Source organism: Streptomyces sp. NPDC096205, assembly GCF_044763135.1.
GTDB lineage: Bacteria > Actinomycetota > Actinomycetes > Streptomycetales > Streptomycetaceae > Streptomyces.
On the sequence record NZ_JBIWFS010000002.1, the window covers coordinates 957,794 to 1,015,464 of the forward strand.

The 57,671-nt window shown below is 70.9% G+C and carries 46 protein-coding genes and 2 tRNA genes (2 of these 48 running past the window's edge); 16 read left to right on the forward strand and 32 right to left on the reverse strand.

Annotated elements, in window-relative coordinates; genetic code table 11:
• The 9 genes from ACIQ6Y_RS10805 to ACIQ6Y_RS10845 all read right to left on the reverse strand — a co-directional run.
• On the reverse strand, window positions 1-205 hold the 5' end (the start) of the coding sequence (locus ACIQ6Y_RS10805; RefSeq protein ID WP_404035476.1) for a hypothetical protein. 1,982 nt of this gene lie to the left of the window's left edge; 205 of the gene's 2,187 nt are visible here — the first part of the coding sequence; it begins with the start codon at window positions 203-205; its stop codon lies beyond the left edge, outside the window.
• A 197-nt stretch (window positions 206-402) separates the two neighbouring features.
• The gene (locus ACIQ6Y_RS10810) at window positions 403-1,902 is read right to left on the reverse strand and encodes an SDR family NAD(P)-dependent oxidoreductase (RefSeq protein ID WP_404035479.1); all 1,500 of its coding nucleotides are present in this window, start codon (window positions 1,900-1,902) and stop codon (window positions 403-405) included.
• Between the two features lie 416 nt (window positions 1,903-2,318).
• Entirely contained in the window at window positions 2,319-3,881 is a 1,563-nt protein-coding gene (locus ACIQ6Y_RS10815; RefSeq protein WP_404035482.1) for an alkaline phosphatase D family protein, read from the reverse strand.
• A 195-nt stretch (window positions 3,882-4,076) separates the two neighbouring features.
• Window positions 4,077-5,522 carry a GTPase ObgE gene (gene obgE / locus ACIQ6Y_RS10820; protein WP_404035485.1) on the reverse strand — a complete coding sequence of 482 codons (1,446 nt, stop codon included), beginning with the start codon at window positions 5,520-5,522 and terminating at the stop codon, window positions 4,077-4,079.
• 163 nt (window positions 5,523-5,685) lie between these two features.
• On the reverse strand, window positions 5,686-5,940 hold the full coding sequence (gene rpmA / locus ACIQ6Y_RS10825) for a 50S ribosomal protein L27 (RefSeq protein WP_404035488.1): 255 nt from the start codon (window positions 5,938-5,940) through the stop codon (window positions 5,686-5,688).
• A 14-nt stretch (window positions 5,941-5,954) separates the two neighbouring features.
• The gene (gene rplU, locus ACIQ6Y_RS10830; protein ID WP_356685366.1) at window positions 5,955-6,275 is read right to left on the reverse strand and encodes a 50S ribosomal protein L21; all 321 of its coding nucleotides are present in this window, start codon (window positions 6,273-6,275) and stop codon (window positions 5,955-5,957) included.
• Between the two features lie 253 nt (window positions 6,276-6,528).
• Window positions 6,529-10,779, reverse strand: a complete 4,251-nt coding sequence (locus ACIQ6Y_RS10835; RefSeq protein WP_404035492.1) for a ribonuclease E/G — start codon at window positions 10,777-10,779, stop codon at window positions 6,529-6,531.
• 263 nt (window positions 10,780-11,042) lie between these two features.
• The gene (locus tag ACIQ6Y_RS10840; RefSeq protein ID WP_404035495.1) at window positions 11,043-11,825 is read right to left on the reverse strand and encodes a TIGR03936 family radical SAM-associated protein; all 783 of its coding nucleotides are present in this window, start codon (window positions 11,823-11,825) and stop codon (window positions 11,043-11,045) included.
• Window positions 11,826-11,871: 46 nt separating this feature from the next.
• Window positions 11,872-13,017: a hypothetical protein gene (locus ACIQ6Y_RS10845; RefSeq protein ID WP_404036394.1), complete on the reverse strand. Its 1,146-nt coding sequence runs from the start codon at window positions 13,015-13,017 to the stop codon at window positions 11,872-11,874.
• Window positions 13,018-13,232: 215 nt separating this feature from the next.
• Between ACIQ6Y_RS10845 and ACIQ6Y_RS10850 the strand changes: the two genes are divergently transcribed.
• The gene (locus ACIQ6Y_RS10850) at window positions 13,233-13,979 is read left to right on the forward strand and encodes a hypothetical protein (RefSeq protein ID WP_404035498.1); all 747 of its coding nucleotides are present in this window, start codon (window positions 13,233-13,235) and stop codon (window positions 13,977-13,979) included.
• Between the two features lie 137 nt (window positions 13,980-14,116).
• The gene (locus ACIQ6Y_RS10855) at window positions 14,117-15,232 is read left to right on the forward strand and encodes a glycosyltransferase (RefSeq protein ID WP_404035501.1); all 1,116 of its coding nucleotides are present in this window, start codon (window positions 14,117-14,119) and stop codon (window positions 15,230-15,232) included.
• Window positions 15,233-15,281: 49 nt separating this feature from the next.
• On the opposite strand, the gene ACIQ6Y_RS10860 is transcribed toward ACIQ6Y_RS10855, so the two are convergent.
• From ACIQ6Y_RS10860 to ACIQ6Y_RS10910, 11 genes are all read right to left on the reverse strand, one after another.
• Complete coding sequence (locus tag ACIQ6Y_RS10860; RefSeq protein WP_404035504.1) at window positions 15,282-17,237, reverse strand: TIGR03960 family B12-binding radical SAM protein; 1,956 nt, start codon at window positions 17,235-17,237, stop codon at window positions 15,282-15,284.
• 71 nt (window positions 17,238-17,308) lie between these two features.
• The gene (locus ACIQ6Y_RS10865) at window positions 17,309-18,823 is read right to left on the reverse strand and encodes a CHAD domain-containing protein (protein WP_404035507.1); all 1,515 of its coding nucleotides are present in this window, start codon (window positions 18,821-18,823) and stop codon (window positions 17,309-17,311) included.
• A 74-nt stretch (window positions 18,824-18,897) separates the two neighbouring features.
• Window positions 18,898-20,097 (reverse strand): rod shape-determining protein RodA, encoded by a 1,200-nt coding sequence (gene rodA, locus ACIQ6Y_RS10870; RefSeq protein WP_404035510.1) that lies wholly within the window; start codon window positions 20,095-20,097, stop codon window positions 18,898-18,900.
• Window positions 20,094-22,397 (reverse strand): penicillin-binding protein 2, encoded by a 2,304-nt coding sequence (mrdA, locus tag ACIQ6Y_RS10875; RefSeq protein ID WP_404035513.1) that lies wholly within the window; start codon window positions 22,395-22,397, stop codon window positions 20,094-20,096. Before mrdA ends, rodA begins: the two co-directional genes overlap by 4 nt.
• 182 nt (window positions 22,398-22,579) lie before the next feature.
• A complete protein-coding gene (gene mreD / locus ACIQ6Y_RS10880) occupies window positions 22,580-23,257 on the reverse strand; it encodes a rod shape-determining protein MreD (protein ID WP_404035515.1) in 678 nt (225 codons plus the stop codon).
• A 13-nt stretch (window positions 23,258-23,270) separates the two neighbouring features.
• Window positions 23,271-24,218: a rod shape-determining protein MreC gene (gene mreC, locus ACIQ6Y_RS10885; RefSeq protein ID WP_404035518.1), complete on the reverse strand. Its 948-nt coding sequence runs from the start codon at window positions 24,216-24,218 to the stop codon at window positions 23,271-23,273.
• Between the two features lie 158 nt (window positions 24,219-24,376).
• Window positions 24,377-25,396, reverse strand: coding sequence for a rod shape-determining protein (locus ACIQ6Y_RS10890; RefSeq protein WP_004931372.1), 1,020 nt, complete (start codon window positions 25,394-25,396; stop codon window positions 24,377-24,379).
• Window positions 25,397-25,671: 275 nt separating this feature from the next.
• Entirely contained in the window at window positions 25,672-26,085 is a 414-nt protein-coding gene (gene ndk / locus ACIQ6Y_RS10895) for a nucleoside-diphosphate kinase (RefSeq protein ID WP_399641489.1), read from the reverse strand.
• Window positions 26,086-26,150: 65 nt separating this feature from the next.
• A complete protein-coding gene (locus ACIQ6Y_RS10900) occupies window positions 26,151-26,507 on the reverse strand; it encodes a DUF4233 domain-containing protein (RefSeq protein ID WP_404035522.1) in 357 nt (118 codons plus the stop codon).
• A gap of 10 nt (window positions 26,508-26,517) precedes the next feature.
• Window positions 26,518-28,023: a bifunctional folylpolyglutamate synthase/dihydrofolate synthase gene (locus ACIQ6Y_RS10905; RefSeq protein WP_404035525.1), complete on the reverse strand. Its 1,506-nt coding sequence runs from the start codon at window positions 28,021-28,023 to the stop codon at window positions 26,518-26,520.
• 141 nt (window positions 28,024-28,164) lie between these two features.
• On the reverse strand, window positions 28,165-30,789 hold the full coding sequence (locus ACIQ6Y_RS10910; protein WP_404035528.1) for a valine--tRNA ligase: 2,625 nt from the start codon (window positions 30,787-30,789) through the stop codon (window positions 28,165-28,167).
• A 137-nt stretch (window positions 30,790-30,926) separates the two neighbouring features.
• On the opposite strand from ACIQ6Y_RS10910, the gene ACIQ6Y_RS10915 reads away from it, so the two are divergent.
• The gene (locus ACIQ6Y_RS10915) at window positions 30,927-31,868 is read left to right on the forward strand and encodes a hypothetical protein (RefSeq protein ID WP_404035531.1); all 942 of its coding nucleotides are present in this window, start codon (window positions 30,927-30,929) and stop codon (window positions 31,866-31,868) included.
• Window positions 31,869-32,401: 533 nt separating this feature from the next.
• Here the strand turns inward: ACIQ6Y_RS10915 and clpX are convergent.
• From clpX to ACIQ6Y_RS10940, 5 genes are all read right to left on the reverse strand, one after another.
• The gene (clpX, locus tag ACIQ6Y_RS10920) at window positions 32,402-33,688 is read right to left on the reverse strand and encodes an ATP-dependent Clp protease ATP-binding subunit ClpX (RefSeq protein WP_404035533.1); all 1,287 of its coding nucleotides are present in this window, start codon (window positions 33,686-33,688) and stop codon (window positions 32,402-32,404) included.
• Window positions 33,689-33,882: 194 nt separating this feature from the next.
• Entirely contained in the window at window positions 33,883-34,563 is a 681-nt protein-coding gene (locus ACIQ6Y_RS10925; protein ID WP_404035536.1) for an ATP-dependent Clp protease proteolytic subunit, read from the reverse strand.
• Window positions 34,564-34,633: 70 nt separating this feature from the next.
• Complete coding sequence (locus ACIQ6Y_RS10930) at window positions 34,634-35,239, reverse strand: ATP-dependent Clp protease proteolytic subunit (protein ID WP_020136159.1); 606 nt, start codon at window positions 35,237-35,239, stop codon at window positions 34,634-34,636.
• A gap of 244 nt (window positions 35,240-35,483) precedes the next feature.
• Window positions 35,484-36,872: a trigger factor gene (gene tig, locus ACIQ6Y_RS10935; protein ID WP_404035539.1), complete on the reverse strand. Its 1,389-nt coding sequence runs from the start codon at window positions 36,870-36,872 to the stop codon at window positions 35,484-35,486.
• 180 nt (window positions 36,873-37,052) lie between these two features.
• Window positions 37,053-37,129: transfer RNA gene (locus tag ACIQ6Y_RS10940), tRNA-Pro, on the reverse strand.
• A 165-nt stretch (window positions 37,130-37,294) separates the two neighbouring features.
• On the opposite strand from ACIQ6Y_RS10940, the gene ACIQ6Y_RS10945 reads away from it, so the two are divergent.
• Window positions 37,295-37,365: transfer RNA gene (locus tag ACIQ6Y_RS10945), tRNA-Gly, on the forward strand.
• 67 nt (window positions 37,366-37,432) lie between these two features.
• Here the strand turns inward: ACIQ6Y_RS10945 and ACIQ6Y_RS10950 are convergent.
• Window positions 37,433-40,312 (reverse strand): PQQ-binding-like beta-propeller repeat protein, encoded by a 2,880-nt coding sequence (locus ACIQ6Y_RS10950; protein WP_404035542.1) that lies wholly within the window; start codon window positions 40,310-40,312, stop codon window positions 37,433-37,435.
• A 117-nt stretch (window positions 40,313-40,429) separates the two neighbouring features.
• Window positions 40,430-40,624, reverse strand: a complete 195-nt coding sequence (locus tag ACIQ6Y_RS10955; RefSeq protein ID WP_404035545.1) for a hypothetical protein — start codon at window positions 40,622-40,624, stop codon at window positions 40,430-40,432.
• Between the two features lie 355 nt (window positions 40,625-40,979).
• On the opposite strand from ACIQ6Y_RS10955, the gene ACIQ6Y_RS10960 reads away from it, so the two are divergent.
• Window positions 40,980-42,068, forward strand: a complete 1,089-nt coding sequence (locus tag ACIQ6Y_RS10960) for an acyltransferase family protein (RefSeq protein ID WP_404035548.1) — start codon at window positions 40,980-40,982, stop codon at window positions 42,066-42,068.
• A gap of 93 nt (window positions 42,069-42,161) precedes the next feature.
• Here ACIQ6Y_RS10960 and ACIQ6Y_RS10965 read toward each other — a convergent pair whose 3' ends face one another.
• Window positions 42,162-42,596 (reverse strand): HD domain-containing protein, encoded by a 435-nt coding sequence (locus ACIQ6Y_RS10965; RefSeq protein WP_404035551.1) that lies wholly within the window; start codon window positions 42,594-42,596, stop codon window positions 42,162-42,164.
• Between the two features lie 13 nt (window positions 42,597-42,609).
• Entirely contained in the window at window positions 42,610-43,785 is a 1,176-nt protein-coding gene (locus tag ACIQ6Y_RS10970) for a PP2C family protein-serine/threonine phosphatase (protein ID WP_404035554.1), read from the reverse strand.
• Between the two features lie 172 nt (window positions 43,786-43,957).
• On the opposite strand from ACIQ6Y_RS10970, the gene ACIQ6Y_RS10975 reads away from it, so the two are divergent.
• Window positions 43,958-45,208, forward strand: coding sequence for a GNAT family N-acetyltransferase (locus ACIQ6Y_RS10975; RefSeq protein ID WP_404035557.1), 1,251 nt, complete (start codon window positions 43,958-43,960; stop codon window positions 45,206-45,208).
• 4 nt (window positions 45,209-45,212) lie between these two features.
• On the opposite strand, the gene ACIQ6Y_RS10980 is transcribed toward ACIQ6Y_RS10975, so the two are convergent.
• Together ACIQ6Y_RS10980 and ACIQ6Y_RS10985 are read right to left on the reverse strand one after the other, a co-directional pair.
• On the reverse strand, window positions 45,213-46,019 hold the full coding sequence (locus ACIQ6Y_RS10980; protein WP_404035560.1) for an Fpg/Nei family DNA glycosylase: 807 nt from the start codon (window positions 46,017-46,019) through the stop codon (window positions 45,213-45,215).
• A gap of 16 nt (window positions 46,020-46,035) precedes the next feature.
• Window positions 46,036-46,524 (reverse strand): ribose-5-phosphate isomerase, encoded by a 489-nt coding sequence (locus tag ACIQ6Y_RS10985; RefSeq protein WP_404035562.1) that lies wholly within the window; start codon window positions 46,522-46,524, stop codon window positions 46,036-46,038.
• A gap of 228 nt (window positions 46,525-46,752) precedes the next feature.
• Between ACIQ6Y_RS10985 and ACIQ6Y_RS10990 the strand changes: the two genes are divergently transcribed.
• Window positions 46,753-48,216: an amino acid permease gene (locus ACIQ6Y_RS10990; RefSeq protein ID WP_404035565.1), complete on the forward strand. Its 1,464-nt coding sequence runs from the start codon at window positions 46,753-46,755 to the stop codon at window positions 48,214-48,216.
• Between the two features lie 125 nt (window positions 48,217-48,341).
• A complete protein-coding gene (locus tag ACIQ6Y_RS10995) occupies window positions 48,342-49,670 on the forward strand; it encodes an FAD-binding oxidoreductase (RefSeq protein ID WP_404035567.1) in 1,329 nt (442 codons plus the stop codon).
• A gap of 12 nt (window positions 49,671-49,682) precedes the next feature.
• Here ACIQ6Y_RS10995 and ACIQ6Y_RS11000 read toward each other — a convergent pair whose 3' ends face one another.
• Complete coding sequence (locus ACIQ6Y_RS11000; RefSeq protein ID WP_404035570.1) at window positions 49,683-50,264, reverse strand: biotin transporter BioY; 582 nt, start codon at window positions 50,262-50,264, stop codon at window positions 49,683-49,685.
• A gap of 253 nt (window positions 50,265-50,517) precedes the next feature.
• On the opposite strand from ACIQ6Y_RS11000, the gene ACIQ6Y_RS11005 reads away from it, so the two are divergent.
• The 8 genes from ACIQ6Y_RS11005 to ACIQ6Y_RS11040 all read left to right on the forward strand — a co-directional run.
• Window positions 50,518-50,607 carry a putative leader peptide gene (locus ACIQ6Y_RS11005; protein WP_404035572.1) on the forward strand — a complete coding sequence of 30 codons (90 nt, stop codon included), beginning with the start codon at window positions 50,518-50,520 and terminating at the stop codon, window positions 50,605-50,607.
• Between the two features lie 75 nt (window positions 50,608-50,682).
• Complete coding sequence (locus tag ACIQ6Y_RS11010; RefSeq protein WP_404035574.1) at window positions 50,683-51,882, forward strand: ROK family protein; 1,200 nt, start codon at window positions 50,683-50,685, stop codon at window positions 51,880-51,882.
• Window positions 51,883-52,087: 205 nt separating this feature from the next.
• Window positions 52,088-53,107 (forward strand): ABC transporter substrate-binding protein, encoded by a 1,020-nt coding sequence (locus ACIQ6Y_RS11015; protein ID WP_404035577.1) that lies wholly within the window; start codon window positions 52,088-52,090, stop codon window positions 53,105-53,107.
• Window positions 53,104-53,958 (forward strand): ABC transporter permease, encoded by an 855-nt coding sequence (locus tag ACIQ6Y_RS11020; protein WP_404035580.1) that lies wholly within the window; start codon window positions 53,104-53,106, stop codon window positions 53,956-53,958. The genes ACIQ6Y_RS11015 and ACIQ6Y_RS11020 overlap by 4 nt, the downstream gene beginning before the upstream one ends.
• Window positions 53,934-54,659 carry an ABC transporter ATP-binding protein gene (locus tag ACIQ6Y_RS11025; RefSeq protein ID WP_404035582.1) on the forward strand — a complete coding sequence of 242 codons (726 nt, stop codon included), beginning with the start codon at window positions 53,934-53,936 and terminating at the stop codon, window positions 54,657-54,659. Before ACIQ6Y_RS11020 ends, ACIQ6Y_RS11025 begins: the two co-directional genes overlap by 25 nt.
• Window positions 54,656-55,993 (forward strand): LLM class flavin-dependent oxidoreductase, encoded by a 1,338-nt coding sequence (locus ACIQ6Y_RS11030; protein ID WP_404035585.1) that lies wholly within the window; start codon window positions 54,656-54,658, stop codon window positions 55,991-55,993. Before ACIQ6Y_RS11025 ends, ACIQ6Y_RS11030 begins: the two co-directional genes overlap by 4 nt.
• Window positions 55,994-56,007: 14 nt before the next feature.
• Entirely contained in the window at window positions 56,008-56,904 is an 897-nt protein-coding gene (locus ACIQ6Y_RS11035) for a TauD/TfdA dioxygenase family protein (RefSeq protein ID WP_404035588.1), read from the forward strand.
• Window positions 56,905-57,032: 128 nt separating this feature from the next.
• On the forward strand, window positions 57,033-57,671 hold the 5' portion of the coding sequence (locus ACIQ6Y_RS11040; RefSeq protein ID WP_404035590.1) for an amino acid permease. It continues 747 nt past the right edge of the window; the window shows 639 of its 1,386 coding nt (coding positions 1-639); it begins with the start codon at window positions 57,033-57,035; its stop codon lies off the right edge, out of view.

Sequence of the window (57,671 nt, forward strand, 5' to 3'; positions counted from 1 at the left end):
TGCTGAGGCGGTTGATCAGATAGCTGCCCTTGTGGTGCAGATAGTGGTCCGCCAGGTACGTGACGGCGGCCGCGACGACGAAGGCGGGCACGCTCGGCACGAGCGCGGCCACCATGAGTGCCGGGAAGGCCAGCATCAGGAGGACCGCTGCGGCCAGCTCGGCCGCGCTGCCGACCCGGGCTACGCGAATAGCGGTGGTTATCACGGAGAACCTGCTCTGTGGGGTACCTGTGGTAAAAATCCTGCGTCCGTCGACCGACTGGAGCCGGTCTCCGTAAAATCGGAAAAACATGAGGGTCACTTTCCCGAAATTTACGGATTCAGGCCCCTGCGAATACTTTCCGAACGACTCCCGAACGGACATCACAGAGGCCTGAATGAAAGAAGGCTAATTGATCTCGATTATGCCATGCCGTCCTGTCGGTCCAGGACGCTCGCCAGCGCCTGCTCGAATCCGGACGCCTTGCCCGCGGCCGCCGTCGGGTCCTGCTGGCGGACGTCGATGACATGCCCCGTGAGCTCGGAGAGCAGCACGTCGAGGGAGGTGCGGGCGACGGCCTCGGAGGAGAGCAGACTGTGCGTCGGCTCCTGGCCGAAAGCCCTGGTCCGCATCGGCGTGGCGGTGCGCTCGGGGTTGATGCAGTTGACCCGGACGCCGTCCGCGGCCCACTCGTCCGCCAGCGCCTGGGTGAGATTCACCATGGCCGCCTTGGTGGAGGAGTAGAGGCTGTATTCGGCGCGGCCGCGGGTGTAGCTGCTGGAGGTGTACAGCAGCAGCTGCCCCTTGGTCTCGGCCAGGTATTTGTACGCCGACCGCGCGATCTGCACGGGCGCGAGATAGTTCACGCGCAGCGCCTCCTGAATGGTGGCGTTGTCGGTCTCGGCGAGTTTGCCGATACGCAGGACACCCGCGGTGTTCACGACGTAGTCGATGCGCCCGGTCTCGGCGTACGCCTTGGACAGCGCGTCGTCCACCTCCTCGGGGTTCTCCACATGGGTGCCGGTGGTGGAGCGGCCGAGCGCGTACACCTCGGCGCCGTAGGACTCCGCGAGCTCGGCGATGTCCTTGCCGATGCCGTACGAGCCGCCGAAGACGACGACGGTCTTGCCGGTCAGCAGCTCGCGGTAGGCCTCCTCGCCGGTCGGCTCGGGCGCGGCGGTGGAGCCGAGCTGGAAGAGCTTGTCGGCGATGAAGACGTCGACGGGCTGGGTGACCTTCATGTTGTACTCGTCACCCGCCACGACGTGGATGGGCACGTCGGGCAGGTACTTCAGTACGACGGAGCAGTCGTCGGTGGCCTGGAAGTGCGGGTCGCCGGCGGCGATCTCGTAGGCGTGCCGGATCGTGGACAGCTTGAAGGCCTGCGGGGTCTGGCCGCGGCGCAGCCGGGAGCGGTCCGGGATCTCGGTGATGAACTCGCCGTCCTCGCCGTGCGTGCGGGTCACGATGATCGTGTCCGCGGACGGGATCGCGACGTCGACGGCCTGGTAGCGCTCCAGCGCGGCGACGCAGTCGTCGATGACGCGCTGCGACAGCAGCGGGCGTACGGCGTCGTGGAAGAGGACGTTGACGTCCTCGCCCTCCGCCAGTCCCTCGCCCAGGGCCTCGATGGCGCGCTCGGTCGTCTCGTTGCGGGTGGCGCCGCCCTCGATGATCCGGCGGACCTTGCGGAATCCGGCCTTGGCGACGATCCGCTCGATATCGGGCACATAGCCGGGCGCCATCAGCACGATGACGTCGTCGACCGAATCCGCGTTCTCGAAGGAGGTCAGGGTGTGCTCGATGACCGCCTTGCCGGCGATCTTCAACAGCTGCTTGGGGATCGACAGACCCACGCGCTGACCGGTACCACCGGCGAGGACGACGGCGGTCGTGCGGGGCTTGGCTAGCGGCTGGGACACAGATGACCTACCTCGGGGCGACAGGGACTTCGAAATCGTCCCACTCTCCGTCACCGCGATGCAAGGCGGGTGTCCTTCACCTCATATGCGTACGCAACCTGTCATTCACCTTGCGCTCACGGTGATTGACGGATCATTCCCGAGTGCGGGCCATGGAATTCCTGTGAGTTACTCCACTCCGCGGAAACGGATCTTCACTCCGTGGCGCACAGGTGCAGGTCTTCTTCATATACATCACCGGTTCGTTGCGTACATGCCGAGAACGCGGCGCGCCCGCCGGTCCGATTGCCGCGGAATTCGGGAACTCGATTCCGCGGCAATCGACTTCTCGTACGACTCCCCCACCCGGCCGTCGCCGTACGGCTCACCCGGCCAACTGGCCCGTACGGCTCACCCGTCCATGTCGCCCCAACGGCTCACCCGGCCTGGACCCCGGGCCGCCCGGCCTCCACCCGCAGCCGGGCCAGGGTGCGCGCGGCGGATGTCGGCTGCCGCACGGTGTCGACCACGCGGATCCGGGCGTCGATGGCGTCGCGGCGGATGTCGAACAGGTGGTAGCCGCGATGGGCGTCGAGCAGCTTCCAGTGCGGGTTGTCCGCCAGCCGCGGGTCCCACTCGCGGCGGAAGGCGGCCTGGTCCTGGTCGCCGTTGCTGGAGATGGAGGTGCCGACGAACTCGGCGCCGACCACCGCGGAGTCCGGGTCGGCGAAGTCCTCCTTGAGGTCGCTGACCATGGTGAGATGCCGGTCACCGCTGAGCACGACCGGGTTGCGCACTCCGCGGAACTCCCTGAGGAACTCGTTCCGCTCCGCCTGGTAGCCGTCCCAGGCGTCGTAGTACCACTGCTTGCCCTCGCCGGGCAGCAGATCGGTCTCCGCCATCATGATCTGCGAGGCGATCAGGTTCCAGCGGGCCGGGGAGTCGCGCAGCCCGTCCAGCAGCCACCGCTTCTGCTCCGCGCCCAGCATGGTGAGCGCCGGGTCCTGCGCACCTGCCTGGCCGGTGGCCTGGTCGCTGCGGTACTGCCGGGTGTCGAGCACGTTGAGCCGCGCGAGCCGGCCGAACTCCAGGCGGCGGTGCATCCGGATGTGCGGGCCGTTCGGCACCGCGCTCGCCCGCACCGGCATGTGCTCGTAGTACGCCTGGTAGGCGGCGGTGAGCCGGGACACGAACGCGTCATGGGTCTGCTTGTCGGGGTCCTGGGGTGTCTCGCCCGCGAAGTCGTTGTCGACCTCGTGGTCGTCGAAGGTGACCACGAAGGGCGCGTTCGCGTGCATCGCCGCCAGGTCGGGGTCGCTGCGGTACTGCGCGTACCGGTTGCGGTACTGGGTCAGGGTGTACGGCTCCCCGCCGCCCTCGTGCCGCCGCGGCGCCGAAGCCGAGGGCCCCGACTCGTAGATGTAGTCGCCGACGAAGAGGACCACGTCCGGGTCCTGGGCCAGCATGTCGGCGTACGGCGTGAAGTAGCCGTGCTGCCAGTTCTGGCACGAGGCCAGCGCCAGACGCAGGCTGCCCCCGGCGGCGTACGGCTGGGGCGCGGTGCGAGTGCGGCCGACCGGTGAGAGGCGGCCGCCCGCACGGAAGCGGAACCAGTACTCGCGCCCCGGACGCAGCCCCCGTACGTCCACATGGACGCTGTGCCCGAACTCCGGCCGCGCGTACGCCGCACCGCGCCGCACCTGCCGGGCGAACCGCTCGTCCTCGGCGAGCTCCCACTCCACCGGCACGGGCCGCGCGGGCATGCCGCCGCCGTTCAGCGGGTCCGGGGCCAGGCGCGTCCACAGCACGATGCCGTCGGGCAGGGGGTCGCCGGAGGCCACGCCGAGGCTGAACACCCCGTCAGGCAGGGGGGTTTCGACGGCTCGCGCGGCGCTCTCCGGCAGCCACAGCTGCGCCGAGGCGGCGGCGCCGAGCACGGCCGCGCCCGCGGTCAGCAGACGGCGTCGGTCCCGCGACTGAGGTCCGGTCACGCGTGTCATCGGCAACTCCCCTGTCTTCGCTGTCACTCGGACAGTCGGGAAGCTCCCACGGCGGCGTGGACCGGCCACTGAACAGGGAGGAGCGCGAGCATGACAAGCAGAGCAACAGAAACGGGCGGCCCGCGCAGAACGCGGACCGCCCGTCAGTTCACTTCTCCCGTGAGGCTCTACAAGGGCTCGAAGAAGCCGGGGTCTTTAGAAGGGCTCGAAGTCGTCGAACTCCTGCTGCGCCTCGTCGCGTTCGGCCTGCTTGTCCCGGCGTCGCTGCGCCGCGGGCCGCGCCGTGTCGAGGCGGTGGTCCTCACCGCGCCGGCCCAGCATCTCCGCACCGGCCATGACCGACGGCTCCCAGTCGAAGACGACCGCGTTGTCCTCGGGGCCGATGGCGACGCCGTCGCCCGAGCGGGCACCGGCCTTCATCAGCTCCTCCTCGACACCGAGGCGGTTGAGCCGGTCGGCGAGGTAGCCGACGGCCTCGTCGTTGTTGAAGTCGGTCTGCCGCACCCAGCGCTCCGGCTTCTCGCCGCGCACCCGGAACAGCGGCTCGCCGTCGGCGTCCTCGCGTACGACGGTGAAGCCCGCGTCGTCCACGGCCTTGGGCCGGATGACGATCCGGGTCGCCTCCTCCTGGGGCTTGGCGGCACGCGCCCGGCCGACCAGGTCGGCCAGCGCGAACGACAGCTCCTTGAGGCCGATGTGCGCCACCGCGGACACCTCGAAGACGCGGTAGCCGCGCGCCTCCAGGTCCGGCCGCACCATCTCGGCGAGGTCCTTGCCGTCCGGCACGTCGATCTTGTTCAGCACGACGATGCGCGGCCGGTTGTCCAGCCCGCCGTACTGCTTCAGCTCGGCCTCGATGATGTCCAGGTCGGAGACCGGGTCACGGTCGGACTCCAGCGTCGCGGTGTCCAGCACATGCACCAGCACCGAGCAGCGCTCGACGTGCCGCAGGAACTCCAGGCCCAGGCCCTTGCCCTGGCTGGCGCCCGGGATCAGACCCGGCACGTCGGCGATGGTGTAGACGGTGTTGCCGGCCGTCACCACGCCCAGGTTCGGCACGAGGGTCGTGAAGGGGTAGTCGGCGATCTTCGGCTTGGCCGCGGACAGCACCGAGATCAGCGAGGACTTGCCCGCGCTCGGGTAGCCCACCAGCGCCACGTCGGCGACCGTCTTCAGCTCCAGGACGATGTCCTGGAGGTCGCCCGGCTCACCGAGCAGCGCGAAGCCGGGCGCCTTGCGGCGGGCGGAGGCCAGCGCGGCGTTGCCGAGCCCGCCCCGGCCACCCTGCGCGGCGACGTAGGAGGTGCCGTGGCCGACCAGGTCGGCGAGGACGTTGCCCTGCTTGTCGAGGACGACGGTGCCGTCCGGCACGACGAGGACCAGGTCCTGGCCGTCCTTGCCGGAGCGGTTGCCGCCCTCACCGGGCTTACCGTTGGTGGCCTTGCGGTGCGGCGAGTGGTGGTACTCGAGCAGCGTCGTCACGGACTGGTCGACGGTGAGGATGACGTCACCGCCACGCCCGCCGTTGCCGCCGTCCGGGCCGCCCAGCGGCTTGAACTTCTCACGGTGGACGGAGGCACAGCCGTGACCTCCGCTACCCGCGGCGACGTGCAGCTCGACGCGGTCCACGAAGGTGGTCATGTGGTGCCTCCAGATACGTACGGGAATGTCTACTACGTAACACGCGAAAGGCGGACCCGCCTTCCCGACCGGGAAGTGAGGTCCGCCTCGCGGAACGAAACGTTTAGAACGAAACGTTCGGTCGAAACCATGTCTCAGGCTTCGTCGGCTTGAATCAGCAGATTCAGGCGACCGGAACGACGTTCACGACCTTGCGGCCACGGTGGGTGCCGAACTGCACCGCACCGGCCTGCAGGGCGAACAGCGTGTCGTCGCCGCCACGGCCGACGCCCGCACCCGGGTGGAAGTGCGTGCCGCGCTGACGGATCAGGATCTCACCGGCGTTCACGACCTGACCGCCGAAGCGCTTCACGCCGAGCCGCTGGGCGTTGGAGTCGCGACCGTTCCGGGTGGACGATGCGCCCTTCTTGTGTGCCATTGCTCAGTCCCTCTTTACTTCGCGGCCGTCGGGATGGACGTGACCTTGATCGCCGTGTACTGCTGGCGGTGACCCTGGCGACGGCGGTAGCCCGTCTTGTTCTTGTAGCGCAGAATGTCGATCTTCTGGCCCTTGTGGTGGTCCACGACCTCGGCCTGGACCTTGATGCCGGCCAGCACCCACGGGTCGCTGGTCACGGCGTCGCCGTCGACAACGAGCAGGGTCGAGAGCTCGACCGTGTCGCCAACCTTGGCGGTGGAAATCTTGTCAACCTCGACGACGTCGCCGACAGCAACCTTGTGCTGGCGACCGCCGCTGCGCACGATGGCGTACACGCGGATCTCTCTTTCACTCGGAACGGCACCCCGCAGGCCAGCCGCCCGGCGGACAGCGCGGACGACCTCTCCCGACCACCGTGTGCCCGGGAGGAAGAGGTTTACGGGGATGTGGCGTGCTAGAAGGACACGCCGACGGTCAAGGTTACGGGGCGGGGGCCGAGGGGGTCAAACCGGGTCCGGCCCCGTGCGAGTGCGGTCGGTCACGCCGGGCGGGCGCCCCTGAGGACACCCGCCCGGCCGCCGGTCGCGCTCAGCCCTCGTCGGTGGAGGCCGTGACGGTGGGCTGCGTCTGCTGCTCCGCCGCCACGGTCTTCTTCGACGCGGTCTTCTTCGTGGCGGTGGAGGCCTTCTTGGCCGTCGCCTTCTTCGCCGTCGTCTTCTTGGCGGCGGTCTTCTTCGCGGCCACCGTCTTCTTGGTGGCGGCCTTCTTCGCGGTGGCCTTCTTCGCCGTCTTGCGCGCGGCCGCCTTCTTGGCCGGAGCGGCCTCCTCGGCACCCTCCGCGGCCTCTACGACGGCTTCGGCCGCGGGGGCCTCGGCTGCGGGAGCCTCCGCCTCAGGGGCCGGTGCCGCGGGAGCCTCGGCCGCGGGGAGGACCACCACGGCGGCCTCCTCGGACGCGGTCGGCGCGGTGGCCTTGCGCACGGCCCGGCGCCGCGGACGGGCCGGGGCGGCGCTCTCCGCGGGCGCCTCGGCGACCGGGGCGGGCTCGGCGACCGGGGCGGGCTCGGCGACCGGGGCGGGCTCGGCGACCGGGGCGACCTCGACGGCCTCGGCGACCTCGGCGACCTCGGGCTCCGGTGTCACCGGCGCGGCCGGCTCCACCGTGACCACGGCGGCCTCGGCACCCGCGGGCGAACCGGCCGGCGCGGACACCTTGCGGGTGGCGCGACGACGCGTACGGCCCTTGGGCGCGGCCTCCGCAGCCTCCGCGGCCTCGGCGACAGCCGGCGCCGCGTGCAGCGTCGGGTCCTCGACGGCCGCCGGCTCGGCCTGCGCCTTGGCGGCGGACTCCGGCTGCACCGGACGCGCCACCTCCTCGGCGACGGTCACCTGCTGGGCGGTGGGCACGGCGGCCTCCGCCGCGGCAGCGGCCTGACGCTCCGCGCGCTGCTCGCGCTTGGAGACGGCCTCCGCCTTGGGCGCACCCGCCGGGGCCGAAGCCCTGCGGCTCGCCCGGCGACGGCTGCGGCCACGGCCCGCGGCGGCCTCCGCCTCGGCGACGCTGCTGTACAGCTCCTCGTCCGGCGCGAACTCCGGCGCCGGAAGCTCGACGGGCTGAGCGACCTCGGCGGCGACCTCGGCCGGCGTCTCGGTCTCCTCGGCCTCAGCCTCCTGCTCGGCAGTCACCGCCGGCTCGAGGGCCGCCTCGTGCTCGTGGTCGGCACCGGCACGGGCGCGCTTGCGGCGCTTGCCGCCGCCACCGGCCGCGGTCGCCTGGTCCATGTGCACGATGACACCGCGTCCGTTGCAGTGGACGCAGGTCTCCGAGAACGACTCCAGCAGACCCTGGCCGACCCGCTTACGGGTCATCTGCACCAGGCCCAGCGAGGTCACCTCGGCCACCTGGTGCTTCGTACGGTCCCGGCCCAGGCACTCGAGCAGGCGGCGCAGCACCAGGTCGCGGTTGGACTCCAGGACCATGTCGATGAAGTCGATGACCACGATGCCGCCGAGGTCGCGCAGCCGCAGCTGGCGCACGATCTCCTCGGCCGCCTCCAGGTTGTTCCTGGTCACGGTCTCTTCGAGGTTGCCGCCCTGACCGGTGAACTTGCCGGTGTTGACGTCGACCACGACCATGGCCTCGGTCTTGTCGATCACCAGCGAGCCACCGCTGGGCAGCCAGACCTTGCGGTCCAGCGCCTTGGCGAGCTGCTCGTCGATCCGGTACGTCGCGAAGACGTCGACCTCGCTGGTCCACTTGGACAGCCGGTCGGCCAGGTCGGGCGCCACGTGCGAGACATAGCCGTGGATGGTCTGCCAGGCCTCGTCACCGCTGACGACGACCTTGGAGAAGTCCTCGTTGAAGATGTCGCGCACGACCCGGACGGTCATGTCCGGCTCGCCGTAGAGCAGCGTCGGGGCGTTGCCGCTCTTGGCCTTCTTCTGGATGTCCTCCCACTGCGCCTGCAGGCGCTCGACGTCGCGGCGCAGCTCGTCCTCGCTCGCCCCCTCGGCGGCGGTGCGCACGATGACGCCCGCGTCCTCGGGGACGATCTTCTTGAGGATGGTCTTCAGCCGGGCCCGCTCGGTGTCGGGCAGCTTGCGGCTGATGCCGGTCATCGAGCCCTCGGGCACGTACACGAGGTAACGGCCCGGCAGGGAGACCTGGCTGGTCAGACGCGCGCCCTTGTGCCCGATCGGGTCCTTGGTGACCTGGACGAGCACGGACTGGCCGGACTTGAGGGCGGACTCGATACGGCGCGGCCCGTTGGCCATGCCGAGCGCCTCGAAGTTGACCTCACCGGCGTACAGCACGGCGTTGCGGCCCTTGCCGATGTCGATGAAGGCGGCCTCCATCGACGGCAGCACGTTCTGGACCTTGCCCAGGTAGACGTTGCCGACGTACGACGTCGACTGCTCCTTGTTGACGTAGTGCTCGACGAGCACGTTGTCCTCGAGGACGCCGATCTGGGTGCGCTCGCCGGCCTGGCGGACGACCATCACGCGCTCGACGGCCTCGCGGCGGGCCAGGAACTCGGCCTCGGTGATGATCGGGACGCGGCGGCGGCCCTGCTCGCGGCCCTCGCGGCGGCGCTGCTTCTTGGCCTCCAGACGGGTCGAGCCCTTGATGGACTGCACCTCGTCGGACGGCTCGGAAGGCTTGCGCGGCTCGCGGACCTTGACGACGGTGCGCTCCGGGTCGCCCTCGCCGGGCTCGGTGTCGGTGGAGGTGTCACCGGCGCGGCGCCGACGACGACGGCGACGACGGCTGGAGGAGCTGGAGCCGCCCGGCTCCTCGCCCTCCTCGGCGTCCTCGTCCTCCTGCTCGGCGGTGTCCTCGGCGTCCTGCGCGGCCTGCTCGGCGGCAAGCTCGTCGGCGTCGGCGGACTCGCCCGTCTCGGCGTCGGCGGACTCACCACGGCGACGACGACGGCCACCGCGGCGACGGCGACGGCGCGAACCGGTCTCCTCCGTCTCGTCCTCGCCCTCGGCGAAGTCCTCGGCGGCCTCCTCGGCCTCCTCCGGCTCCTCCTCGACGGCGGGCGCGGCGGCGGTCTCGACGGTGGTCTCGGCCTCGTCGCCGTAGCCGCCTCGGCGGCGGCGACGGCGGCGCGGGGCGGCCGGCTCCTCGACGAGCTCCTCGGGCTCGACGACGTCGGCCTCCTCCACCTCCTCCACGGTCTCGGCGGCAGCCGCGGCGGCGGCGCGCTCGGGCGTCTGGAACCTCGGCTCGGTGAACACGGGCGCCTGGAACACCGCGACGGCGGGGCGCGCGGGGCGACGCGGCGACTCGGGCTCGGCCTCCGCCTGGACCTCGGCTTCGACCTCGGCCTTGGCCTTGCTCTTGGTGGCAGCGGGCTCGGCGAAGCCGGTCGCGGCCTTGCGCACGACCCTGCGCCGACGGCGCGGCGCGGCGGCCTCGTCCTGCTCGGCGGCGGGCGCCTCGGGCTCGGCGGCCTCGGTGACGGGCGCGGCCTCGGCGGCCGGCAGCTCGGTGGCCTCGACGGCGACGGGGGTCTCGGCGGTCACGGGGACCTCGGCGGTCTCCTCCGGGGCGGCAGTACGCCGGGTGGCACGGCGACGCGTACGACGCGGAGCGGCCTCGGCGACCTCAGCAGCCTCAACGGGCTCAGCGGCCTCGGGCTCCGCGGCCGGCTCGGCCTCGACGACCGGGGCAGCCTCCGCCTGCGGCGCACCGGCCGGGGCGGCGGCGCGGCGCGTGGCACGCCGACGCGTACGAGGGGCGGGCGCGGGCTCCTCGGCGACCGTCTGAGCGGGCTCGACGGCAGGCGCCTCGGCCACGGCGGCCTCGGCCGGCTCCTCCGCGGGCACGGCGGCATCGGCCTTCGGCGCACCGGCGGGCGCGGAGGCCCGGCGGGTCGCACGCCGACGCGGACGGGCGGCGGGGGCCTCCTCGGCGGCCGGCTCGGACGTCGCGGTGACCTCCGCGATCTCCTCCGCCGGGGCGGGCTCGACGGCCTCGACGACCACCTCGGCGGCCTTCGGCGCACCGGCGGGCGCGGACGCACGACGCGTCGCACGCCGACGCGGACGGGCCGGGGCAGCCTCCTCGGCGGCCGGCTCGGACGTCGCAGGGGTCTGTTCCGCCTCAGCCGTCACGGCCGTCTCCTCGGCGTCGGTCTCGGACTCGACGTCGACGTCGGTCTGCGGCTCCTCATCGGCCGGTACGGCCGGAGCGACGGTCTCCACCGGCGCCTCGGAGGTGGCGGCCGGCGGACCCGCCGGACGCGATGCGGCACGGCGCCGGCGGCGCGGCGGCAGGGTGTCGCTGGGGGTGTTCGGTTCGGAACCCTCGATGGGTTCGGTCGGCTCGAGCATGCGGGCGTATCTCCCGTCAGGCTCCCGGGCGCCGCGCATGGTCCGGCAGGTGGCCGGTGACGTCCGCGGCTCGCGCGGTGCGCGTGTGCCGCCGTCCGGGGCGCGGGCGCCGCACGGGAGCTCTCTGTGTCCTGTCTCGCCGGTTCCGTACGCCTTGTCGCGTACGGCCTGGCGAAAGTCTTGTGGTCGGTGCGCTGCCCGACCCAGGTGGCTCCCGAGTACGAGGGCGGCGCTTCGACGTCCGTCCCTTCGCGGGACCTTCCTTACGCCGGCTCCTTCGCGGTGGCAGTCGTAGCGGCCGGTTGGGCCGCTGCTGCCTCGCGGTCGGGCACGAGCGGGTCGGTCACCGTGCCGGTCTCTTCATCGAGCAGCCCCTGCGCCAGCCTGGTCACCGCTGCGGGGACCGGCGGCGCCAGGTCGGCCACGGCGCGGAGACCGGACAGGACGTCGTCGGGTCGCACGGCAGGCGTCACGTGCCGAACAACCAGCCGCAGTATCGCACAGGGCTGGTCGGTCGGCCTATCAGCCGGCGAACTGTGCGTTTCAGTGCTTGCGTCCGCGCTCTCCAGGCCGACGACCGCGGAGCGAGCGTCGAAGGTGCGGACGCCGTTCTTGGTCATCCGCTGGACCTCGACGGTCTCGGCGCCGTTGAAGGCGGCCACCGCCCGGGCCGCGTCGGCGGGGTCCACGCCGGGCAGGCGCAGCTCCCACACCGAGGCCGCGAGCCGGTCGGCGAGCCCCGACGTACGGGCCTCGACCGCGTCGACGACGTCGAGCCCGGGGGGCAGCGACTCGTCGAGGAGAACGCGCAGGGTCTCCGGGTCACGCGCTTCGGTGAGCGCGATCTCCAGATACTCCGCCTCACTGCCCGTGCCGGTGGGTGCGGCATTGGCGTAGGACACCTTCGGGTGCGGCGTGAAGCCCGCCGAATAGGCCATGGGGACCTCGGCGCGGCGCAGCGCCCGCTCGAAAGCGCGCTGGAAGTCGCGGTGGCTGGTGAACCTCAGGCGGCCGCGCTTGGTGTAACGCAGTCGGATGCGCTGCACCGCGGGTGCCGGCGGCGGGCCTTCAGGCTGTCGCTTGCCCAGTGTCCTAGTCCTTCGTGAGAACGGTCGTACTGCTACCTAGAGTACGTGTCTCTTGGCCCTTAGGTTCCCGCCGGGCCACCTCAGGTGCGCTGCCCGGCCCCCCGAACAGCATCCGGCGGAAGTCGGCGCGGGCCTGCCGTGCGGTGTCACGGGCCGTGGTGAGCGCCTGCCGTGTCGCCCGGCGCACACTGCGTGCGGCCTGCGCGGCGGGCCGCAGGACGGCGTCCCGTACGACGTGTCCGACCGGAGTGAGGACCGTGCGGTAGACCCACCGCACCGGCTCGACGAAGATCCACCGGAAGAGCGTCGCGAGGAACCGGCCGACCGCGCGCGAGATGTGCCCCGCCACGCGCCAGGCGTGCCCGAGCGCGTCGGCGACCTCCCGCCCGACGACGGCCAGCACCCGCCCGACCGGCACGAGCAGGTACCGCCACACCGCGAGCGCGGGCAGCACCAGCAGCACCCGGGCGATCCAGTACAGGCCGACCCCGATCCCGGTGACGATCGCCGTGAGCAGCCACCACAGCCCCTTGGCGCACCAGGCCACAGCCCGCCCGACGGGCGCGAGCACCCACCTGTACAGCCACTCGGCCGGCACGACGACCAGATACCGCACCAGCCAGGCGACCACCGCGAACACCCCGGCCCCGACGGCCCCGAGCCCCGCGCCGATCCCCTTGAGCACCCATGCGATCCCCCTGAGCACCCACGCGATCCCCCGCCCCACCGGCGCGAGCACCCACCTGTACAGCCAGACCAGCCCGGCCCCGATCCCCGCGCCCAGGCCCCGTATCACCCAGGCGATCGCGTGCCCGAGCGGCGTCAGCACGGACCGGTACAGCCACACGGCCGGCACGACGAGCAGATACCGCATCAGCCGGCCGAGCCCCATCCCCACGGGCACGACGACATACCGCCACAGCCCGACGAACGGCCACACGAACAACGCCCGCCCGACCCACAGCAACGCCCGCCCCACCGGCCGGAACACGGCATCCGTCAGGAACCGCCACCCCACGACAAGGGCGTCCCACACCATCCGCACCGGCACCACCAGCACGAGCACCACGATCCGCACCGGGATGCGGATGGCGACGGCGAGGCAGCCCTCCGGTTGTCGGGGCTGGGGCAGCGGCTTCTGCGGGTCCATACCTGTCATGACGCGACGGGCGGTGCCGCGGATGCGCCCTTTGGGATTGCGATGCCATCACGTTCGCATCGCCGCGATCACACCTTCCGCTAGACCGTTTTGCCTATTTGACGGCGCGTTACTCCCGCCTTCGCCCGTCACCGCGGGTGGCTCGGGTGACTCTCGCACCGCGGTCCGGGACGTTCCCGGACCGCTACGCGCCAAGGAGCATGTCTATGAGTTCTCGACCGAGGACGTCCCCGCTCGGCCCGACGGCCCGGCAGCGGTTCCAGACGGCAGGGACGCTGACCTCCCTCACGCTGGTCCTCGCGGCCGCAGTGGCCACGCCCGCCGCGGCGGCCGCCCAAGCCGTCTCCAGCGAGCGCACGACCGTCACGCAGCCCACCGGCAACGACTGCAAGCCCGGCAAGCCCGGCAAGCACAAGTCGACCGCGACCCCGGAGGGCGGCGACAAGGACCACTGCAAGGGCGCAACCGGCGCGACGGGTGCGACCGGCGCGACGGGTGCCACCGGCCCGACCGGGGCGACGGGCGCGACGGGTGCGACAGGTGCCACCGGCGCGACGGGTGCCACCGGCGCCCCGGGCACGGCCATCTGCGCCGACATCGACGCCCACCAGATGAGCAACGACTACGAGCTGCGGGCCGCGCTGGTCCCGCCGGACAACACGGCGTACGCGGGCATCCGCGACCTCACCGCGGCGAACGGGCCCTACCTGTGGTCGGACCTCAGCGACAACGAGAACTACCCGGAGAACGCCTGCGGCATCTCCATCGTCCAGCACAGCCAGGGCGTGGACGGCGAGGTGCGGATCGACGTGGTCACCACCACGGGCGAGATCTACCAGACCACCTGTGAGGTGATCACGAGCAACCGCACGCTGGACTGCGACGACGACTGGGAGCTCGTGAACATGCAGCCGGCTCCGGGCGAGGAGAACGGCGGGATTCCCGTCCCGTAGGGCCGCCCACTCGGGCGACGCACAAGGGGCCCCGGCAGATCGCCACGGCCACCGGGGCCCCTTGGCTGCTTGTACCGGCCACCGCGGCTCGATAAATTCACCGGCCGTCCCTTTTCGCCGGAGATGAGAAAAAAGACATGAAAACGGTCTGCCTCAATATGATCGTCAAGGACGAGGCGCATGTGATCCGGCGCTGTCTCGAATCCGTGCGCCCCCTCATCGACACCTGGGTGATCCTTGACACCGGCTCGACCGACGGGACCCAGGACATCGTCCGCGACACGCTCTCCGACCTGCCCGGAACCCTCTACGAAAGCCCTTGGCGGGGCTTCGGCCAGAGCCGTACGGAGGCGATCGAGCGGGCCCGGGACCGGGCGCGCCACCTGCTGTTCATCGACGCCGACGACGTGCTGCAGACCGACCCCGGCTTCACGCTGCCGGAGCTGACCCACGACTGCTACGACGCCGAGGTCCGCCACGGCCCCGTCGTCCACTGGCGCCCGACGCTCGTGTCGACCCGCCTGCCCTGGCGGTACGTCGGTGTCCTGCACGAATACCTGGAGTGCGACGCCGAGTTCAGCCGGGCGACCCTCGGCGGGGTGCGCACGGTCATCATGGGCGGCGGCGGACGGTCACAGGTCAGCCAGCGCCAGAAGTACCTGCGCGACGCCGCACTCCTGAAGGACGGGCTCGCCAAGGAGCCGGGCAACACCCGGTACGCCTTCTACCTGGCCCAGAGCTGGCGCGACGCCGGTGAACCGGCGAAGGCGCTCGCCGCCTACGACCGGCGCGCGGCGATGGGCGGTTTCGTCGAGGAGGCGTTCTGCTCCCGCCTCTACGCCGCCCGCCTCGCCATGGAGCTGAAGCGCAAGACACCCGAGGTCATGGCCCGCCTCCTGGACGCCCACGAGTACCGGCCCACCCGGGCCGAACCCCTCGGCGAACTCGCCCACCTGTGCCGCGTCCAGGGCGAACGCTGGCCGCTGGCCTACCTGTTCGCGCGGCGCGCGGTCGAGATCCCGCAGCCCGACGACATCCTCTTCGTCGAGCACGGCTGGTACGACTGGCAGGCCCTGGACGAGCTGGCGGTGGCCGCCTACTGGATGGGTGAGTACCGCGAGTCGCTGGAGTGCTGCGAGAAGCTGCTGGACGGCGGAAAGCTCCCCGAGGCCCACCGCGAACGCGTCCTCGCCAACCGCGACTTCGCCCGCACCAGGCTCGCGCTCGGCGCACCCCGCCCCCAGCCGGCATGAGAAACCGGGCCCCTCCCCCCAGGGAAAGGGCCCGGCACACACCGTCGGCTCAGTGAGTGTGCCCGCTCGCCGCCGGCGCCGCGTTCTTCACCGTCAGCGGCAGCAGCTTCTTGCCCGTGGGGCCGATCTGGATGTGGGTGTCCATGGCGGGGCAGACGCCGCAGTCGAAGCAGGGGGTCCAGCGGCAGTCCTCGACCTCGGTCTCGTCGAGGGCGTCCTGCCAGTCCTCCCAGAGCCAGTCCTTGTCCAGGCCGGAGTCCAGGTGGTCCCAGGGGAGGACCTCCTCGTAGGTGCGCTCGCGGGTGGTGTACCAGTCGACATCCACACCGAACTGGGCCAGCGCCTTGTCCGCGCAACCCATCCAGCGGTCGTAGGAGAAGTGCTCGCGCCAGCCGTCGAAGCGGCCGCCGTCCTCGTAGACCGCGCGGATGACGGCACCGACGCGGCGGTCGCCGCGGGAGAGCAGGCCCTCGATGATGCCGGGCTTGCCGTCGTGGTAGCGGAAGCCGATGGAACGGCCGTACTTCTTGTCGCCGCGGATCTTGTCGCGCAGCTTCTCCAGCCGCGCGTCCGTCTCCTCCGCCGACAGCTGCGGCGCCCACTGGAAGGGCGTGTGCGGCTTGGGCACGAAGCCGCCGATCGACACCGTGCAGCGGATGTCGTTCGAGCGGGAGACCTCGCGGCCCTTGGCGATGACCTTCGTCGCCATGTCGGCGATCTGCAGGACGTCCTCGTCGGTCTCGGTCGGCAGGCCGCACATGAAGTACAGCTTCACCTGGCGCCAGCCGTTGCCGTACGCCGTCGAGACGGTCCTGATCAGGTCGTCCTCGGAGACCATCTTGTTGATGACCTTGCGCATGCGCTCCGAGCCGCCCTCGGGGGCGAAGGTCAGACCGGAACGGCGGCCGTTGCGGGTCAACTCGTTGGCCAGGTCGACGTTGAAGGCGTCCACACGGGTGGAGGGGAGCGAGAGGCCGATCTTGTCTTCCTCGTAGCGGTCCGCCAGACCCTTGGCGATCTCGCCGATCTCGGAGTGGTCCGCCGACGACAGGGACAGCAGGCCGACCTCCTCGAAGCCGGTCGCCTTCAGGCCCTTCTCCACCATGTCGCCGATGCCGGTGATCGAACGCTCACGCACCGGGCGGGTGATCATGCCCGCCTGGCAGAAGCGGCAGCCGCGCGTGCAGCCGCGGAAGATCTCCACCGACATGCGCTCATGGACCGTCTCCGCCAGCGGGACCAGCGGCTGCTTGGGGTAGGGCCACTCGTCGAGGTCCATCACCGTGTGCTTGGACACGCGCCACGGCACACCCGACTTGTTCGGTACGACTCGCGCGATACGGCCGTCCGGCAGGTACTCCACGTCGTAGAACGCCGGGATGTACACCGCGCCCGTCTTTGCCAGCCGGAAGAGGACCTCCTCGCGGCCACCGGGCCGGCCCTCCGCCTTCCACTCGCGGATGATCTTCGTCATGTCCAGCACGGCCTGCTCGCCGTCGCCGATGACCGCCGCGTCGATGAAGTCGGCGATCGGCTCGGGGTTGAAGGCCGCGTGGCCGCCGGCCAGCACGATCGGGTCGTCGATCGTGCGGTCCTTGGACTCCAGCGGGATACCCGCCAGGTCCAGCGCGGTCAGCATGTTCGTGTAGCCCAGCTCCGTGGAGAAGGACAGGCCGAACACGTCGAACGCCTTCACCGGCCGGTGGCCGTCCACCGTGAACTGCGGGACGCCGTGCTCCCGCATCAGCGCCTCCAGGTCCGGCCACACGCTGTACGTGCGCTCGGCGAGGACGCCCTCCTGCTCGTTGAGGACCTCGTAGAGGATCATGACGCCCTGGTTGGGCAGCCCGACCTCGTACGCGTCCGGGTACATGAGCGCCCAGCGGACGTCACACTCCTCCCACGGCTTGACCGTGGAGTTGAGCTCGCCGCCGACGTACTGGATCGGCTTCTGCACGTGCGGGAGCAGAGCTTCGAGCTGCGGGAAAACCGACTCGGCAGACATCGCGGAGGACCTTCGTGAGCTGACAGGGGTGACCATCAAGCGTAACCCGCCCGGCGGACTGTCCCGCACGCTCAGACGGCCGCCGCCGCCCTCGCCCGCGACCACGCCCCCGGCAACGCCTCCTCGGCCCGCACCGCCCGCAGCTCCTCCCGCCCGTACAGCACCCCGTAGGTGAAGGAGCTCTCCCCCGCCGCCTGTGCCTGCGCCGCCAGGTCGCGCAGGGCCTCGCGGGTCATCACGCTGTCCTGGTGGTCGCCGAGGAGGTTCTGCAGCGCCTTCATCGACCGTGCGAGCGCCACCGCCGGATCGCCGAGCGCCGCGGTCGCCGCCTCCGCCGAGTAGCGCGTCCGCTTGGCCCGCTTGCGCGCCTCGTGCAGCGCGACGTCGCGATCGTGGCCGGGCGGCAGATCCAGGGCCCGCTCCACCAGGGCCGACACCTGCGCCAGATCCTTGCGTACGGCCTTGGCGATCACCTTCTCAGGCGCCCCGGCCGCCGCCTTGCTGAGCGGCGGGTCGGCGATCAGCGCGTCCAAGGCGCCGAGCAGCTCCAGGTACCGCTTGCCGTCCAGTACGGCGATCAGCCGCCGGCGCGATCCGCCGCGCCGGGCGTGGGTCCAGGTGCGCAGCCGGGTGCGCACCGGCCCGGTGACCAGGGCGCGGGGCAGCGCGTCGAGGGCGGCGGTGATCCGCTCGGTCAGCACCTCCTGGTCGCGGTCGACGCCCAGCTCTCCGGCGAGCCACTTCAGCTCCTCGCCGATCGGGTCGGTGACCGAGCGGTCGAGGACGGTGCCGAAGGAGCGGAACGCGCTGCGCATCCTTCGGGTGGCGACCCGCAGGGCATGCACGGAGTCGTCGATGTCACGCCGTACGGCGGGGTCGAGCTCGACGATCGCGTCGCGCTGGGCACGCAGACAGTCCAGGACGTGATCGCCGGCCGTCACCGGGCCGGCATCCGCAGCGGGACCCCTCTTCCGCTTCTTCTTCGGGCGGGGGCCCGTCTCCGCGAGCGCCCGGGCCAGCTTCGACGCGGACCCCGACGGCCGTACGCCCGCCCTGCGCAACCGTTTCTCCACCTGGTCGAGGAACGCCGGGTCGCCCCCGTCGGCCAGCTCCACCTCGATCTCGGTCCACTGGGCGTCGCCGCCGTCCCCGTCGAGCCGCTCGGCGAACACCGCGTCCACACTGACCTCGGCCAGCAGCCGCCCCGCTGCGTCGGTGAGGTCGCGCACATCGCGGTCGGAGCGCAGCCGTACGACGGGCACCAGCTCGGCGTCCCGGACCCGGGAGCGCACCAGCCCGGCGAGCGTACGGGGCACGGCATCGGACAACGGGGCCCGGATCTCGTCCCGCACGCCCGGGCCGACCGGGAACTTCAGATGCCAGCCGGCGTCGGAGCCGCCCGTGCGGCGCCGCAGAGTGATGGAGGAGGCGGCCAGGCGGCCGTCGGCCGTGTCGTAGTAGGTGGCGTCCAGGTGCGCGACACCCTTGTCGATCACAGCCGCGACACCGGCGACGCCGGTCAGGTCGGGCAGGCCGCTGTCGTCGGACTCGTACTTCCGCTCGATCTCGCGCTTGGTGTCCGCCATGAACCGAATCTAGTGGCCGCCATGGCAGGACGACAGGGCCCAACGAGGTTGGAAACTCCGGGAGAACGGGCCGCTCACGCCGACAGCGGTCTCTGCACTCTGATGGACTGCAACAGCCCCACCGCCACCCACACGGCGAACATCGACGAGCCTCCGTAGGACACGAACGGCAGCGGCAGACCGGTCACCGGCATGATCCCCAGGGTCATCCCGATGTTCTCGAAGGCCTGGAAGGCGAACCAGGCCACGATCCCCGCGGCCACGACCGTGCCGTACAGCTCGCTCGTCTCCCGCGCTATCCGGCAGGCCCGCCACAGCACCACACCGAGCAGCACGATGATCAGGCCGCCCCCGACGAAGCCCAGCTCCTCGCCCGCCACCGTGAACACGAAGTCGGTCTGCTGCTCGGGCACGAACTGGCCGGTGGTCTGCGAGCCGTGGAACAGGCCCGAGCCGGTCAGACCGCCGGAGCCGATGGCGATACGGGCCTGGTTGGTGTTGTAGCCGACGCCCGCCGGGTCCAGCTCGGGGTTGGCGAACGCGGCGAAGCGGTTGATCTGGTACTCGTCGAGGACGCCCAGCTGCCACACCGCCAGCGCGCCCAGCGTGCCCGAGCCCAGCAGGCCGAACACCCACCGGTTGGAGGCGCCGGAGGCCAGCAGCACGCCCAGCACGATGATCACCATGACCATGACCGAGCCGAGGTCGGGCATGAGCATCACGACCAGCATCGGCACGGCGGCCAGGCCCAGCGCCTGCAGCACCGTGCGGTGGTCGGGGTAGGGCCGGTCACCCGCGTCCACTCTGGCCGCCAGCAGCATCGCCATGCCCAGGATGATCGTGATCTTCACGAACTCCGAGGGCTGGAGCGAGAAGCCGCCGCCGAGCACGATCCAGGAGTGCGCGCCGTTGACCGTCGAGCCCAGCGGGGTGAGCACCAGAAGGATCAGGAACACCGAGGCGCCGTACAGGATGGGCACCGCCGTGCGCAGCGTGCGGTGGCCGACCCAGACCGTGCCGATCATCAGGGCGAACCCGATGCCGGTGTTCATGATGTGCCGGACGAGGAAGTAGTAGGGGTCGCCCTGGTTGATCTCGGTACGGTTGCGGGTGGCCGAGAACACCAGCAGGGAGCCGAGCAGCGACAGCGCGAGCGCGGCCAGCAGTATCGGCCAGTCCAGCCGGCGGGCGAGGGAGTCCCGGGCGAACAGGCGGGTCCAGCCGGCCCGCTCGGGGCCGTAGCCGGAGACCTGGAAGCTGTTGACGCCGGTCATGTGCACTTCCTCCGGCCGGGGCGGCGGGCCCGCCGCCGACGCCGTGTCTCTCGGTTGTCCGCCTCCGGGCTCGCCACGGTGGCCGCGGTCGGCTGCCCGCCGCCGCCCGGGTCGGTGCCGTCGTCGGGGTTCGTGGCGACGGTCTCCACCGCGCCCTCGCCCTCGGCCGGCTTCTGGTAGGTCTGCTGGTCCTTCGCCGGGTCCTTGGAGAGCTTCGGCGGGCGGATCGTGCCGTCCGCCTGGATCCGCGGCAGGTTCTTCTGCGGGGTGGGCAGCAGGGCGTTCTTCTTGGTGATGACGCCGTCGTCCGAGACGCCGTACAGGGCGTCGTAGATGTTGCGCACCGCCGGGCCGGAGGCGCCGGAGCCCGTACCACCCTGGGAGATCGTCATGACGATCGCGTAGTCCTTGGTGTACGTGGCGAACCAGGAGGTCGTCTGCTTGCCGTAGACCTCCGCGGTACCGGTCTTGGCGTGCATCGCGATCTTGTCCTGGGGCCAGCCGCCGAACCGCCAGGCGGCCGTGCCGCGCGTGGCAACGCCGGCGAGCGCCTCGTCCATCTGGGTCAGCGTCGCCCGGCTGACGGGCAGCTTGCCGTGTGCCTTGGGCTTGATCTCGGTGACCTGCTTGCCGTCCGCGCTGACGACGGCCTTGCCGACCGTCGGGTCGTACAGCGTGCCGCCGTTGGAGATGGCGGCGTAGATCGTCGCCATCTGGATCGGCGTCACCAGCGTGTCGCCCTGGCCGATGGAGTAGTTGATCTCGTCACCGGCGCGCATCTTGTTGCCTTCGAGGCAGTTCTCGTAGGAGATGCGCTCGACGTAGTCGCCGTCCTTCTTGCCGGTCTTGCACCAGGCGTCCTTGTTGGCCTCCCAGTACGACTGCTTCCACTCGCGGTCGGGGATGCGGCCGGTGACCTCGTTGGGCAGGTCGATGCCGGTCTCCTCGCCCAGGCCGAACTGGTGGGCGGTCTTGAAGAACCAGTCCTTGGGCTTGCCCTTGGGGTCGATGCCGCCGTCCTTCTGCCACTGGGCGTGTGCCAGCCGGTAGTAGACGGTGTCGCAGGAGACCTCGAGCGCCCGGCCGAGACTGATCGCGCCGTGGTTCTGGGACTCGAAGTTCTTGAAGACCTGGCCGCCGACGTTGTACGCACTGGAGCACTCGTAGCGGCCGTCGAAGTCGTAGCCGGCCTGGACCGCGGCGGCCGTGGAGACCACCTTGAAGATCGAGCCGGGCGCCGCCTGACCCTGTATGGCCCTGTTGAGCAGCGGGTAGTTGGAGCTCTTGCCGGTGAGCTTCGCGTAGTCCTTGGCGGAGATGCCTCCGACCCAGGCGTTGGGGTCGTAGGTCGGGTTCGAGGCCATCGCGACGACCCGGCCGGTCTTGGCCTCCATCACGACGACCGCGCCCGCGTCGGCCTTGTACCGCTCCTGGGTGTTGCGGTCCCAGGCCTTGCGGGCTTCCTTCATCGCCGCGTTCAGCTCGTACTCGGCGACGCGCTGCACGCGGGCGTCGATGCTGGTGACGAGGTGGGAGCCGGGCTGGGCGGCGTCGGCCTCGGCCTGGCCGATGACCCGGCCGAGGTTGTCGACCTCGTAGCGGGTGACGCCGGCCTTGCCGCGCAGCTCCTTGTCGTACTGGCGCTCCAGGCCGGAGCGGCCGACCTGGTCGGAGCGCAGAAACGGGGAGTCGGTGTCCTGGGCCTGCTTGATCTCCTCGTCGGTGACCGGGGAGAGATAGCCGAGCACCTGCGCGGTGTTGGACTTGCCGGGCGCCGGGTAGCGGCGGACGGCCTCCGGCTCGGCGGTGATGCCGGGGAAGTCCTCGGCGCGCTCGCGGATCTGCAGGGCCTGGCGCGGGGTGGCCTCGTCGGTGATCGGGATCGGCTGGTACGGCGAGCCGTTCCAGCAGGGCTGGGGGGTCTCGGCGTCGCACAGCCGGACCTTCTCCTTGACCTCCTTCGGCGTCATGCCGAGGACGCCGGCGAGCTTGGTGAGGACGGCGTCGCCGTCGTCCTTCATCTTCAGCAGCTCGGTGCGGGAGGCGGAGACCACCAGCCGGGTCTCGTTGTCCGCGAGGGGCACTCCGCGCGCGTCCAGGATCGAGCCGCGCACGGCGGGCTGGACGACCTGCTGGACGTGGTTGCCGGAGGCCTCCTTGGCGTAGGCGTCTCCCTCACGGATCTGGAGGTACCAGAGGCGGCCGCCCAGGGTGCCGAGGAGGGAGAGGACGAGGATCTGGATGACGACGAGCCGGATCTGGACGCGTGGGGTCCGCCCGGTCTCGGGAATGTTGGTCACTGGTGTCTCCCCCTCTCAGCGAGCGCGTGCGGATGCCGGTGTGCCGACGGGCGCCATCGGTGTGCGGACCACTGACGCCGGTCTGCCGACCACTGACGCCGGTGTGCGTACGAGTGATGAACGAACGGCCCGCGCCGCCCGGTTCCGGCCCGTGTCCCCCGTCCGGGTGAACTCCGCGGTGGTCACAGCCGCTTGACCCCCTTGATGCGTCCCGCGCGGGCGGTGCGCGCCCGGGCCGCCCTCACCTTCAGTCCGCCCAGTCCCCCGCGCTGGCTGCCGATGCGCAGCCCGGTGCCGGAGGACAGCCAGCCGGAGGAGATGTCGGCCGAGCCCGCGGAGTTCGCCTCGGCGAGCGGGTCGTTGTCGGCGCGCCGGGCCAGCGCCATGATGCCCGGCACCACGAAGGGCGCGAGCAGCAGGTCGTACACCATGGCCGTGAACAGCAGCCCGGGCAGCCCGACATGACGGGCCGCCGTGTCGCCGACGAGCGCGCCGACACCGGCGTACAGCAGGGTGGAGCCGATCGCGGCGACGGCGACCACGGCCAGCGGGCCGGTCGCCGACTTGAGTCTGCCGTTCTCCGGCTTGATCAGGCCGGCCAGATAGCCGATGACGCACAGCACGAGCGCGTAGCGGCCGGCCGCGTGGTCGGCGGGCGGGGCGAGGTCGGAGAGCAGCCCGGCGCCGAAGCCGACGAGGGCGCCGCCGACATGGCCGTAGACGAGCGCGAGGCCGAGGACGGTGAGGAGCACCAGGTCGGGCACGGCGCCCGGCAGATGCAGCCGGGCGAGCACGCTCACCTGGAGCACCAGCGCGACGACGACCAGCGGAACGGACAGCAGGATCCGGTTGAAGCGCATCAGTTCAGCTCCCCTACTGCTGCTGCTCTTGCTGGAACTGGCCGTCGGCGGGCGCCGACGGGGTGACGGTGACCGTCACGGTCGGCCTGGGCGTGGGCTTCGGTTTGTCCGGGAGCACGGTGTCGCGCGGATCCTTGCTGGGGGCCTGCACGACGACGCCGACGATGTCGAGCTTGCTGAAGCTGACGTACGGCGTGACGTACAGGGTGCGGGTCAGGTCGCCGCCGGAGGGGTCGACGCGGGAGACGACACCGACGGGGACGCCGGGCACGAAGGGCCGGTCGGCCTGCGAGCCGAAGGTGACCAGGCGGTCGCCCTTCTTGATCTGGGCCTTGCCGTTGAGGAGTTCGACGCGCAGCGGGCGGTCGCCCTGTCCGGAGGCGAAGCCGAGTTCGTCGCTGCCCTCCATCCGGGTGCCGACGGTGAAGTCGGGGTCGTTGGCGAGCAGCACGGTCGAGGCGTTGGGGCCGACGGTGGTGACGCGGCCGACGAGGCCGTCGCCGTTGAGGACGGTCATGTCGCGCTTGATGCCGTCGTTGGCGCCGACGTCGATGGTGATGGTCCAGGAGAAGCCCTGTGCGGCTCCTATGGCGATGACCTCGGCGCCCTTGATGCCGTACTGGCCCTCGCCGGCCACCTTCAGCACCTTGTCGAGCTGCTTGAGGCGGCTGCGGTTGCGGTCGTCGCTGCCGAGCTCCGCCTTGAGGGCGGCGTTCTCCTTCTCCAGCTCGGCGATACGGTCGTGCCGGTCGCCGGAGTCGCGTACGGCGGAGACGGCGTTGCCGACCGGGTCGACCGCGGAGGCGACGCCGTTCTCGATCGGGCCGAAGACGGAGGCCGCGGCCTGGCGGGCACCGTCGACCGGTGAATCCTCCCCACCGCGGATGTCCACCGTGATCAGTGCGAACGCGATGGCGATCAGCAGCACCAGGAGCAGCCGGCTCTCTCGTGTGTCCCTCACGTGCGGCGGCCGTGCCCTTCCTCGAATTGGAAACTCAGTCGGAAACGGGGTAGCCCCTGGGAAGTCCGAGGGGCTCGTTTGTGGCAGCTTATGCCTCTATATCAACGATCCGCCGTACGAGAGGAGATCATCTCGTACGGCGGAATCGACGAGTTGCGTCATCTGCGGGGCTGGGCGTCCAGCACCTGCTGGAGCGCCTCGAACTCCTCGACGCACTTGCCGGAACCGAGCGCCACGCTGTCCAGCGGGTCCTCGGCGATGTGGATCGGCATGCCGGTCTCCCGGCGCAGCCGCTCGTCGAGGCCGCGCAGCAGGGCGCCGCCGCCGGTGAGGACGATGCCGCGGTCCATGATGTCGCCGGACAGCTCCGGCGGGCACTTGTCCAGCGTCGTCTTCACGGCGTCGACGATGGCGTTGACGGGCTCCTCGATCGCCTTGCGTACTTCGGCGGCGGAGATGACGACGGTCTTGGGCAGCCCGGAGACGAGGTCCCGGCCGCGGATTTCGGTGTGTTCGTCAGCGTCGAGGTCGTACGCCGAACCGATCGTGATCTTGATCTGTTCGGCCGTGCGCTCGCCCAGCAGAAGGGAGTACTCCTTCTTGATGTGCTGGATGATCGCGTTGTCCAGCTCGTCGCCCGCGACGCGGATGGACTGGGCGGTGACGATGCCGCCGAGGGAGATGACCGCGACCTCCGTGGTGCCGCCGCCGATGTCCACCACCATGTTGCCCGTGGCCTCGTGGACCGGCAGGCCGGAGCCGATGGCCGCGGCCATGGGCTCCTCGATGATGTGCACCTGACGGGCGCCGGCCTGGGACGACGCCTCGATGACGGCGCGGCGCTCGACGCCGGTGATGCCGGAGGGCACACAGACGACGACCCGCGGCCGGGCCAGATACCGCCGCTTGTGGATCTTCAGGATGAAGTAGCGGAGCATCCGCTCGGTGATCTCGAAGTCGGCGATCACGCCGTCCTTCAGCGGACGTACGGCAACGATGTTGCCGGGCGTGCGCCCGATCATCTTCTTCGCTTCGGCGCCGACCGCGAGAATCCCACCGGTGTTGGTGTTGATCGCGACGACGGACGGCTCATTGAGTACGATCCCGCGACCCCTGACGTACACCAGCGTGTTGGCGGTCCCGAGGTCGACAGCCATGTCACGGCCGATGAACGACATTGAGTTCCCCATCAGGATTCGTCTGGCCTTCCTGCTGGCTTTTGAGGGCATATCAGGTCGGCGTGGTGGGTGCTGTGACGTGAAGGCTTCCATCGTAGACGCGCCTTCACGGACCCTGCGTGAGGGTCTCCGCCATTGTCAGCAGATGATGTGCGGGTTCGCTTCTGGAGACGTGCGTTCGGGGAGACACGTTCCCTCGATCGCCGCTCACATGCCAGGAAAGTCCGGAGGCTGACCCCCGGACTTCCGTGTGGCTTGCGGCGAAGAGTACGCGGTTACGCGCGGCCGGGGAAGAAGATCTTCACCTCGCGCTCGGCGGACTCCTCGGAGTCCGAGGCGTGGATCAGGTTCTCCCGGACGATCACACCGAAGTCGCCCCGGATGGAGCCCGGCGCGGCGGCGATCGGGTCGGTCGGACCGGCCAGCTGACGCACGCCCTCGATGACCCGCTCGCCCTCGACGATCATCGCCACGACCGGGCCGGACGACATGAACGCCACCAGCGGCTCGTAGAACGGCTTGCCCTTGTGCTCGCCGTAGTGCTGCTCCAGCGTGTCCTGGTCCAGCTCGCGCAGCTCCAGCGCGGTGATCGACCAGCCGGCCTTGCGCTCGATACGGCTGATGATCTCGCCGGTCAGGCCACGACGGACGGCGTCGGGCTTGAGGAGGACGAGGGTGCGCTGGGTCACGACAGGACTCCTTCTACCTACAGGTGTGCGGTGTGACGAGGCTACAGGGCCCTTTGGGGCGCCCGTTACGCAGCGTCAGCCTGGGCGGAGTCGCCCTGCGCCGCGAATCTCGCCTTCGCCTCGTCGATCTTGCGGCCGAAGTGGACCGAGGCCCACCACAGGGCGGCGAACATCGCGCCGAGGAAGAACATGATCGGGACGACGAAGCCGGAGGCGATGAGGCCGAGCTGGAGGGCCCAGCCGAGGGTGATGCCGCCGGGGCGGGTGACCAGGCCGCACAGGAGCAGACAGAGGAGCATCGCGATGCCGCTGACGGTCCAGACCGTGCCCATGGACAGGGAGTCGTCCTTCATCGCGACCAGGCCGGCGAAGCCGATCACGAAGAACTCGCCGATCAGGGTCGAGGAACAGAGCGTACGCATGGTCGAGAGGTCACTTCCCCAGGAGCAGGCGGGCCTCGCCCACCGTGATGACGGAACCGGTGACCAGGACGCCGCCGCCGGCGAACTCGCCCTCTTCCTCGGCCAGCGTGATCGCCGCCTCCAGGGCGTCCGGCAGCCGCGGCTCGACCTGGACACGGTCCTCGCCGAAGACCTCCACGGCGATCGCGGCCAGCTCGTCGGCGTCCATCGCGCGGTGGCTGGAGTTCTGGGTGACGACGACCTCGGCGAAGATCGGCTCGAAGGCCTCCAGGAGACCGCGTACGTTCTTGTCGCCGCTCGCTCCCACCACACCGATCAGCCGGCTGAAGTCGAACGCCTCGCCGACCGCATCCGCCGTCACCCGCGCGCCCGCCGGGTTGTGCGCCGCGTCCAGCACGACCGTCGGGGAGCGCCGTACGACCTCCAGGCGGCCCGGCGACGACACCGCCGCGAACGCCTTGCGCACGGTGTCCAGGTCCAGCGGCTCGGCGCGCACCGAGCCCACTCCGAAGAACGCCTCGACCGCGGCCAGCGCCACCGCGGCGTTGTGCGCCTGGTGCGCGCCGTGCAGCGGCAGATACACCTCGTGGTACTCGCCGCCCAGCCCGCGCAGCGTCATCAGCTGGCCGCCGACGGCGACCTGGCGGTCGACGACCCCGAACTCCAGGCCCTCCCGGGCCACGGTCGCGTCCACCTCGACGGCCTTCTTCAGCAGCACCTGCGCGGCGTCCACCGGCTGCTGGGCCATGATCACGGTCGCGCCCTGCTTGATGATCCCGGACTTCTCCCCCGCGATCTCGGCGGGCGTCTCGCCCAGCCGGTCGGTGTGGTCGAGGTCGATCGGCGTCACCACGGCCACGTCCGCGTCGATGACGTTCGTCGCGTCCCAGGACCCGCCCATGCCGACCTCGACGACCGCCACGTCGACCGGCGCGTCCGCGAACGCCGCGTACGCCATGCCGGTGAGCACCTCGAAGAAGGACAGCCGGTACTCCTGCCGGCCGTCGACCATCTCGATGTACGGCTTGATGTCCTGGTACGTCTCGATGAACCGCTCGGCCGAGATCGGGGCGCCGTCCAGGCTGATGCGCTCGGTGACCGACTGCACGTGCGGCGAGGTGTAGCGGCCGGTGCGCAACTCGAAGGCGCCGAGAAGGGCCTCGATCATGCGGGCCGTCGACGTCTTGCCGTTCGTGCCGGTGATGTGGATCGAGGGGTACGACCGCTGCGGCTCGCCCAGGACGTCCATCAGCGCGGCGATACGGCTGACCGAGGGCTCCAGCTTGGTCTCGCCCCAGCGGGTGGCGAGGTCGGCCTCGACCTCGCGCAGGGCCTTGTCGACCTCGGGGTCCTCGGGACGCGCGGGGACGTCCTGCGCAGGGGCTCCGCCCTGGGTGCGCAGGGTACGGCTGCCGGCCTCGATGACCGCGAGGTCGGGGTCGCGGTCGGTCTCGGCGTCGATGATCTCGTCGAAGGGGTCGAAGGGATCGGGCTGGTCGTCGCTGGGGTGGCTCACGAGGCCCAGTCTACGGATCGGGACTGACAGGCTGCCCACCGAGTGGGGAGCTTCTGCCGTCCGGCGGGCGCGGGGAGACTGTGGTTTCTCGCGCCCCGCGGCGGGGCCGCACATCATTGCGGCCCCGCGCCCCTGGCGGCACTACTCCTTGGGCAGCTTGTCCAGCTGGCTCTGGATCCGCGCGATGTCCTCGTCCGCCTTCGCCAGGCGCGTGCGGATCTTCTCCACCACGTTGTCCGGGGCCTTCGCGAGGAACGCCTCGTTGCCGAGCTTGGCGTTCGCCTGGGCCTTCTCCTTCTCCGCCGCCGCGAGGTCCTTGGCCAGGCGCTTGCGCTCGGCCGCGACGTCGATGGTGCCGGAGAGGTCGAGGGCCACCTCGGCGCCCGCGATCGGGAGGGTCGCCGTCGCCGTGAAGGTGTCGCCCTCCGGCTGCAGGCGCAGGAGCTGGCGGATGGCGGCCTCGTGCGGCGCCAGGGCCGTGCCGTCCAGCGTCAGGCGGGCCGGGACGCGCTGGCCGGGCTGGAGGCCCTGGTCGGCGCGGAAGCGGCGGACCTCGGTGACGACCTGCTGGAGGTTCTCGATCTCGGCCTCGGCGGCGTCGTCACGGAACCCGCTGTCCTTGGGCCAGTCGGCGATCACGATCGACTCACGGCCGGTCAGCGTGGTCCACAGCGTCTCGGTGACGAACGGCATCACCGGGTGCAGCAGACGCATCAGGACGTCCAGGACCTCACCGAGGACCCGGCCGGAGGCCTTGGCGCCCTCGCCGCCCGCCATGAAGGTGGTCTTGGACAGCTCGACGTACCAGTCGAAGACCTCGTCCCACGCGAAGTGGTACAGCGCCTCGCTGAGCTTGGCGAACTGGAAGTCGTCGTAGTACGCGTCGACCTGCGCGACCGTCTTGTTCAGGCGGGACAGGATCCAGCGGTCGGTCGCCGACAGCTGCTCGGCGGCCGGGAGCTCGCCCTCGACCGTGGCGCCGTTCATCAGGGCGAAGCGGGTCGCGTTCCAGATCTTGTTGGCGAAGTTCCGGGACGCCTGGACCCAGTCCTCGCCGATCGGCACGTCGGTGCCCGGGTTGGCGCCCTTGGCCAGGGTGAAGCGGACGGCGTCGGAGCCGTACTTGTCCATCCAGTCCAGCGGGTCGACCACGTTGCCGAAGGACTTCGACATCTTCTTGCCGCGCTCGTCGCGGACCAGGCCGGTCAGGGCGATGGTCTTGAACGGGACCTCGCCGTCCATGGCGTACAGGCCGAACATCATCATCCGGGCGACCCAGAAGAAGATGATGTCGTGGCCGGTGAGCAGGACGTCGGTGGAGTAGAACTTCTCCAGGTCCGGGGTCTTCTCCGGCCAGCCGAGCGTGGAGAACGGCCACAGGCCGGAGGAGAACCAGGTGTCCAGGACGTCGGTGTCCTGGTGCCAGCCCTCGCCGGTCGGCGGCTGCTCGTCGGGGCCGACGCAGACGACCTCGCCGTCGGGGCCGTACCAGATCGGGATGCGGTGGCCCCACCACAGCTGGCGCGAGATGCACCAGTCGTTCATGTTGTCGACCCAGTCGAAGTAGCGCTTCGACATGTCGGCGGGGTGGATGGCCACGCGGCCGTCCCGGACGGCGTCGCCGGCGGCCTTGGCGAGCGGCTTGACGTTGACCCACCACTGCATGGACAGGCGCGGCTCGACCGTGGTCTTGCAGCGCGAGCAGTGGCCGACGGAGTGCATGTACGGGCGCTTCTCGGCGACGATCCGGCCCTGCGCCTTCAGCGCGCCGACGACGGCCGAGCGGGCCTCGTAGCGGTCCTGGCCGAGGAAGGGGCCGTGGACGGTGATGACGCCGTGCTCGTCCATGATCGTCAGGGACGGCAGGTTGTGGCGCTGGCCGATCGCGAAGTCGTTCGGGTCGTGCGCCGGGGTCACCTTGACGGCGCCGGTGCCGAACTCGGGGTCGACGTGCGTGTCGGCGACGACCGGGATGGTGCGGTCGGTCAGCGGCAGCTTGATCTGCTTGCCGACGAGGTGCTTGTAGCGCTCGTCGTCCGGGTGGACGGCGACGGCGGTGTCACCGAGCATCGTCTCCGCGCGCGTGGTCGCGACGACGAGGGTGTCCTCGCCCTCGCCGTACTTGATCGACACCAGCTCGCCGGCGTCCTCCTGGTACTCCACCTCGATGTCGGAGATCGCGGTGAGGCAGCGCGGGCACCAGTTGATGATGCGCTCGGCGCGGTAGATCAGCTCGTCGTCGTAGAGCTTCTTGAAGATGGTCTGGACGGCGCGGGACAGCCCCTCGTCCATGGTGAAGCGCTCGCGGGACCAGTCGACGCCGTCGCCGAGGCGGCGCATCTGGCCGAGGATCTTGCCGCCGTACTCCTCCTTCCACCGCCAGACGCGCTCGACGAACTCCTCGCGGCCCAGGTCGTGGCGGGACTTGCCCTCCTCGGCGAGCTGCTGCTCGACCTTGTTCTGGGTGGCGATGCCGGCGTGGTCCATGCCGGGCAGCCACAGCGACTCGTAGCCCTGCATGCGCTTGCGGCGGGTGAGGGCGTCCATGAGCGTGTGCTGGAAGGCGTGGCCCAGGTGGAGGCTGCCGGTGACGTTCGGCGGCGGGATGACGATGGTGTACGCGGGCTTCTCGCTCGCCGCGTCCGCGGTGAAGTAACCCTTGTCCACCCAGCGCTCGTACAGCGTCCCCTCTACCTCGGCCGGCGCGTACTGGGTCGGCAGTTCGGTGGTGGGCGCTGAGTGCTGCTGCTGAGTGTTCTCGGTCACGGGCTCAGTTTAGAGGTGTCACGGGCCGGTCCCGAAACTCGATTGATTTGTAACGGTCAGGACCCCGGGTGCCGTGCGGGCAGGGGGTCTGGGCCAGGATGTCTGGAACGCATAAGCATCTGGAGGGGAACCCAGAAATGAGCTACAACCAGCCGGGCCCGTACGGCGGGCAGCCTCAGCAGCCGGGTCCGTACGGCGGGCAGCCGCAGCAGCAGCCTGGCCCCTACGGCCAGCAGCAGCCGCCGGCGCCTCAGCCCGGCTACGGCTACCCCCAGCAGCCGGCCCAGCCCCAGCCGGGCTACGGCTACCCGCAGCAGGGTGCGCCGCAGCAGCAGGGCTACGGCCAGCAGCCCCCGTACGGCCAGGCCCCCTACGGCGCGGCGCCCCAGCCCCCGGCCTCGGGCGGCGGCAAGAAGAAGACGGGCCTGATCATCGGCGCGGTCGCGGTGGTGGCGGCGATCGCGGTGGGGGCGTACTTCGTGCTGGGCGGCGGCGGGGGTGCCGGGTCCGACATCGCGGACGACGGACCGCACAAGCTGACGACGCCGGATGTCGTGCTGACCGACTACAAGAAGGACGACGGCGAGTCCGACTCGATGACGAAGGACGACATCAAGGATGCCGAGAAGTGGGGGGTGAAGAACCCCACCGACGTCAGCGCCCAGTACCTGGCAGGCGATGAGGACAACCCGCTGTCCCAGAAGATGATCTCGTTCGGTGGCGTCTACGGCGAGATCGAGGACCCCGAGAAGGTCGTCGATGCCTTTCTTGCCTACATGAAGAAGGACGCGGGCGGGGAGGACAAGGACGTGAACGTCACCATGGTTGGTGAGCCGACGTCCTACGACAACGCCGAGGGCGCCGTCCTGAAGTGCCAGGACGCCAAGGTGGAGCCGAAGGAAGCGGGCGAGGGTCCCAAGGAGATGAACGTGACCTACTGCGCCTGGGGCGACCACAGCACCCTCGGCCTCGTGGTGCCCATGGACGTCGCCAACCTCGCCTCGGGGAAGAAGTCCGACGCGCCCGCCGCAGCCGACATCACGGCCAAGTTCCGCAAGGAAGTCCGCGTCAAGGCCTGACGTCACCGCGAGAGTCAGCGCGCTCGGCCGAACGAGCAACCTGCCGCGCTCATCGCACAGTTCCAGCCAATGAGAGGCAAAACAGATCGAACGGGTGATCGACTCATGATGGGATGAGGGCCTACGGCATCAATATCATAAACGGGAGGATGCTGATGAAATCGCTGAGGGTTACTCAGGCGCTCGCGGCAGCAGGCATAACTGCGGCTGCGATGCTCACGCCCATCGCGGCCGCGACACCGGCATCGGCCGCCGGCTGGATAGGCTGCCTTCAGTACGTCAGTGATCACGGCTACATCGTGGGCCCCAAGGTCCGCGCTGCCTGTGACTACACGGCGATACCCATAGCGTGGGGAGGGTGGGCAGCCAACCCTGGCTGCGTGAACGGGCTAATGCAGATCGGTGTCAGCGCTGGGGTCGCTCAGGGAGCATGCGTCCGCGCGCACAGCTAAACCTTTGGGTCGAGGGTCCTATCGACGCAACAGTGGGGCCCCGGTCGATTTACGACCGGGGCCCCACTCCCATGCAGACCCTTACGCCGTCTTCTGCTCCCCCGCCCCCCGCCCCCGAGCATCCCGCGGGATCAGGGTCGGGTTGACGTTGGAGTGGACGACGTCCGCGGTGATGACGACGCGGGCCACGTCCTTGCGGGACGGGACCTCGTACATCACCGACATGAGGACTTCCTCCATGATGGCGCGCAGGCCCCGGGCGCCGGTCTGGCGGAGGATGGCCTGGTCGGCGATGGCTTCGAGGGCCTCGCGTTCGAAGTCCAGCTCCACGCCGTCGAGCTCGAAGAGGCGCTGGTACTGCTTGACCAGGGCGTTGCGGGGCTCCACCAGGATCTGGAGCAGCGCCTCGCGGTCCAGGTTGTGGACCGAGGTGATGACGGGCAGACGGCCGATGAACTCCGGGATCATGCCGAACTTGACCAGGTCCTCGGGCATGACGTCCTCGAACTGGTCCTTGGCCTCCAGCTCGCGCTTGGAGCGGATCGTCGCGCCGAAGCCGATGCCCTTGGCACCCGCCCGGGACTCGATGATCTTCTCCAGGCCCGCGAAGGCACCGCCCACGATGAACAGGACGTTCGTCGTGTCGATCTGGATGAACTCCTGGTGCGGGTGCTTACGGCCGCCCTGGGGCGGAACCGAGGCCGTGGTGCCCTCGAGGATCTTGAGCAGGGCCTGCTGGACACCCTCGCCCGACACGTCGCGGGTGATGGAAGGGTTTTCACTCTTCCGCGCGACCTTGTCGATCTCGTCGATGTAGATGATCCCGGTCTCGGCCTTCTTGACGTCGTAGTCGGCCGCCTGGATCAGCTTCAGCAGGATGTTCTCGACGTCCTCACCGACATAGCCGGCCTCCGTCAGCGCCGTGGCGTCCGCGATGGCGAACGGCACGTTCAGCATGCGCGCCAGCGTCTGGGCCAGCAGTGTCTTGCCCGAGCCCGTGGGGCCCAGCAGCAGGATGTTGGACTTCGCCAGCTCGATCGCGTCCTCGCGGCTGCTGCCGCCGCCGTTCTCGCCGGCCTGGACGCGCTTGTAGTGGTTGTAGACCGCCACGGACAGGGCCTTCTTGGCGGCCTCCTGGCCGACCACATAGCCCTCGAGGAACTCGTAGATCTCGCGAGGCTTGGGCAGTTCCTCCCAGCGCACCTCGCTGGTCTCCGCCAGCTCTTCCTCGATGATCTCGTTGCAGAGATCGATGCACTCGTCGCAGATGTACACACCAGGGCCTGCGATGAGCTTCTTGACCTGCTTCTGGCTCTTGCCGCAGAACGAGCACTTGAGCAGATCGCCGCCGTCACCGATGCGTGCCACGGTGTGCTTCCCCTTCGCCTGGGAGACGACTGGACGCTTTCGCCTCCAGCGGCTCCTGGTGCTGCCTTATTCCGACGGTACCTTGCCGGGCCCCCCGTTCGGGCCCCCCTTGGCAGGGTTCACTTTGACGTGCACCTTTCGGGCACCGGGTGAAACCATGCCAAGGGGCGGCAGACGATACTCCACTGTCCGCGTCAGCGGACCTCGGCGTTGTTCATCTTCCGGGTGGAGATGATCTGGTCGATCAGGCCGTAGGACAGCGCGTCCTCGGCCGTGAGGATCTTGTCGCGCTCGATGTCCTCGCGGATCTTCTCGATCGGCGTGGTGGAGTGCTTGGCCAGCATCTCCTCCAGCTGCGAGCGCATCCGCAGGATCTCGTTCGCGGCGATCTCCAGGTCGGAGACCTGGCCGCGCCCCGTCTCGCTGTACGGCTGGTGGATCAGCACGCGCGCGTTCGGCAGCGCCATGCGCTTGCCGGGCGTACCGGCGGCCAGCAGCACGGCCGCGGCGGAGGCCGCCTGGCCCATGCAGACCGTCTGGACGTCCGGCTTGACGAACTGCATCGTGTCGTAGATCGCCGTCAGCGCGGTGAAGGAACCACCGGGGCTGTTGATGTAGACCGAGATGTCGCGGTCGGGGTCCATCGACTCCAGGCACAGCAGCTGCGCCATGACGTCGTTGGCGGAGGCGTCGTCGATCTGCACGCCGAGGAAGATCACGCGCTCCTCGAAGAGCTTCGCGTACGGGTCGTACTCGCGGATGCCCTGCGAGGTGCGCTCCACGAACCGCGGGATCACGTAGCGGGACTCGGCGGCGGGACCCGTGTACTCGGCGCGCGTGCGGTCGTACAGGCCGCTGCCGGGGTAGTCGTTCACTGTCTGTCTCCTAGGGGCTGTGGCGGTCGGCTGGAGGCGCTGCGGGGCGTACGGGCCCCGCGGTGGGGGTTCAGGCCCCGGTGCCGCCGCCGCCCGGCATGCCGGCGGCCGTGGCGATCACGTCGTCGATGAGGCCGTACTCCTTGGCCTCGAAGGCGTCGAACCAGCGGTCGCGGTCCGAGTCGCGGGTGATCTGCTCGATCGTCTGGCCCGTGTGCTGGGACGTGAGCTCGGCCATGCGCTTCTTGGTGTGCAGCAGCCGCTCGGCGTGGATCTTGATGTCCGAGGCAGAACCGGCGAGGCCGGCCGAGGGCTGGTGGATCAGGATCTCGGCGTTCGGCAGCGCGAAGCGCTTGCCCGGGGTGCCGGCGCTGAGCAGGAACTGGCCCATGGAGGCGGCGAGGCCCATGGCGATGGTCACCACGTCGTTCTTGATGTACTGCATGGTGTCGTAGATCGCCATGCCGGCCGTGATCGAGCCGCCGGGGCTGTTGATGTAGAGGTAGATGTCCTTTTCCGGGTCAGCGGCGAGGAGCAGCAGCTGCGCGGTGATCTTGTTCGCGATGTCGTCGTCGACCGGCTGGCCGAGGAAGATGATCCGCTCGTTGAGCAGTCGGTTGTAGACATGGTCGCCGAGGCCACCGCCGATGGAGGGCTCGCCGGCGGCGGAGGGCATCAGATTCGTCAACGTATCCACCTGCTCGTCTTGCGACGGCGCCGGGCCGTCTCACGTGTACTACGTATTCATGGACCCTAACGCCGTAGCCCTCCTGGGGAATCCCGGTAAGGGGGGTGTTCGCCGGGGGCGTAGCGGGGTGTGAGGCGGGGGTAGCCGAACGGACCCCGAGTTCGAAGTACTCGGGGTCCGTTCGATGCGATCAGCTGCGCCCGAAGGCTCGTGATCAAAGGGGCCGGGAGGCTCAGGCCTCCGGCTTCTCCTCGGCCTCGGCCTCGGCGCCCTCGGTGGACTCGGCGGCGGCTTCGGCGGCCTCGTCCTCCTCGTCGTCCAGGTCGACGATCTCGCCGTTGGTGTCCTTGACCGTGGCGGCCTCGACGACGACGGCCAGGGCCTTGCCACGGGCGACCTCACCAACGAGGAGCGGGACCTGGCCCTGCTCGACGACGGCCTGCGCGAACTGGTCGGGGGACATGCCGGAGGAGGCGGCACGGCGCATCAGGTGCTCGGTGAGCTCGTCCTGGTTGACGTTGAGCTTCTCCGTCTTGACCAGCTCGTCGAGGACGAACTGGGTCTTGATGCCCTTGACCGCGGCCTCGCGGGTCTCGGTGTCGAACTCCTCGGCGGTCTTGCCCTGGAGCTCCAGGTACTTGTCGAGGGTGAGACCCATCTGGCCGAGCTGGTGGTGCTCGAGGTTGTGCTTACGGGTGTTGATCTCGTCCTCGAGGAGCTTCTCGGGGACGGGCACCTCGACGAGCTCCAGCAGCTTCTCCAGGACGCGCTCCTGGGCCTGCGTGGCCTGGTCGAACTGCTTCATGTTCTCGAGGCGCTTGCGGCTGTCGGCCTTGAGCTCGTCCAGCGTGTCGAACTCGGAGGCGAGCTGCGCGAAGTCGTCGTCCAGCTCGGGCAGTTCGCGGGCGGCGACCTGGGTGACCTTGACGGTGACCTCGGCCTCCTTGCCGGCCGCGGAGCCGCCCTTGAGCTCGGAGGTGAACGTGGCCTCGGCCCCGGCCTCCAGGCCCTTCACGGCGTCGTCGATGCCTTCCAGCAGCTCACCGGAGCCGATGGTGTACGAGACGCCGTTGGCGATGCCGTCGGCGAGGACCTCGCCGTCGACCTTGGCCTCGAGGTCGATCGTGACGACGTCGCCGTCCTCGGCGGCGCGCTCCACCGGGGAGGTGGAGGCGAAGCGCTCGCGCAGCTGCTGCACGGACTTCTCGATGTCCTCGTCGGTGACCTCGACGGCGTCGACCTCGACCTCGATGCCGGAGTAGTCCGGGATCTCGATGGCCGGGCGGATGTCGACCTCGGCGGTGAAGTTCAGCGTCTCGCCGTCCTTCAGCTCGGTGATGTCGACCTCGGGCTGCCCCAGGACGGAGAGCTCGGCCTCGTTGACGGCGGCCGTGTAGAACTTCGGCAGCGCGTCGTTGACGGCCTCCTCCAGCACGGCGCCACGGCCGAACCGCTGGTCGATCACCCGGGAGGGGATCTTGCCCTTGCGGAAGCCCTTCACCGTGACCTGCTGGTTGATCTTCTTGTACGCCGCGTCGAGGCTGTCCTTGAGCTCCTCGAAGGGCACCTCGACAGTGAGCCGAACCCGCGTCGGGTTCAGGTTCTCAACGGCGCTCTTCACGGTTCGGTCTCCTTGATGGCTGACTTCTGGATTCTGCCGGGGCCAGACGGCTCCGGCGGATTTCGTCGCCCGGAGGACTTGGTGAGAGACACACGGGCGCGCAGCTTGCATAGTAACCGCAGCCGCCGAACGCCCCAAAAGGCGATCACCGCGAGGTGACCGGCCGGGTGGAACGCATGATGGTCGGGGTGGCGGGATTTGAACCCACGGCCTTCCGCTCCCAAAGCGGACGCGCTACCAAGCTGCGCCACACCCCGTCTGGTGCGACACGTAGGGTACATGCCCGCGGACAGCCGGACCGCCGCATTTCCCGCGCGCCTCGCGCACGACCTCGCCGAGCGGCATGGGGTGTGCGGCCGGGGGGTGCGACCCGCTACGATGCCTGCAGTGCCGCGGCCTTTCGGACCTGCGGCGCGTCCTGTGCGGGCGTAGCTCAATGGTAGAGCCCTAGTCTTCCAAACTAGCTACGCGGGTTCGATTCCCGTCGCCCGCTCTTCATGGCTCAGGGCCAGGCAGAGGATCTTCCTCCGCCTGGCCCTGAGGCGTTTGCGGGGCCGGTGTCACAGGTCGTTGACGTCGACCGTGTAGACGGAGCGGGGGCCGTAGGGGACGTAGAGGGCGTCGTCGACGAGGACCAGGGGCGAGCCGGTGGCGATGAAGTCGGAGCCGGTGGCGTCGTCGCGGCCGGGGCGGCTGCCCTCGACGGTGCCGGTGCGCAGGTTCAGGGCTGCCATACGGCCGGTGGAGGAGGCGACGTAGATGCGGTCGCCGGAGACGGTCGGCGGGCCGGGGTGCTCCACGGTGGAGTTGTTCTCCCAGCGCTGCTTGCCGGTGTGCGGGTCGTACGCCCGGATGCTGCCGCTGGACAGGGTGAAGTAGACCGTGCCGTGGACCAGGTGCGGGACGCCGGTGGCCGGGGGCGTGGGCGAGAGCTTCGTGCGGGTGACGGCCCGGGCGGAGAGGTCGACCAGGGTGAGGGTCGTCATCTGGTTCTCGGCGTACTGCTCGGCCAGCACAAGGCGGTCCCCGGCCTGGCCCAGGAGCCCCAGGTCGCCCTTCGCCTCTACGGTCCACAGCGGCTTGCCCGTGGTGCGGTCCAGGCGGGCGACGCTGGTGCGGGCGGTGGCCTCGTCCGTGTCGGTCCGGCAGAGCAGGTACGGCTCCTCGGCCGCCGTCCTGAGCTCACAGGTGTCCGTCTCGGGGAGCTTCCGCTGCCAGACGACCTTGCCGTCGTCGGCGTCGAGCAGGGCGTAGCTGTCGCCTCGGTCGCCGTAGACGGCGATGACACCTTCGGGTATCGCCGTCGCGAACCCTGAGGAGGGGTCGGCCGCGGACGCCCATTCGCCCCGGCCGGTCACCGTCCGCCACACCACGCGGCCCGTCGCGGCGTCGAGCGACTGCACGGTGTAGCGGGCCTGCTGGGTGCCGTCCCCGTCGGACGGCGGGTCGTCCGCGCCGAAGGCCAGGACGTTGCCCTCGTGGACGCCGACGAGCGCGCCCATGCTGCTGTAGCCGTCGTCCGGGCCGTGGGTGGGGTCGACGGGCCGGGACCAGTGGCCGCGGCCGTCCGCCAGGGCCCAGCCCGCCGCCATGAGGTCGTCCCCGGCGCACACCAGGGAGGTCCGGACGGCGGCACAGCGCTCGAAGGACGCGCCGGTGCCCTCCCGGCCCTTGGCCTTGCCGTGCCACGGCTTCCATCCCGTGGGCAGCTCACTCACGACCGTACGCTCGCCGGACCCACCGCCCTGAAGGGCGAGGGCCCCCGCGGCGACGGCCACGAGCGCGACCGCGGCGGCGCCCCAGCCCAGGAGCAGCCGTCGGATCAGGGGGCGGCGCGTCGGCTCGGCTGCGTTCTGCTCTGCGCTGCCCGCACTCGATCGCGGGGCCTGTCGTGTGCCGTCGGGGCGGGCTGCCGGGACGGTCTGGGGGTCGGGCGCGAAGTACGGGCTCGGGTCGATGCCTTCCCGCGCGGCAGGTCCACCGTGGCGCTGCCGCGCAGGGCCGGCGGATGCGCCCCAGTCCGAGCGGGCCCCTGCTGCACCAGGCCCGGCCGCCTCCCGCTCCGAGCCGGGAGCTACCGCCCCGGACCCGGCCGTCTCCGGCCAGGGGCGGGCGCCCGCCGGATCAGACCCGGCCGCCTCCCACTGCGGGCCGGGAGCCACCGCCCCGGACTCGGACGCCTCCCACTCCGAGCGGGCAGTCGCGGCACCGGGCCGGGCGCCCTGCGGCACCCGGCCGGCCGGCGCAGCACCGGGCCGGTGCCCCTCCCGCATCGGGCCGGCAGCCGCCTCCTCGGAGCCGACCGCGTACGACGCGCGGTCGACGGGTGCCGCAGGCCCGGCCCCGTCCCGCACCGAGCCGAAGGCCACGGCGCCCTCCGACGCCCGGTCGGCAGGAACCTCGGCGGACCCAACCCCATCCCGCACCGAGCCGAAGGCCACAGAACCGGCCCCGGCACCCTCCGACGCCCGGTCGGCGGCAGCCGCGGCGGACCTCGCCGCCTCCCGTCCCGGGTGGGCAGGCGCCTCACCGGGCCCGCCGCCCTGTGCGGCCCGGCCGGCAGGCCCCGCGCCGGGCCCAGCCGCGTGGGCAGACGCGCCCCCGGACCCCGCTCCCCGCGGACGCGGCACGCGGCCCTCGTGGAGGTGGGTCAGGAGTTCGTGGGCGGTGGGGCGGGAGTGGGGGTGCTTCTGGAGGCAGAGGTGGAGGACGGGGAGGAGTTCGGTGGGGGCGCCCTGGAGGTCGGGGGTGCCTTCGACGACGCGTACGGCGGTCTCGTAGGGGTTGGGGCTGTCGAAGGGGCCACGGCCGGTGGCGGCGAAGGTCAGGATCGCGCCGAGGGAGAAGACGTCGGCGGCGGGGCCGACGTCGTGCGGGGCGGAGAACTGTTCGGGGGACATGAAGGGCGGCGTGCCCATGACGCGGCCGGTCTGGGTGAGGGCGTCGGCGGTGGCGAACTCGGTGGCGCGGGAGATGCCGAAGTCGATGACGCGGGGGCCGTCCTCGGCCAGCATCACGTTGGCGGGCTTGAGGTCGCGGTGGACCACGCCCGCGCGGTGGATGTCGCGCAGGGCCTCGGCGAGGCCGGCGGCGAGTTCGCGCAGCCGCGGCAGCGGAAGGGGGCCCTGGGCGCGGACGCGTGCCCCGAGGGTCTCCCCCGGTATGTAGAGCGTGGCCATCCAGGGCCGCGGCGCGTCGGCGTCGGCGTCGACCACGGGGGCCGTGAAGGCGCCGCTGACCCGGCGGGCGGCGGCCAGTTCGCGGCTGAAGCGTGTGCGGAACTCGTCGTCGTCGGCGTACTGGTCGTGCACGACCTTCACCGCGAGGCGGCGTCCGGAGGCGGAGCGGGCGAGGTAGACCACGCCCATGCCGCCCGAGCCCAGGCGGTCCTCGATGAGGTAGCCGCCCACCTCCACCGGGTCAGAATCGCGCAGCGCCATCCCCGTGCCGTCCCCCGTTCCGCGTCACCCGCGCCGGCCGGGAAGTCGGCGCTGCCCGCCGGCGATCACAGATGAGCGTATCCGCACCGGCCTGCGGCCCGATCGGCCGCACCGGCGTCAGAAACTGATCGAGTTGATCGTTTCTGCCAGCGAGTCGAGGAAGCGGTTTATCGACGGGGCCATGCCGGTCGAGGCGAGGAAGAACCCGAAGAGCACCGCCACGATGGCCGGGCCTCCCTTGAGCGAGCCGCCCCGCATGAGCACCACCAGGATGACCCCCAACAGCAGTACGACTGACAGCGAAATGGCCACGACTGATCACACCCCTGGGTCGGTACGCTCTCCCGCCGGAGGCACTGCCCCGCACACCCCCGCCTGAACCATCGTGCCACCAACCGGCCCGCCCCATGCGGCGCATGACACATCAGCGACGAACGCCGGCCCCTTCCCCGCCGTCCCCGCGGGCTCCCGCCCACGCCTTCCAGGCGTGAACACCCGCGGGTCGTAGGAGAATTCGAGCTTCTACCCGGACGGGGAATTCTCACACCTCACTTCCGCACATTGTTTCCATGCCCACGTTTCCGCTCCCACACATCTGGTTCACAGGGAATGCGAATTCACCTGGGGTGTTTTACGGAAACGCGAGGGCGACGCTAGGGTGCCTCAGATGTTCACCGCTGCGACGACCCCACTCCGGACGCAGAGTCCCGACAGAACATCACTCCCCCCACACCGTGACGCGTTCTTCGACAACGCCAAGTACCTGGCGATCCTGCTGGTGGCCATGGGGCACGCCTGGGAGCCGCTGAAGGACGACAGCCGCGTCCTGGAGGGCGCGTACATGTTCGTGTACGCCTTCCATATGCCGGCATTCATCATCGTCTCGGGCTATTTCTCGCGCAGCTTCGACATGCGCCCCGACCGCCTCAAGCGACTGGTCACCGGAGTTCTCGTGCCGTATCTCGTCTTCGAGACGGCCTACTCCCTCTTCAAACGCCTCGCCGACGACGATCCCGCCCAGCCGATCTCGCTGCTCGACCCCTGGTATCTCACCTGGTTCCTGGTCGCCCTGTTCGTGTGGCGGATGACCACGCCCCTGTGGAAACTGATCCGCCGTCCCCTCCCCGTCGCGCTCGGTGTCGCCGTCCTTGCGTCCGTCACCCCCGGCGTCGGCAACGACCTCGATCTCCAGCGCATCCTGCAGTTCCTGCCGTACTTCGTCCTCGGACTGTGCCTGAAGCCGGAGCACTTCCGGCTCGTGCGGCGCCGCTCGGTGCGGATCGCGGCGGTGCCGGTGTTCGCCGCCGCGTTCGCCGTGGCCTGGTGGAGCGTGCCGCGCATGAACACCGGCTGGCTCTACCACCGCGACTCCGCGCAGGAGTTGGGCGCGCCCTGGTGGTGCGGGCCGGTCATGGTGGTCGCGCTGTTCGGCTGTTCGGTGCTGCTGACGGCCTGCTTCTTCGCCTGGGTGCCGGGCCGCACGATGTGGTTCACGGCCCTCGGCGCGGGCACGCTGTACGGCTATCTGCTGCACGGCTTCCTCACCAAGTCCGGTGACTTCTACGGCTGGTACGACCCCGCCTGGCTGCATGGACCGCTCGGCGAGGTCCTCGTCACCCTGCTCGCGGGCGTCGCCGTCACGCTGCTGTGCACGCCGCCGGTGCGGAGGGTCTTCCGGTGTGTCATGGAGCCTCGGATGGAGTGGGCGTTCCGGCGGGATGCCACCGAGGCCGCCAGGGCGCGCGTGCGAGCGTGACCCCGGCGCCGACCCCCCGAGCCCAACTCCGCCCGCGACCCCGACCCGGCCCCCGACCCCGACCCCGGTCCCGCCCCCGTCAGCCCGGAGACCTCACAGGCCCAGAAGCGCGCGCATCCTCGCGTACTTCTCGGTCAGCCGCACCCGCGTCGCCCCGTCCAGCACCGCCAGCCGCGCCGGGTCCGCGTTGTGCGCCAGGTCCGCCTCCTTGACCAGCAGGGCGCCCGGCGTGGCCAGGATGCGCGCGGCGTAGTCCTCGGGCCGCTCCCCCGCCCGCTTGGTGACCGCGAGCACGATGTCCTTGGTGCGACGGCTGAGCTCCGCCCGCTCCAGCCACTCCCGCGACAGGGCGTCGTCCTCGACGGCGTCGTGCAGCCAGGCCGCCGCGATCTGGTCGGGGTCGCCGCCGCGCTCGCGCACGCCCCGGGCCACGGCGGCCAGGTGCTCGGCGTAGGGCCGTCCGGCCTTGTCGGTCTGGCCCTGGTGCGCGGCCCGGGCCAGGGCCTCGACCTCCACAACGCTCAGCACAGCAAAAGCCTCCTCACCCCGACTGCGCCGTAGGCCCCTCGCAGCAGATCAGCAGCAGGGCCCGGTCGTCGTTGACGTCCTTCGCGACGGCCTCGATCAGATGCCAGGCGGCACCGCGGAAACCGGCGGCGACATAGCGGTCGGCCTCACCCGTCAGCCGGTCGATGCCCTCGACGATGTCGCGGTCGGAGGTCTCCACCAGGCCGTCGGTGAACAGCATCAGCACGTCCCCGGGGCGCAGCACGCCCTTCACCGGGTCGAACTGGGCGCCGTCGTACACGCCGAGCAGCGGTCCCTCGGCGGCCTTCTCCTCCCAGCGGCCGCTGCCCGCGCTGAGCTGGAGGCCGGGCGGATGTCCGGCGGAGTACAGCTCGTAGTCGCCGGAGTCGAGGTCGAGCACCAGATGGATGGAGGTCGCGAAGCCCTCCTCCCAGTCCTGGCGGAGGAGGTAGCCGTTGGCTGCGGGGAGGAAGGCGTGCGGGGGCAGGCTGCCGAGCAGTCCGCCGAAGGCGCCGGACAGCAGCAGGGCGCGGGAGCCCGCGTCCATGCCCTTGCCGGAGACGTCGGTGAGGACGACCTCCAGGGTGCGCCCGCCGTTGGTGCGGGCCGCGACAACGAAGTCACCGGAGAACGACTGGCCCCCCGCGGGGCGCAGCGCCATCTCGTGGTGCCAGCCCCGTGGCAGCTTGGGCAGCCGGCTCTGGGTGCGGATGCGTTCGCGCAGGTCGAACAGCATGGTGCCGCCGCGCCGCCAGGGCACGCCGACCCGGCTGCGGAACTGGGCGATCAGCAGTCCGAAGAACCCGCAGGCGGCGACCACCAGCACGACGCCCGGGGTGACCCGGGAGCTGCCCTGGGTGTAGGGCCCGAGCTGCACCGACTCCACGATCAGCGCGGTGGCCGCGGCCGCGTACAGCCCGAGCAGGCTCGCCGGGCGCAGCAGCAGGCCGCCCGCGACGATCGGCAGGACCAGCGCGGCCGGGGAGCACCACATCGGGTTGGCGAGGGTGGTGGCCGCGATCAGCGGGACGGTGAGCAGCAGTCCGGCCAGCGCGACCCAGTCGGAGCCGTCGCCGCGGAAGTAGTCGACGGCGCTTCTGCGCAGGCCGACGCGGACCCGGTGCCACTGCATCCGCACCCGGGCCGGGAACGTCTCGGCGGCGGTGCGCCGCGCTCGTCCTGCTGCCATTAGTCCGGGACCCTATCCACCCGACCGGCCGCATGGCACGGGAGGTCCCACTTGTCCCCCGTCCGAGGCCGGACTCCGCCGTCGTCGACAGTGAACTGCACGGGCGCCGGGCCCGCCCCGGGCACGGAGAAATTGGCTGGCTCGTCCCGCATTGCACTGGTAGGGATGGCGCATGGCGACTGATGAGGCGGGCACGGGCCCGGTGATACGGGAACTGCGGCCAAAGGACTGGGGTCCGTGGTACGACAACCTGATCCGGGCGTTCGGCGCGGTGCCGGAGCCCGCCGAGGAGCGGGAGCTGTGGGACGCGCTGACCGAGCCGACCCGCTCGCTGGGCGTCTGGGACGGGACGGACTGCGTGGGCACGGCCGGGGCGTTCTCGTTCCGGCTGACGGTGCCGGGCGGCGCGTCGGTGCCGACGGCGGGCATCACGATGGTGAGCGTGGCGGCGACGCACCGCCGGCGCGGGCTGCTGACGGCGATGATGCGCCGGCAGCTGGACGACATCCGCTCCTGGGGCGAGCCGCTCGCCGTGCTGACGGCCTCCGAGCCGGACATCTACGGCCGGTTCGGGTACGCCGCGGGCACCTTCGGGCTCAGCGCCGAGATCGACACCCGTCGCGTACGGCTGACCGTGCCGCCCGGCACCGATGACGTACGGCTGCGGTACGCGGCGCCGGCCGAGGTCCTCGATGTGTGCGAGGCGGTGTACGCGCGGCGGGTGCCGGGGCGTCCCGGGATGCTCGCCCGGCAGCCGGGCTGGGAGCGGCTGGGGGTGCTGGACCCGGAGGAGAGCCGGGACGGCGGCTCTCCGTTGCAGTGCGTGGTCGCCGAGCGGGGCGGGGAGGTCACCGGGTACGCCCGGTTCCGTACGAAGCTGGGCTGGGGCCCGTCCGGGCACGACGGCACGGTCACCCTGGTGGATCTGGAGGGCACGGACCCGGCCACGGAGGCCGCGCTGTGGCGGTTCCTGTTCGAGATCGACCTGATGACGAGGCTGGTGGTGCGGGGCCGGCCGGCCGACGAGGCGTGGCAGTTCCAGGTGTCCGACATCCGCCGGTGCCGGCTTCAGCTGCGGGACGCGCTGTACGTGCGTCTCGTGGACGTCGGCGCGGCGCTCGCAGCGCGGACCTATCAGGCCCCGGTGGACGTGGTGTTCGAGGTGGAGGACGCCTTCTGCCCCTGGAACACGGGCCGTTGGCGGCTGTCCGGCGACGCCAAGGGCGCGGTCTGCGAGCCTACGACGGACGCGGCCGATCTCGCCCTGACCGTACGGGAGTTGGGCGCCGCCTACCTGGGCGGGGTGAGTCTCACGGCACTGGGCGCGGCCGGACGGGTGCGCGAGCTGCGCGAGGGGGCGCTCGCGGAGGCCGCGGTGGGGTTCGGCTCACCGGTGGCCCCGTGGCTGCCGCACGGGTTCTGAGCCGTCAGGAGGCCTGACAGCCGGGGCACCAGAAGAGGTTGCGGGCGGCGAGATCGGCGGTGCGGATCTCGCCGCCACAGATGTGACAGGGCAGGTTCGCCCTGCGATAGACGTACACCTCTCCGCCGTGGTCGTCGACCCTGGGCGGGCGGCCCATCGCCTCCGGGGTGTGCTCGGGCCTGACGGTGTCGATGCGGTTGTCGCGCACGCCCTGGCGCATCAGGGCGACGAGGTCGGCCCAGATCGCGTCCCACTCGGCGGGGGTGATGTCGCGGCCCGCGCGGTAGGGGTCGATGCCGTGCCGGAAGAGGACCTCGGCGCGGTAGACGTTGCCGACGCCGGCGATCACCTTCTGGTCCATGAGCAGCGCGGCGATCGTGGTCCGGCTGCGGGAGATCCGCCGGTACGCGGCTGCCGGGTCGGCGTCCGCGCGCAGCGGGTCGGGGCCGAGCCGGTCGTGTATCGCGCTCTTCTCGCCGTCGGTGATCAGCGCGCAGGTGGTGGGCCCGCGCAGATCGACGTACGAGGTGCTGTTCGCCAGCCGCAGCCGGACGGTGTCCGTGGGCGGGGGCGCCGGGACGTCGCCGAAGGCCACCTTGCCGAAGAGGCCGAGGTGGATGTGCACCCAGGACTCGGCGAAGCCCAGGAAGAGGTGCTTGCCGTGGGCGTCGGCGGTGTGCAGGACGCCGCCGTCGAGGAGGGCGGCGGCGTCGCTGAACTTGCCCTGGGGGCTGGTCACACGCGGGGCGGTGCCGGAGAAGGCGGCGGCGTAGTCCTTCGCCAGCCGGTGAATCGTGTGCCCTTCCGGCACGGTGCCCTGCCCTTCCTTACGGCTGCTGCGGGTGGTGCGCCGGGATCGGGGGCAGCTCGCCCGTGGTCTCGTACGCCGAGAGCATGTCGATGCGGCGGATGTGGCGCTCGTCCTGGGAGAACGGCGTGTTCAGGAAGGTCTCGACGAACTTCGTCGCCTCCTCCTGGGTGTGCATGCGCGCACCCACCGCGACGACGTTGGCGTTGTTGTGCTGGCGGCCGAGGGACGCCGTCTCCTCGCTCCAGGCGAGGGCCGCACGGACACCCTTGACCTTGTTGGCGGCGATCTGCTCGCCGTTGCCGGAGCCGCCGATCACGATGCCGAGGGCGTCCGGGTCCGCGGCGGTGCGCTCCGCGGCACGGAGGCAGAAGGGCGGGTAGTCGTCCTGGGCGTCGTAGATGTGGGGGCCGCAGTCGACGGGCTCATGGCCGGCCGCCTTCAGCCACTCGACGAGGTGGTTCTTGAGTTCGAAGCCCGCATGGTCCGATCCGAGATACACGCGCATGGGAGGAGTGTGTCATGCGCGGGCGGGTAACGGCGGAGCGGGTCGCCGCGGACAGGAGCGGGGCCCAATCGTGTGACCCAGACTACAGAACCTCAGGAAAACCTCAAGTAACGATATGGATTCAAAGGTTCACGAATCCCGTCACCTCCGTTTCACTGGACCGACTCGTGAGCCAGTCCCCCAACTGCACGAGAGAACCGCTCCCCCGGCGCAAAGGAAATCCATCCAATGACCTCGCAGCCGAACCCGACGAAATCCGCGAACGGCGACCCCGGACCCGGACTCCACGCGGGTCTCAAGAACCGCCATCTGTCGATGATCGCCATCGGTGGCGTGATCGGCGCCGGCCTGTTCGTCGGCTCCAGCTCCGGCATCGCGACCGCGGGCCCCGGCATCCTCCTGTCGTACGCGCTGGTCGGCACGCTCGTGGTGCTGGTCATGCGGATGCTCGGTGAGATGTCCGCGGCCAACCCCACCTCGGGTTCCTTCTCCGCGCACGCCGACCGGGCGCTCGGCCGCTGGGCCGGCTTCTCCATCGGCTGGCTGTACTGGTTCTTCTGGGTCGTCGTGCTCGCGGTCGAGGCGACCGCCGGTGCCGCGATCCTGGAGGGCTGGATCCCCGCCGTCCCGCAGTGGGCGTGGGCGCTGATCGTGATGTTCGTGCTGACCGCCACCAACCTGGTGTCCGTCGGCTCCTACGGCGAGTTCGAGTTCTGGTTCGCCGGGATCAAGGTCGTCGCCATCGCCGCGTTCATCGTCGTCGGCGGACTCGCCGTCTTCGGTGTACTTCCTGGGGTCGACAGCGACAAGGCCGCACTGTCCAACCTCACGGACCACGGCGGCTTCCTGCCGCACGGGCCGGGCGCCATCCTGACCGGTGTGCTGCTCGTCGTCTTCTCCTTCATGGGCAGCGAGATCGCGACCCTGGCCGCCGGTGAGTCGGAGGACCCGCAGCGCGCGGTCACCAAGTCCACCAACAGCATCATCTGGCGTATCGCCGTCTTCTACCTGGGCTCGATCCTGGTCGTCGTCACGCTGCTGCCGTGGAACGACCCCTCCATCAAGGAGCAGGGCTCCTACGTCGCCGCGCTGGACTCCCTCGGCATCCCGCACGCCGGCCAGGTCATGAACTTCATCGTGCTGACCTCGGTGCTGTCCTGTCTGAACTCCGGCCTGTACACCGCCTCCCGTATGGCCTTCTCGCTCGGCCGGCGCGGTGACGCGCCCAAGGCGTTCGCGCGGACCACGGCCAACGGTGTGCCGCGGGCGGCGATCCTGGTCTCCGTGGTGTTCGGCTTCGTCGCGGTGTTCTTCAACTACAAGTTCCCGGACTCCGTCTTCCTCTTCCTGCTCAACTCCTCCGGTGCGGTCGCGCTGTTCGTGTGGCTGGTCATCTGCTTCTCGCAGCTGCGCATGCGGAAGATCATCCAGGCCGAGGCGCCGGAGAAGCTCGTCGTGAAGATGTGGCTGTACCCGTACCTGACCTGGGCGGCGGCCGCGCTGATCGTCTTCGTCCTCGGCTACATGCTCACCGACACCGAGCACGACGGCCGCGAGACCGTGCTGCTCTCGCTGCTGGTGGCCGCGGTGGTGCTGGTGATCGCCCTGGTCCGGCAGAAGCTGGGCGCCGGCCGCCCGGCCGTCGCCGACGAGCCCTCGGCCGAGCCGCTGGACAAGGTCACGACCGGCTGATCCCCGTGAACTCGTGAGAAGGCCCCGCGGCCGCGCTGCCGCGGGGCCTTCTTCCGTTCGTACACCTGACGAGTCCTGCGTATACCTGACGAGTCCTGTCAGGTTATGCGGGCACGATCGGCCGCATGGAACGCATCGACAGCATCGACGGCCAAGGGGAACCGCTCGTGCTCCGCCCCGGCGACGACGGTTACGAGGCGGAACTCGCCGGATTCCAGACCGGGTTCGCCCAGCGCCCCGACGCCGTGTTCGCCGCCGCCTCGGCCTCCGACGTGGCCGCCGCCGTGCGGTACGCCGCCCGGCGCGGGCTTCCGGTCCGGGTGCAGGCGACCGGCCACGGGCTGCCCGGCGCGCGCGAGGGCGGCGTCCTCGTCACGACCCGGCGCATGAAGGGCGTGACCGTCGACCCCGCCGCCCGTACGGCCCGGATCGAGGCGGGGGTCCGCTGGGGCGAGGTCGTGACCGCCGCGGCACCGCACGGGCTGGCCCCGCTGAACGGCTCGGCGCCCTCGGTCGGGGCCGTGTCCTACACCCTCGGCGGCGGACTGGGCATCCTGGCGCGGCAGTTCGGGTACGCGGCCGACCATGTGCAGGCCCTGGAGGTCGTCACCGGCGACGGCGAACCGCGCCGGGTGACCCAGGAGTCCGAGGTGTACTGGGGCCTGCTCGGCGGCGGGCACGCGCTGGGGATCGTCACCGCGCTGGAGACCGGCCTGGTCCCGGTCGACCGGCTCTACGGCGGCTCGCTCGCCTTCGACGGAGGCGAGGTCGGACCGGCCGAGGTGCTGCGGGCGTACGAGGCCTGGACGCGGACCGTGCCGGACGGGCTGACCTCGTCCTTCGCGGCCGTACCGTATCCGGACGTCCCGGCGCTGCCGGAGCGGTTGCGCGGGCGGTACGTGCTGTCGGTGCGGGTCGCGTACACCGGGGCCGACGGGGAGCGGATCGTGGCGCCGCTGCGGAAGCTCGGGCCGGTGCTCGCGGACTCGCTGCGGGAGATGCCGTACGCCGAGAGCCACACCATCCACAGCGACCCGGACTTCCCGCACACCTATTACGGGGACAGCGCGGTGCTCAGCGAGCTGGACGTGGAGCGGGCTGCCGAGGTGCTGCGGCTGACCGGGCCCGGCGCGCCGCTGATGGGCGTCGTCCAGGTCAACCACCTCGGCGGGGCGCTGTCCCGGCCGGCGCCGAACGCGGTGCCGCACCGCGAGGGTCGCTTTCTCGTGCGGCTGCTGGCGATGGGCGGCCGGGAGGAGGCCCGCGCGATGCTGGACCCGGCCTTCGCGCTGCTCGCCCCCGGGACGATCGGCCGCAGCGTCAACTTCGCCTTCGGGGCGGGCGACCGGAGCGAGGGGCTGTTCGACGCCCGGACACGCGAGAGGCTCGCCGGTCTGAAGTCGGTGTACGACCCGGCGAGCCTCTTCGGGGAGCGGTGGGGGCTCGGAAGCTGAGCGCCCCCGGCCTCAGCGCTTGATCAGCTTCCAGGCGGTGGGCAGCAGGCCCATCGCCAGGGCGGCCTTGAGGGCGTCGCCGATGAGGAACGGCGTCATGCCCGCGGCGATCGCGGCCGAGGCGGACATGTCCAGGGACAGGGCCAGGTAGGGCACGCCGACGGCGTAGATGATCGCCTCGCCGAGCAGCATCGCGCCGGCCGTGCGCAGCATGGTGCGGTCGGCGCCGCGGCGGGCCAGCGCGCCCACGACGGTGGAGGCGAGGATCATGCCGAGGATGTAGCCGAGGGTCGGGGCGGCGGCGCCGGAGTGGCCATCGGCGAACCACGGCACACCGGCGATGCCGGCCAGCGCGTACAGCGCGAGGGACAGGAAGCCGCGGCCCGCGCCGAGGGCCGTGCCGACGAGCAGCACGGCGAAGGTCTGGCCGGTCACCGGAACCGGAGTACCGGGGACGGGCACCGAGAGCTGGGCCGCGAGGCCGGTGAGCGCGGCGCCGCCGACGACGAGCGCGATGTCGCGGACGCGGGAGGCGGGGATCAGGTCGGCGAGGACCTGCCCGTGGCGGGCGGGGGCGACGGCAGCGGTGCTCATGGGGACTCCGCGGAGGTTGGGGGCACTTCGGGACAACGGCGACGCTATCCCAGAGCATCTCGGCCGATCACCGTCAGTAGTCGACAAACGCCCGAACACGGACTTGGTGGGCTCCCGACAAAGGAGCAGGCCCCGCGTGATGCCGGTCACTGAGGCAGCGGCGATCCGGTCACACGGTCCTTCTGTGGGGTCCCACCAAACAGGGCGAGGCGCCCTGGTCGTACCCGGCGGGCAGCGCCTACCCTTGGCGGTCATGCTCGCCCAGGCCCGGAACCTCACGTCGCGTCGCCATGTCGACCTGCGCCGCCAGGCCACGGCCACCTGTCGCCGCCCTGCCGGGTGAGGCGACCGCGCCTTTGCGTCTTTGTGCCTCACCCGGTTCACGGCTCAGCGTCGGACCGGCCCCTGAGGAACCGTCATGCCCCGCACCGCGATACGCACCCTCCCCTCCCCCGTGCCCCGTGCCGCCGACAGCGACCGGCGGCGCACCAGCGCCAGCGTCGTCCTGCGGTCCGTGCTGGAGCACGGGCCGGTGGCACGCAGCACCGTCGCCCGGCTGACCGGTCTTTCGCCGGCGTCGGTGACCGAGCACTGCGCCCGGCTCGCCGGCCTGGGCCTGCTCCGTGAGGCGGTCGCGCCCCGGCGGCCGGGCGGGGTGGGCCGGCCGCATGTGCCGGTCGACCTGGACGTGGCGCGGTGGGTGGTGGGCGGGGTGCACATCGCCGTGCCGTACACCACCGTCGCGCTGCTGGACCTGCGCGGCCGGGTGCTGGCCGAGCGGCGGCTGAGGCACGAGAGCACCGAGCCGTCGCGGGTGCTGGCGCGGGCCGCGTCGGCGCTGGCGGCGCTCCTCCTCGGAATGCCGGACCGCCGGCCCCTCGGTGTCGGGGTGGCCGTCGGCGGCTGGGTGGACCGGCAGGCGGGCACGGTCGTGGAGCATCCGCTGCTGGGCTGGCGCGAGGTGCCGGTGCGGGAGCGGCTGACCGCGCTGACGGGGCTGCCGGTGCGGGTGGACGGGCACGCGCGGGCGCTGGTCGACGGGGAGCGGCTGTTCGGGCGGGCGCGCGGCAGCCGCAGTCTGCTGCATCTGTTCGCCGGCAATGTGGTGGACGCGGCGTTCGCCACGCACGACGAGGTGCACCACGGGCCGCGCTCACAGTCCGGCGCGATCGCCCATCTGCCGCTGCCCGGCGGCACCGAGCCCTGCGACTGCGGCCGGACGGGCTGCCTGCAGGCCGAGTTGAGCGAGCGGACGCTGTGCCGCAGGGCGCGTGCGGCGGGCGTGACCGACGGGGCGGACCCGCTGCATGTGCTCGAGGCCGCGCGGGACGGGGACCCGGTGGCCGTGCGGCTGCTGCTGGAGCGGGCCCGGCTGGTGGGGCGGGCGGCCGGGCTGCTGCTCGACGTGGTCAATCCGGAGACGGTCGTCGTCACCGAGCTCGGCGTGATGCACCGCGAGGACTGCATGGCGGCCCTGCGCGAGGAGGTCGGTCCGCTGCGCGCGGCGGATGTGCATCCGACGAGTTTCCTGGATTCCGTGCTGGCCGTCGCGGGCGGCTCGGTGGTTCTCGACGCGTTCTACCGGGACCCGCTGGGCGTGTCACCTGGAGCGAATTAATTCAGAAACTCCGAATGTTGACAGGCGTCGAGGAAAGCAAGGAACATCCTGGTCATGAGCGTTCGCCTGCACTGTAGTGCCTCTTGTTGCTGACACGTTGCCCCGTGTGAAGCGCTCATTTCCTGTTGCGTGAATTTCCCTTTCCGGGCGTCCTCGCCCGTCATTCCTCCTGCCTTTATCGCTCTGTGCGTCAGGGAGTCCCGCCATGTCCTCTCCACCCCTCGCCGGCGTCGACCGCCGTCTCTTCCTCACCTCCCTGCTCGGTGCCGCCGCCGGTGTCGCCGGGCTCAGCGGCTGCGCCGAGAGCAGCGCCGCGACCGGTACGGGCCTGAAGATCGCCTCGTTCCAGAACTCCCAGCAGCTCCAGTTCAAGCTGGCCGGCCTCGGCGAGCTGCCGTTCGAGGTGTCGAGCTGGGTCAACGTCAGCGCCGGCCCCGACGTCATCAACGCCTTCCGGGCCAAGTCCCTGGACCTGGCCAACAACGCGGGCATCCCGCCGATCCAGGCGCACTACCAGGGCTTCGACGCGAAGATCGTCGCGATCAACATCACCCGTAAGCCCAACTACGTCTTCGCCACCAAGCCCGGCAGCGACATCCGCACGGTCGCCGGCTTCAAGGGCCGCAGACTCGCCTTCTCGCAGGGCCAGGCCCAGGGCGTCGTCCTCCTGCGGGCCCTGAAGCAGGCCGGTCTCGCCTACGACGAGGTGGAGCTGGTCCCGCTGACCAGCAACCAGTTCCTCACCGCCCTGCAGTCGGGCCAGGTGGACATCGCCCCGCTCGGCAACACCCAGTCGCCCGCCTATCTCGCGCAGTACGGGTCCAAGGGGGCCCGGGTCATCACCACCGACGTGGTCGACCTGCTGAACCTGCTGTGGGCGCCGACGAGCGTCCTGAAGGACCGGGCGAAGGCCGACGCGGTCGCCGCGTACATCCCGTACTGGGCGAAGGGCGCGGTGTGGGCGTACGAACACCCCGACGTCTGGAACGAGGAGTTCTACGTCAAGACGCAGAACCTGACACTCCAGCAGGCGCAGGGCATCAGCAAGCTCGCCAACAAGCCGTACTTCCCGCCGAGTTGGGCCGAGGCGATCCGCTGGGAGCAGGAGACCGCCGATCTGCTGGCCGAGGGCGGCTTCGTGAAGGAGTTCGACGTGGCCTCGCTCTTCGACCACCGCTTCGAGGGCATCGCGGCGCGGTCCGTGCCGGCGGAGTACCGGAGGTGAGCGCCGTGACGACCACCACGACCTCGACGCCCACGCCCGTCGTCGCCGAGGCGCCGCCGAAGGCCCGCGGGAAGCGCCGCAGCCTCTCCCCCGGCAGGCGGCTGCCCGCCACCCGGCTGATCGGTCCCGCCCTGCTGCTCGCGCTGTGGGCTGCGGCCTCCGCCGCGGGGCGGCTCGACCCCGGCGCGATCCCGGCGCCCTGGACGGTGCTGGAGACCGGCGCCCGGCTGTGGACCGACGGCACCCTGCCCGACGACATCCTCACCTCGCTGCGCAGGGCCGGCTCCGGCTTCGCGATCGGTCTGGCCGCCGGAGTCGCCCTGGCGCTGGCGTCGGGGCTGAGCCGGGTCGGGGAGGCGCTGATCGACGGCACGGTGAACCTCAACCGGGCGATCCCCACCCTCGGTCTGATTCCGCTGTTCATCCTCTGGCTGGGCATCGGCGAGACCTTCAAGACCGCCATCATCGCGATCGTCGTCTACATCCCCATCTACCTCAACACGCATGCCGCGCTGTCCGGCATCGACAGCCGGTTCGTCGAACTCGCCGAGGTGCAGGGGCTGTCCCGGTGGGCGTTCGTCCGGCAGATCGTCGTGCCCGGCGCGCTGCCCGGGTTCTTCGTGGGACTCCGGCTCGGTGTGACCGGCTCCTGGCTGGGCCTGGTGGTGCTGGAGCAGATCAACGCCACCAGCGGGCTCGGCTACATGATGTTCCAGGCCCAGAACTACGGCCAGTCGGACGTCATCCTCGTCGGCCTGGTCGTCTACGGCGTCTTCGGCCTGATCTCCGACAGCACGGTCCGTCTCATCGAACGGAGGGTGCTGTCATGGCGCCGCACACTGAGCAACTGACCCGGCCCGCGGTGCGGCTGCGCGGCCTGACCCGGTCCTTCGACGGGCGTACCGTCCTCGACGGCATCGACCTGGACCTCCCGCCCGGCCAGTTCACCGCCCTGCTCGGGCACAGCGGCTCCGGCAAGTCCACGCTGCTGCGGGCCGTGGCGGGCCTGGACCACGAGGTGACCGGCAGTGGGGAGCTGACCGCGCCGGAGCGGATCTCGGTGGTGTTCCAGGACTCGCGGCTGCTGCCCTGGCGCCGTGTGCTGGACAACGTACTGCTGGGCACGGACGGCGTGGACAAGGGGCGCGCGGCGCTGGCGGAGGTCGGGCTGAAGGGGCGCGAGCGGGCCTGGCCGAACGAGCTGTCCGGGGGTGAGGCCCAGCGGGCCGCGCTCGCCCGGTCGCTGGTGCGCGAGCCCGAACTGCTCCTCGCCGACGAGCCGTTCGGGGCGCTCGACGCGCTCACCCGGATCCGGATGCACGGCCTGCTGCGGGAGCTGTGGGAGCGCCACCGGCCCTCGGTGCTGCTGGTCACCCATGACGTGGACGAGGCGATCGTGCTCGCCGACCGCGTCCTGGTGCTGGAGCACGGCCGGATCGGCCTCGACCTGACCATCGACCGCCCGCACCCGCGGTCGTACCGCGATCCACGGCTCGGCGAGTACCGGGAGCGGCTGCTGGCCGCCCTGGGTGTGACGGAGGACCACGCATGACCAGACAATTGCACCTCAACGCGTTCCTGATGAACACCGGGCACCACGAGGCGTCCTGGCGGCTGCCGGAGAGCGATCCGTACGCGCATGTGGATCTGGCCCACTACGTGCGCCTCGCGCGGATCGCCGAGCGTGGCACCTTCGACTCGCTGTTCCTCGCGGACGGGCCGCATCTGTGGGGCAGCGTGGCCCAGCGGCCGGCCGGGGCGCTGGAGCCGCTGACGCTGCTGACCGCGCTGGCGACGGCCACCGAGCACATCGGCCTGATCGCGACCGCGTCCACGTCCTACAACTCGCCCTACAACCTGGCCCGCAGGTTCGCCTCGCTGGACATCGTCAGCGGTGGCCGGGCCGGCTGGAACATCGTCACCACCGCGGGCGCCGAGGCCGCCCGCAACTTCGGCCTGGACGCCGAACCCGCGCACGCCGAACGGTACGCGCGTGCCGCCGAGTTCCTCGATGTGGCGCTGAAGCTGTGGGACAGCTGGGAGGACGACGCGATCGTCGCCGACAAGGCGGCCGGCGTGTGGGGCGACGACTCCCGCATCCATCCGCCCCGCCACAAGGGCACGTACTTCAGCGTCGAGGGCGCCCTCAATGTGCCGCGCTCACCGCAGGGTTACCCGCTGCTGGTGCAGGCCGGTTCCTCGGAGGACGGCAAGGACTTCGCCGCCCGGTACGCGGAGGCGGTGTTCACCGCGCAGCAGACCCTCCAGGACGCGCAGGCCTTCTACGCCGACCTCAAGTCCCGCACGGCGGCGGCCGGCCGCGACCCCGACCACGTCAAGGTGCTGCCCGGCATCGTCCCGGTGCTCGGCTCCACCGAGGCCGAGGCGCGGGAGAAGGAGCAGGAGCTGGAGGACCACATCGTGCACACGCACGGCGTGGCCAACCTGGAGCGGCTGCTCCAGCTGCCCGCGGGAAGCCTGGACCTGGACGGCCCGCTGCCCGCCGACCTGCCCCCGGACACCGCGATCGAGGGGGCCCGCAGCCGCTACACGCTGATCGTGGAGCTGGCCCGGCGCGAGCGGCTCACCGTACGGCGGCTCATCGGCCGGCTCGGCGGCGGGCGCGGCCACTTCACCCTGGCGGGCACCCCCGAGCAGATCGCCGACACCATCGAGACCTGGTTCACCCAGGGTGCCGCCGACGGCTTCAACATCATGCCCGCCGTCCTGCCGTCCGGCCTGGACGCCTTCGTCGACCACGTCGTGCCACTGCTGCGCGCCCGCGGCCTGCTGCGCACCGACTACGGCCCCCGCCGCACCCTGCGCGAACGCTACGGCCTGCCCCGCCCCGCCAACCAGCACACCCTCGCCACCGCCCTGGCCTGAAAGGACGCATCCCCATGAGCATCGACATCCGCAAGGTCACCGCGACGATCGGCGCCGAGGTCACCGGCGTCGACATCGCCAAGCCTCTCGACGAGGAGACGGTCGCCGCGCTGCGGGAGGCCCTCAACGTCCACAAGGCGCTGGTGTTCGACGCGACCGGTCTGGACGACGAGGGCCAGCAGGCCTTCGCCCGGCACTTCGGCGAGCTGACCACCGCGCATCCGACCGTTCCGGCGGTGGAGGGCGCGCCGAACGTGCTGCCGGTCGACAGCGAGGGCGGCCGTGCCGCCAACCACTGGCACACGGACGTCACCTTCGTCCTCAACCCGCCCCAGGCGAGCACCCTGCGCAGCCTGACGATCCCGCCGTACGGCGGCGAGACGCTGATCGCGAACGCGGCCGCCGCCTACCGGAACCTGCCCGAGCCGCTGCGGCGGCTGGCCGACGGGCTGTGGGCCGAGCACACCAACGACTACGACTACGCCGTGCCCACGGAGGAGATCGACGAGGAGCAGGCCGCCCGGCGCGCCCAGTTCACGTCGATCACGTACCGCACCGCGCACCCCGTGGTGCGGGTGCACCCGCTCACCGGTGAGCGCGGCCTGTTCATCGGCGGGTTCGCGCAGCGGATCGTGGGCCTGTCGGCGGCCGAGTCCCGCACGATCCTCGAGCTGCTCCAGGCGTACGTCGTCCGGCCGGAGAACATCCTTCGGCACCGCTGGTCGCCGGACCAGCTGGTGCTGTTCGACAACCGGATCACCCAGCACTACGCCGTCGACAACTACGACGGCCTGCCGCGGCGGCTGCACCGGGTGACGGTCGCCGGGGATGTGCCGGTGGGGATCGACGGCAAGGAGAGCTGGTCGATCGAGGGCGACGCGGCGCACTACACGACCGTCGCCGCCGAGTAACCGGACCGGCACCGTCCGCGCAGGGCGCGTCCGGATAGTGGGCGGCCTCCCCCGCTGGGCGGGGAGGCCGCCCAGACTGTGGACGTTTTTCCCGTGCCTGCTGTCTCATGTATTGGACGATCCGCTCCATGCCCAGCACCACCCCCGCCGAGGCACCGCCGCAGGCGGACGCCCCGGCCACGCTGTCCCACGGCCTGAAGCAGCGCCATCTGTCGATGATCGCCCTCGGCGGCGTGATCGGCGCCGGCCTGTTCGTCGGCTCCAAGGCGGGCATCGCCGCCGCGGGCCCCTCGATCGTCCTCGCCTACACGCTGTCCGGCCTGCTGGTCATGCTGGTGATGCGGATGCTGGGCGAGATGTCGGCCGCGTACCCCTCCTCCGGCTCCTTCTCCGCGCACGCCGAGCGCGCCTTCGGGCCGTGGGCGGGCTTCACCGCGGGCTGGTCGTTCTGGGTGCTGCTGTGCACGGCGGTCGGCCTGGAGGGCATCGGCGCCGCGCAGATCGTCACGGGCTGGCTGCCGGGAACGCCGGAGTGGGCGTGGGTCGCGCTGTTCATGGTGGTGTTCTGCGGGGCGAACCTGGCCGCGGTGAAGAACTTCGGCGAGTTCGAGTTCTGGTTCGCCGCGCTGAAGGTCGGCGCGATCAGCCTGTTCCTGGTGCTGGGCGTGCTCGCCGTGCTCGGTGTGCTGCCCGGCACGGACTCCCCCGGCGCCACGAACCTCACCGACTTCCTCCCCGGCGGCGGGGAGGGCCTGATCATCGGCCTG

Excerpts from the sequence above, each read along its gene's own strand:
- ACIQ6Y_RS10815 (WP_404035482.1), bottom strand. The coding sequence starts at position 3,881 with ATGACACGCGTGACCGGACCTCAGTCGCGGGACCGACGCCGTCTGCTG.
- obgE (WP_404035485.1), bottom strand. The coding sequence starts at position 5,522 with ATGACCACCTTCGTGGACCGCGTCGAGCTGCACGTCGCCGCGGGTAGC.
- rpmA (WP_404035488.1), bottom strand. The coding sequence starts at position 5,940 with ATGGCACACAAGAAGGGCGCATCGTCCACCCGGAACGGTCGCGACTCC.
- ACIQ6Y_RS10835 (WP_404035492.1), bottom strand. The coding sequence starts at position 10,779 with ATGCTCGAGCCGACCGAACCCATCGAGGGTTCCGAACCGAACACCCCC.
- ACIQ6Y_RS10845 (WP_404036394.1), bottom strand. The coding sequence starts at position 13,017 with ATGGACCCGCAGAAGCCGCTGCCCCAGCCCCGACAACCGGAGGGCTGC.
- ACIQ6Y_RS10850 (WP_404035498.1), top strand. The coding sequence starts at position 13,233 with ATGAGTTCTCGACCGAGGACGTCCCCGCTCGGCCCGACGGCCCGGCAG.
- ACIQ6Y_RS10855 (WP_404035501.1), top strand. The coding sequence starts at position 14,117 with ATGAAAACGGTCTGCCTCAATATGATCGTCAAGGACGAGGCGCATGTG.
- ACIQ6Y_RS10860 (WP_404035504.1), bottom strand. The coding sequence starts at position 17,237 with ATGTCTGCCGAGTCGGTTTTCCCGCAGCTCGAAGCTCTGCTCCCGCAC.
- ACIQ6Y_RS10865 (WP_404035507.1), bottom strand. The coding sequence starts at position 18,823 with ATGGCGGACACCAAGCGCGAGATCGAGCGGAAGTACGAGTCCGACGAC.
- rodA (WP_404035510.1), bottom strand. The coding sequence starts at position 20,097 with ATGACCGGCGTCAACAGCTTCCAGGTCTCCGGCTACGGCCCCGAGCGG.
- mreD (WP_404035515.1), bottom strand. The coding sequence starts at position 23,257 with ATGCGCTTCAACCGGATCCTGCTGTCCGTTCCGCTGGTCGTCGTCGCG.
- ACIQ6Y_RS10890 (WP_004931372.1), bottom strand. The coding sequence starts at position 25,396 with ATGTCGTTCATCGGCCGTGACATGGCTGTCGACCTCGGGACCGCCAAC.
- ACIQ6Y_RS10900 (WP_404035522.1), bottom strand. The coding sequence starts at position 26,507 with ATGCGTACGCTCTGTTCCTCGACCCTGATCGGCGAGTTCTTCGTGATC.
- ACIQ6Y_RS10915 (WP_404035531.1), top strand. The coding sequence starts at position 30,927 with ATGAGCTACAACCAGCCGGGCCCGTACGGCGGGCAGCCTCAGCAGCCG.
- ACIQ6Y_RS10930 (WP_020136159.1), bottom strand. The coding sequence starts at position 35,239 with ATGCCCTCCGCCGCCGGCGAGCCCTCCATCGGCGGTGGCCTCGGCGAC.
- ACIQ6Y_RS10950 (WP_404035542.1), bottom strand. The coding sequence starts at position 40,312 with ATGGCGCTGCGCGATTCTGACCCGGTGGAGGTGGGCGGCTACCTCATC.
- ACIQ6Y_RS10960 (WP_404035548.1), top strand. The coding sequence starts at position 40,980 with ATGTTCACCGCTGCGACGACCCCACTCCGGACGCAGAGTCCCGACAGA.
- ACIQ6Y_RS10970 (WP_404035554.1), bottom strand. The coding sequence starts at position 43,785 with ATGGCAGCAGGACGAGCGCGGCGCACCGCCGCCGAGACGTTCCCGGCC.
- ACIQ6Y_RS10975 (WP_404035557.1), top strand. The coding sequence starts at position 43,958 with ATGGCGACTGATGAGGCGGGCACGGGCCCGGTGATACGGGAACTGCGG.
- ACIQ6Y_RS10985 (WP_404035562.1), bottom strand. The coding sequence starts at position 46,524 with ATGCGCGTGTATCTCGGATCGGACCATGCGGGCTTCGAACTCAAGAAC.
- ACIQ6Y_RS10990 (WP_404035565.1), top strand. The coding sequence starts at position 46,753 with ATGACCTCGCAGCCGAACCCGACGAAATCCGCGAACGGCGACCCCGGA.
- ACIQ6Y_RS10995 (WP_404035567.1), top strand. The coding sequence starts at position 48,342 with ATGGAACGCATCGACAGCATCGACGGCCAAGGGGAACCGCTCGTGCTC.
- ACIQ6Y_RS11000 (WP_404035570.1), bottom strand. The coding sequence starts at position 50,264 with ATGAGCACCGCTGCCGTCGCCCCCGCCCGCCACGGGCAGGTCCTCGCC.
- ACIQ6Y_RS11005 (WP_404035572.1), top strand. The coding sequence starts at position 50,518 with ATGCTCGCCCAGGCCCGGAACCTCACGTCGCGTCGCCATGTCGACCTG.
- ACIQ6Y_RS11010 (WP_404035574.1), top strand. The coding sequence starts at position 50,683 with ATGCCCCGCACCGCGATACGCACCCTCCCCTCCCCCGTGCCCCGTGCC.
- ACIQ6Y_RS11015 (WP_404035577.1), top strand. The coding sequence starts at position 52,088 with ATGTCCTCTCCACCCCTCGCCGGCGTCGACCGCCGTCTCTTCCTCACC.
- ACIQ6Y_RS11025 (WP_404035582.1), top strand. The coding sequence starts at position 53,934 with ATGGCGCCGCACACTGAGCAACTGACCCGGCCCGCGGTGCGGCTGCGC.
- ACIQ6Y_RS11030 (WP_404035585.1), top strand. The coding sequence starts at position 54,656 with ATGACCAGACAATTGCACCTCAACGCGTTCCTGATGAACACCGGGCAC.
- ACIQ6Y_RS11035 (WP_404035588.1), top strand. The coding sequence starts at position 56,008 with ATGAGCATCGACATCCGCAAGGTCACCGCGACGATCGGCGCCGAGGTC.